We start from the raw sequence: 55,860 nt of genomic DNA, 5'->3' as shown, positions 1-55,860 counted from the left end.
GGTAGCGCTGCACCACAGCCGTCAGCGCGGCGTGGTTGCGGCCGTAGGTTTCGTAAATCCACTGGATGATCTCTTCGCGCCGCTCATGCTCGAAATCGACATCGATATCGGGCGGCTCACGGCGCTCGCCCGAGACGAACCGCTCGAACAGCAGTTCGTGCTTGATCGGGTCGATCGAGGTGATCGCGAGCACGAAACATACGCACGAGTTCGCGGCAGACCCCCGCCCCTGGCACAGGATCCCGCGACGCCGTGCTTCGCGCACGATCGCGTAGACGGTCAGGAAATACGGGGCGTATGCCAGCTCTGCGATGAGCTTCAGCTCGTGTTTGATCTGATCGGTGTACGCCTGGGGCACCGCCCCATCGAACATCCGGTCGACGGCCTCCAGCGCCAAGCGCTCGAGCGCTTCCTGTGCGCTCAGCCCCTCCAACAGCCGCTCATGTGGGTATTGGTACGCCAGTTCGCCGAGATCGAAGGTACAGGCGCGCGCAATATCGACGCTGGCGCGCAGTGCGTCCGGGTAGGCCTTGAACCGTCGAACCATCTCGGCCGGCGACTTGAGCGCGCGGTCCGCGTTCACCTCACGGCGATAGCCGAGTTCGTCGACAGTGCACTTCTCTCTGACCGCAGTGACGACGTCCTGCATCAGCCGTGCCTCGGGCGCGTGATAGAGGATGTCGCCGGTGACGACCGCGCGTACGCCTGCAGCCGCGGCTTGGCGGGCCAGCGCATCGATACGGACGGCATCGTTCGGCCGGCGCCGCTGGTACAGCGCCATATAGCCGCGCTTGCCATACACCGTTTTCAGATCGGCGAGCGCGACCGCATTATGGTCGCTGGCTTCCTCGGCGAGCAGGATGGCGACCGTCCCTTCGGACCAAGGCAGGAGATCGTGCCAGTGCAGCTCGCACTTGCCCTTGCCCGCTCGCTTCTTGCCGACTGTCAGCAGCCGGGTAAGCCGGGACCAGGCGGGCCGATCGGTCGGATAGAGCAGCAGCCGGCGCCCACAGGCGAGATCGACGCGGGCACCGGCAATCATCCGCACGCCGGTCGCCTTCTGCGCCTCCCAGCCCCGTACGATCCCGGCGACGGAACCGATATCCGAAAGCCCCAACGCCTCCAGTCCGAGCAGATTTGCCGCTGCGAACAGCTCGTCGGGGCTCGACGCGCCGCGCAGCAGCGAGAAGTGCGTCAGGACCTGCAGCTCGACATAGTCGGTCATGCGAACACACCGTGCATCCACCAGCTGAGATCGCCGGTCTCGCTTTCGAAGCCATCACCGCGTCGGAACACCCAGTAGCGACCGCCCTTTTCATCCTCGACACGGTAGTAATCGCGCACCGCCCAGACCTCGGCGTCGCGGCGCCACCATTCGCCGTGGATGCGCTCGGGGCCGTCGCCGGCGACGATCATGTAGGTCGTGCCGCGCCATTCGAACCGCCGGGGCGGCTGATCCGGCAGCAGGGCTACCACGCGCGCCAGCGGCTCTGGCCTCGCGAACAACCGAACGGGGCGAACCCATTCTGGCCAGCCGCCGGGTGCGTCGACAGGGTCCGAGCGAATCACTGCGCGCTCGGGCACATGGCTTTCGACGGGCGCGAGGCGGTACACCGCGCGCGCGCCAATCCTGCCAGCGACGACGTCGACCAAGCGGGCAGGATCGCGCACCAATGTCTCGCCTGCGAGCACGGCTCCCAGGTCGATGGCATCAAGCGGTTCTGTGTGAGATGCGACCAGCGTGAACTGCTCAATGCCGAGCCCGGGATCGATCCGGTCGATGCGAAGCTTCAGAAGGCGAAGGAGATGCGACACTTCCCGCGTCGGACGAGACGTGCCGACAGCGACCACTTGCTCGCCTTCATCGATCCGTAGCCCTACCAGCCGCAAGGCGCGAGCGCCGAGCCCCCTCGCCTGCAGCACCTCGGCGAGGTCGGCGAGCAGGTCTCCCATGACGCGCTCGATCGCCTCCGCGGTGCAGATGGGCTCCAGCAGGCGCCTTTCGACGATCGGCACCTCTGCATCCTGGCGCGGCGTGATCGGCTCGGCGACGCCGCCCAGCGCCTGATCGAGCCGCGTGATCGCGGGTAGGCCGAGACGGCGCGCTAGCGGTCCCCGGGCGACGGGCAGGAGATCCGCGACCGTCTCGAACCCGAACTTGCGGCCGGCGGTCAGCGCTACGCTGTTCAAACGCAGTGCTGCGATCGGCAATGGTCCGAGCGCTTCGACGGTACGCCCCGACGGCACAATCGTGAGAGCGGCGCGCCCAAAACGGGCGACCGCATGCGCGGCGCCTGGCGTGTCCGCAACCGCAACACGGGCCGTGAAGCCGGCGCGCTGGCAGAAAGCGCGCAGCCGCTGGCAGAAGCGCTCCTCGCCGCCATGAAGATGATCGCAGCCGGTCAGATCGAGCCACAGCCCGTCGGGTGGTGTTGCCGCGGCGATCGGTGTCCAACGACGCACGGCGCGCAGTGCCAGATGGTCGAGCAACGCCGCATCTGCTTCCGGCTCAGCCGGTCGGAAATCGAGGTCTGACACCAAGGCGCGGGCATGGGTTGCGGCCATGCCGACAACGATCCCGAGGCTTGCAGCCGAAGCGCAGGCTGCCACGACCTCGTCCCGCCGACCAACCTTATCGATCAATGCGAGCGGCGACGCATGGAAGGCGGCGACCGTTCCTTCTACCGACATGGCTTGATCTGCTGGCGCATCGCCGCGGTACGGGTGGACCGCCGCTTCCGAGCGCCGGCCGAGTTCGCGCATTGGCGGTTTCGCATGTGCCGGGAGCGCTGCGATCTGACATTCGACGTCGGTGCTCTCAGGCGCGTCCGTACGGGCCCAGCGCGCACCGGGTCGCCAACCGCCGCCACGCGGAACGGAACAGGCGCCGGGATTGTCGTCGACAGGGAGATGGAGCGCGACGGGCCTAGGCTGCGGCATAGCGTGCCGGTCCAGCCGTCTCAGCCGTTCGATGGCCAAGTGCGGCAGGAACAGCGAGACAACCCGTCTCATCGCACCCCTCCACGATCATAGAAAACGATGTGCCACTGCGCTGGCGGGCAAGCTCGACCGACCAACGCGGCCGCCCTACCCCGGCGACGCTCAGGCGTTCGGACGGCGCACTGGCAATCCGCCAGCGGGTCCACGCGGCCGATGGTTCGCCAAGCGGATCCTGCTCGCGCCCGCGTCGTCGCCGAAGGAGGAGCACAGGTATGTCTGCGTCGGCCGCAACCAGCTGAAGCCGGCGTGTCGCCACCATTGAGACCTGCCGTGCTTCCGCGATAACCGCAGACGGTGTGCCATCGCGCACCGCGTCTTCGATTACGGCCAGCAGCGCCGCGTCATCGAGCGGCTGCGCATAGATCACGTTCGCGGAAAGCAGGCCCGCCTGCTCGAGGCCGGGGGCGTAAAGATCGTTACGGCAACTCGCCCACAATACCGGCCCGCCGGTCCGGGCCGACTCGCGTGCTGCAATGCCGGCAAGGAACAGCGTGGTGGCTGCGTCGTCGACTAGCGAGCAGCTGTGCGCTGCGGCCTCGTGGAGCGCACCTGTGCGCAGGCCCCCGCCACTCAGGCGGCTATCGATGCCCTGGATTTCGAACGGCAACACCCGGTAGTCGGCGACGGGAACCGCGATCGTTCGCAACCGTGCGAGACTGTGCTGGAGGTTAGTGGGCGCGGCAAACATGATAAGCTCAAACTCGAATTGTTCTCTTTATGTTCCGCTCATGGCAGCGCTCCGTCAAGACGATTCCCGCAAGCGGTTCGACTAAATCGGGATTCGACGGATGACTGCGGGATGGAACGGCTGCGCAACATACGGCAAACAAAGCAGGAAGATTTCTCTTTCGTTCTGCCATCGACTGACTCATAGAATCGAGATGCCGATCCGCCCCGAAAACCGCTGGCTTTACCCGATCGATTGGCGGCAGCTGTCCGACGTGATCCGCTTCGACCGAGCCGGCGCGCGCTGCGAGCATTGCTCGAGACCGCACATGCGACGGGTAGCCCATCTCGGCGACGGCCGTTGGTGGGACGCAGAGGCTACGTGCTGGCGCTCAGCGCGTGGCAAGCGGATCACGTTGAAGGGCGACTTCATCCTCAAGTCGGTGCGAACGACCTATGTCGTTCTCGCCTGCGCGCATCTCGACCACGATCCGGGCAACAGCATGCCCGGCAATCTCGCGGCACTCTGTCAGCGGTGCCATATGCTCCACGATGCGGCCGAGCATCGTTGGCAGCGCTGGTGGAACGTGTTTCGCCTACGCGCGATCCGCGACTTGTACGAAGATCCGCGCGTCACCCGGGAGCGCGGTGCACGGTAGGTGGCCACGCCAAGGCTTCGCGTCTGCCGAAGCGCCCGTTGGGCGGACGCGCCTGTCCGCACGCAGTCCGATACCCTCGACGACGTGATGATAAGCCAACGTTCGAACACGCGAGCGGAAGGCCGCGATGTCGCTCGCGTTGCGCAGCGTCGTTGAAAGGTTGCTCGTCATGGCTAAGGTCGTGTGAGTTTCACAAGGGAAGTACATGAGCATGAATATGGGTGAACTGGTCAAGGCGGTCGCGGGTACGACGAGCACGAGCGAGGCAGAAGCCAAGGCCGCGATTGCCGCTGTGTTCGAGCATATCGCAGGCGCGGCCGCAAAGGGCGAAGAGGTCGCGATCGCCGGCTTCGGCAAGTTTTCGGTCAAGGATCGTCCCGAGCGCCAGGGCCGGAACCCGTCGACCGGCGAGGCAATGACGATCGCGGCATCGAAGAAGGTCGCGTTCACGCCCGCCAAGGGGCTGAAGGACAAGCTCTAAGACCAGAGTGCCGGCGGGCGAGCTCGCCGGCACCACCATAGGGTGCTCGGATGTGTAATCGATACAGGCTGACGGCAAAGCAGGCGGAGATCGCTGCGACGTTCGGCATCCGGCCACCTTACGAGCCGGACGAGACCTACCCCGCCCCCGACATCTTTCCGACGGGCAAGAAGACGCCGTTCTACGGCCAAGTGGTCATCCAGGACGGTGCCGATCGGAAGATCGAGCGGATGGAGTGGGGTGTACCAACCCAGGTGCCAAGCAAGCGCGAAGCAAGCGTAAAGCTCACCAAGTACGTGACGAACGTGCGCAATCTCAACTCGAGCTTCTGGCGGTCGATGCTGACGACGCCGGCGCGCCGTTGCCTGGTGCCGGTGACCGCATTCTCCGAGTTCGGGATCGCGCCTGGCGAGGACGGGAAAAAGCCGCTCCACTGGTTCGACGTGCCTAGTCGCCCGATATTTGCCTTGGCCGGGATCTGGCGACCGACGGAGCGCGGAAACGCCTACGGGTTTTTGACCACAGAGCCGAATGCGATCGTCGCGCCGATTCATCCAAAGGCGATGCCGGTGGTTCTCCACGACGACGACTATGATCGCTGGCTATCGGCACCATGGGACGATCTGAAGGAGCTCGTCGCTCCCTACCCTTCACAGTTGATGCGGCTCGGCTGACGCACTCATGATCCCCATGATCCAGCTGCCGCTGGTGCTGTATCATGCGCTCCGCTGGTGCGCGCGCCAGGCATCGTTCCAATCGTCATGATGCTCCGGCACACGGCTGATGAGTTCCCGCCCGTTCGCCTTAAGGTGATCGCGTGCCTTATCGAGCAGGCGGTCGGCCGCGCGGCCTCGGTCGCCGTAAACGATCACACGCCGGACCTTCTCCGGGATCGCGACGAAGGCAAGCCGTTCGACACCGCCCAGCGCCCATGTCGGCGTTCCGAACCACTGCGTTGCTGACAGAGCGTCCTCGATCCCTTCGGCAAGGCCCAGTTCGTCGGTCGCGGGCGCAAGCCGGATCGCAGCTGTGCCGAGCAGCCCGAGCGCAACCTTCGGCTTGGGGATGGGCTTTCGCAGCACATCATCGGAAGCGAGGAAGGTACGTTGAACCGCGACGAGACCGAGGTCGTTTTCGACCGCAGCGATCATCGCGGGCATGACGCGTCTATCGGCGCCGGAGCCGAATATGGTCGCCGGGTTGAAGCGTAGAGCCTTGGGGTATGGCGCGGTCAGGCCACGGGCGACGAGATAGTCTTCAGCGAGCGTGCCCGCGATCGGCGCGCTGGCGTTCCAGAGACGCACGGCGAGCGCGCCCATGTCGCGCTTCGGCTTCCCTTGCGGCATTGCCACGGCAGAACGGTCATGGAGCTTCCGGCGCTGAAGCGCCTTGAGCACCTCGAGCGTCGTACAGCCGGCAAAACAGTGAAACAGGATGGCCGAATCGCCGAGCCGGACGGACAGGCTGGGTGAGCCATCATCATGGGCCGGGCAACGGCATTCGCCGCGGGTGCCACGCCATACCCCGCCGAGCTGTTCGACAATGTTCCTGGCTCGAATTTCGGCATCGAGCGGTAGTCTCGCCATCGGCCACGTCCTGTGAAGCTGATAGGTTTCGGTCACTTTGGCCTCCGGAAAATATTACCGAAGGCACAGGCGGCATCCTCCACTCTGGAGGGTCGGCAGGAGACGATTGGCCGCGCGCTGCGCGACGATCTCCTTCGTCCAGGTGTCGACCCAAGCAAGGATCGTCACCCAACCGGGTCGGGACCGCCAAGCGGGCTCGGTCGAAGCGCAGGGTAAGGTAGAGCCGTGCCGCCAAGCCGCTCCCGCCTCTCATCAGCTATGCTCGGCTTCGGCCTTGGTCAGGATCGAGAAGGTGTCGGCAATCAGTTCGGTGCGGTAGGAAACGTCGTTGCCTTCGCCGTGGTTGCTCTCGCGGACCCGGCCGGTGACATGCACCAGATCGCCCTTCCCGACCGCCTCGACTTGGGGGCCGACATTGGAGAAGCACACGACGCTGTTCCATAGCGTGTCGGTCTTCCAGTCGTCCCCTTCTCGCCGGTTATAATTGGCGGCGACGCTCACATAGGTGACCTTCTCGCGCGCCGTGATTTTGCCGATGCGACCGATAATCCGAAACTCGGCAATATTCTGTGGCATGATATCCTCCTTCGTCGGTGTTGGGGTCGGATTCGGCTGGCCGGTGCGAGGCTAGTCGTGCTCCTCTTGGCGATGCCGAAAGTGGTAGCGCGCCACGTTCTCGCGCGTAGCGTATGTGTCGTAGGCCTTCGTCCAGTCGTGCCGGATGACCTGCTGCGCCGTCCGAAGTGGCACGCGGCGCTCGCAAACCAGTCGCCACAAGACGTAGGCCAAGGCATTCTTGTCAGCCGCGTTCGCCTGGCCGCGCCGGGGCTGGAGCCACAGATCGCGCAAGTCGAGCGGCGCGCCGCCAAGCGAGATCGGGATCAAATGGTCAAGTTCATAATCGGCAAAGGCCTCGCCCGGATGCTGCGCGTCCATCAAGCGCCGTTTGATCGGCCCGGTAACCGCGAAGGCGGGGCGGACAGATCGGGCATAGCCGGGCCGGCAGATCGTCGTGCCGATGTTCGCCTGAGTGATAGAAGGATCGACCGCCCCTGGCGTATCGCGGGGCGGGAGGATGCTGGCTCGGTCCACCCGCAAGAAGGGATTGCGGAGCGCCCTCGATAGGCCGGCAACGGCATCGCAGAAGTCATGCGTCGCAGCGACGCTGCAGGCCGAAACCTCACCTCGCCTCACTGCCCGTTGGTCGTCGAATGGACGATACCAAATGACGACAGCGGTCAAAAGCGCCAACCCGCCCGACAAAGCTTGCAGCTTCAAGAGCTCATCGCCCGTATATCCACCGTCTTTCCAGTCCCGCGAAACCATCTCGGCTAATTTAGTTAGCCAGGTCTTAGCCTTGCTTAGATTATCGAAAATCCGTTCGAGCCTCTCCCGAAGTTATGGTGCAATAGCTCGCCTCTAATCGCAATAGATTACGCCGTAACACTCCATAATCGTGAATGGTTCGCTCCAGATATGGTGTTGTTTGCTCGTATCTTCGGACCTAACCTTTTGATGAGGATGTCTTTCAGTAGCTGACATCTGCTCGGGTCTAAATCAGTAACGGTGCATTGATGTGCTTCCGGTGAGTATCGTAGCGAAGGCAATTCAACTCTGCGCCGCCGGGCTTGCCGGGGCCGGAGCGCCATCTCCCGCGTCGCTCGCGATCTCCGTTCGTTCGGGTGCGGTCCTCGCTAGGCAGCCGGGCAACGCAGCTGATGCAGAGGCGACGGTGCGTGATCTGATCGCGCTGGGTGCCGACTTTAGCGCTGGCCCACTGAAGATCGCGGGCCACGACTTTGCAAGTTACGGTATCACGCCGGCGACGGTTTTTGACGCCTGTGCGCTCGCGCATAGCGAAGACGACCAGTCTCCCATCGGCTCCGTAGGCGCGCCCTCTGTGTCGAACGTCGCGGCCCTCGTCCGACGCGCCTTCGGTGCGCGGGTTACCGACACGATCCGCCCGATGAACGCCAATTACGGCGCGCGATATAGCTGGCACAAGTTCGGCCAGGCGCTCGATTTCGTACCCGCGGGCGGCGTCGACGCGATCGACCGCAGGCAGATCCGCGCCGTCATGGCACAGAGCGGTATCCGTATCATCGAACTGCTCGGGCCGGGCGATCGCGGCCACTCGAACCACTGGCATGTAGCGTTCGCGCGGCCCGGGCAGATCATCGACCGAACCCGACCGATCGAAGGCGACGAGGACTGGCTCATCACCGTCGCACAGGGCGACGCGCCGGCATCGCCCACGCCCGTCGGAGCCGAAACGCCGACCGCGCCCGCCTCGACCCTCGCCTTTGCCGCGAAAGCACCGCCGCAATGGGACGTGTTCGCAACCGCGGAATGGCGCGCAGCTCATGGAGGTGGCTCATGATCCGACATTTGATGACCAAGCTGGGCGGCACCACTGGCGCCATCGCGCTGTGCGCGGCCGGCGTCGTGGGGGTTGCGGTTCCGCAACCTGCCTACGCGTCGGACTGGGGATGTGAGGTGGTCCTCTGCCTCGCGACGCCCGGTTCGCCGACGAAATATGCCGAGTGCGTCCCCCCGATCACGAAACTCTGGAACGCCCTCGCTATCGGCGGCTCGTTCCCGACCTGCACCGGGGTCGGTATCAAGACGAAGAGGGCCAAGCACGGCTACGACCTGACCGTGACGAAGGCCGATGGCGGAACGTCGCGGTACGCGCTCGACACCCGCTATCAGACAGTGACGCAGCAATGATCCACAACGTCGCCGCGATCACCATGCTTGCGCAGCAATGCGCGCCTGAGATCGCGACCGAGGCGGTTGTTCCCCTCGTCGTGACCGAGAGCGGCGGCAACGATCTGTCGATCAATATCAACAAGGGGCCGCGCGTCCGCGCCGCGTCTATCGTCGACGGCGCTGCGCTGGTGCGCCGGTACATGGCGGCCGGCTATACGGTCGATGTCGGACTGGCGCAGGTGAACTCCGCCAATTTCGCGCGATTGGGTGTCACCGTCGAGCAGGCCTTCGACCCTTGTACGAACCTGCGGCTCGCATCCTCGATGCTGCGGGCGGGGTATGGCCTCGCGATCCAGCACTATACGGGGCTGGACGCGATTTCCGCGACCTATTCACTCTACAACACCGGCACGCTGACGCGCGGTTTCCGCAACGGTTATGTCGGTCGCGTCTGGTCGGCCGCGAGCGGCATGGGGACGATCCAGACACCCCCGCCCATCCCGAGCTCGGCGTCGGCGCCGATTGACACGCCCGCCCCGGCCAAGCCAGCGACCGCCGAAGCTAGCTGGGTGGTGGGGCAGATCGATTCCAGCGCCGTCCAGGTCTTCAAATGAGTGCGGACAACAGCGTTGCGCGGGGCGGACCCGACACGGAGGCGCAAGCCGGACATGCTGGGTTCCAGATTCCGCCCGAGCTGGCGACACGATATCAGGTGCGGATCATCGAGCCGTCCGACGGCAGCGAGCGCCGCGTCGGTATGTTCCTGCCGACGGATCGTGAGAACCCGTCGATCGAGATCGCCGGCGATCGAATCATTGCTCGAAACGAGGATCCCGAGACCGTCTCGGCCCTGGTCACGATCGCCAAGCACAATGGCTGGGAGGGGATCGACGTCGAAGGTTCGCCCGAATTTCGCCACGCGGTGTGGACGGCGGCGTCGCGCGAAGGCCTGACGGTGCGCGGCTATGAGCCGAGCTTCGACGAACAGGCGCGAATGCAGGAGCTGCGTCGCGCCGACGCTGCACGACGCGACCGTGAGGTGGCGGAGAAGCCGGCTCCGACCGTCGAAACCGTCGCTCCGCCGGCCGCTGTCGAGACGGTCGAGGCGACTATACTTGCACCGTCTGCCGCAGCGGACAGGAACGGCACGCCTCAGGCGTTGCCGAACGGAAGCAGCACCGAATTGTCCGACGCCGACAAGCGGATCCTGTTGACGGTGAGCGTCCATACGCAGGATCGCAAGGCGCTCTACGAGGCCATGAGCGAGGACATGGAGCCCCTGCGGAGGGAGGTTCAAGCCGAGCGCATCGATCTGAACAGGGATGCGCTGAACGGGGCGCTGGAGCGGGCCCTGGAAAGCCCGACACTGGTCAGCGCCTTCTCCAGGTCCGGTTATGAACCCGACGATCTGCGCCGGATGGCGCGAGAGGGAGCGTGGGACGGCGAGGTCGCCGACGCGATCTACCTCGTGCGGTCCGGGCTCAACCGCCATGAAGTCGCCAGGCATGCCGGCGCGAACGGGTCGCTGGCAGACGAGGTCGCCGGCGAGCGCGAAGACCTCCTGGTCGCGGGGTCGACGGCCGCGCCCGAACGGCAGCCCGAACCGGAACCACTCATCGTCCGAGAGGAGCGCCTCCATCAGGCCGCGCCTGAGCGACGTCACGAGAATGACGAACTGGCCGAGCTGTTCCTGCACGGCGGGGCGGAGCGGATTGCCGCCGATCCCCGCCTCGCCAACGCGCGGCAGGCGCAGGCGGCGATGGAGCAGCATCTCGGTGCGGCTTTCGACGGGGACGCGGACCGGATGGCGTCCGCGAGAGTTGAGAGCCGCCACATGATCTCGGACGTGCTGCGGCGCGGCCTCGATGTTTCGGTCCGTGAGCCGACGCCTGTGCGGCAGGTCGAGCCGATCCGACCCACCCACGATCTCGAGAGGTAACCTCAAGCCATGGAGACCCGTATGAAGTTCACTCAGCCCATGGGCCGGATGATGTCCAACGCCCGCGCCCGGCAGGTCATCGGCTTTGCCGGTGCGCTTGTTCTCCTCACGATTGCGCAGCCCGTCCTTGCACAGAGCAGCGGCACGTCGATCGAGACCGGGCTCGGCACGATCAGGACCTGGATGACGACCGTCGCTTCCGTCGTCGGTGTCATCGCCGTCATGGCGGTCGGCTACGCCAAGCTGACCGGCCGGATGGATTGGGGGAAAGCGGTCACGGTGCTGATCGGCATCGGCATCATCTTCTCGGCAGCGACGATCGTCGGCTGGATGGGCGGATCAGCGTAAGATGGAAGACAAGCTCGCCGAGGATAAGATGTTCCTCGCCCTGACCAGACCATCGGTCTTCATGGGACTGCCGCTCGAGGCGATCCTGCCGATCATCATGGTCTGCATGCTGATCTGGGGGATCTTCCACAATCCGTTCTACCCCCTCGCCTTGTTCGGAGCGCTCTACTTCCCGGCGCGCATGATCTGTCACTACGACTTCAACGCGTTCCGGCTATGGGGCCTGTGGTTCCAGACTGGCTTTCTATCCAAGAACCGCAAGTTCTGGGGAGGCGGAAGCTACTCCCCCGTCCGCCTCGCCAAGGGCGTGAAGCGGAAGCATTTTGGCAATGACTGAGCCCAGACTGAAGCATAAGAAGATCGCGGTTCGCGAGACGGATGACATCAAGTTCATTCCCTACACGCGGCACGTCGATGACACGCTGGTTGCTCTCGAAGACGGCTCGCTCATGCGCATGTACCGCGTCGATGGGCGACCGTTCGAGACCAGCGACATCGGCGACCTCAACACCTGGCATAACAAGCTCAACATCGCGTGGCGCTCGATCGGTGACGATCGCGTCGCGCTGTGGACCCATCTCGTGCGGACAGCGACCGACCCCGTTCTCGGCGGCGACTTCCACTCCGACTTCGCGCAAACCTTACAGGAGAAATACGCCGGCACGCTGAAGGAGAAGGTCCTCTACCACAACGAGTTCTACGTCACGATCATCGTGCGGCCGTCGAGCATGGCCGGCGAGCAGGCGACGCGGCTTTTCTCGAAGCGAAAAGCCAACGCCGAGATCGACGATCGCGCGCTCACGATCATGGCGGACAAGTGCCGCGACTTCGAAACGCTGCTCGTCGATGTCGCGCCAGAACCGCTCTCGCTGTATGAGCACAACGGCGTCCTTTTTTCGCGACCGATGGAGGTGCTGCACTTCATCCTGACCGGCGACCGCATCCGCGTGCCGCTGCTCGACGGCAGGCTGGGTCAAGCCCTGTATACCTCACGGGTCGTGTTCGGTCGCGAGGCGGCCGAAATCCGGCTGCCGCACACGTCGCATTACCTCGGCATGTTCGGTGTTCGCGAGTATGTCGCCAGCACGCGGACCGGTCAGTTCAACAGCCTGCTCACGCTCGACTTCCCGTTCGTGCTGACTCAGAGTTTCGCGCCATTGGTAAAGTCGGTCGCGAGCGACCGGTTCACGAAAAAATACAAGCAGATGGTCTCCTCGGACGATGCCGGCGTCAGCCAGGCGGAGGAGCTGCTCGACGGCGTCGACGATCTCATGGCGAACCGCTTCGCCATGGGCGAGCATCACCTCTCGATCGCGGTCATCGACGAGAACCCGAAGCGGCTGCTGGAGCGCTTGTCGATCGCACGATCGGCAGCGGCCGATACGGGCATGGTGATGGCGCGCGAGGACGTCGCGCTGGAGGCCGCCTTCTGGGCGCAGCTTCCCGGCAATTTCAAGATGCGCGCGCGCCCCGCGGTCATCAACACGCGCAATTTCGCCGGCCTGAGCCCGTTCTACACCTTCCCGGCCGGCCGCAAGTCGGGAAACCACTGGGGCGAGGCGGTGACGCTGCTCAAGACGCGCGCGGGCTCCTCCTTCTGGTTCAATTTCCACCGCGCCGACATCGGCCACACCCTCATCATCGGGCCGACCGGCGGCGGCAAGACGGTGCTGCAGAACTTCCTGCAAGCGCAGCTCGAAAAGACCGGCGCGAAACAGGTGTTTTTCGACAAGGACCGCGGCGCCGAGATTTTCGTCCGCGCGTGTGGCGGCACCTATCTGGCGTTGCGCGACGGCGAGCCCACGGGCTTCGCGCCGTTGAAGGGTCTGACCCCGTCGCCGCATGACATCGCGTTTCTGCGGCAGTTCATCCGCGTCCTCGTACGCCGGGAAAACCGGCCGCTGAGCGTCGCGGAAGAGCGACTGATCGACGAAGGTATCGAGGCGGTGATGCGGCTGCCGGCGCCATCACGCTCCTTCAGCGCCCTGCGCGAGATGCTGGGCTACGCCGATGCCGAAGGCATCGGCGCCCGGCTGGAGCGATGGTGTCTGGGCGGCCCGCTCGGCTGGGCCTTTGACGGTCCGCAGGACGAGGTGACGATGTCGGCGCGGTTCATCGGCTTCGACATGACGGACTTCCTCGAGAACCCGGAAATCCGCACCCCGACGATGCTGTACCTCTTCCACCGTGTCGACGAGCTGCTGGACGGGCAGCGTGTCGTGGTCGACGTCGACGAGTTCTGGAAGGCGCTTCAGGACGATGCCTTTCGGGCGTTTGCGCAGGACGGTCTCAAGACCTTCCGTAAGCGCAACGCCTTCATGGTGTTCGGCACGCAGTCGCCGGCCGATGCGCTGCGCTCGCCGATCGCCCACTCGATCATCGAGCAGACCGCGACCAAGATCCTGCTTCCCAACTCCGACGCCAAGCGATCGGATTATTGCGACGGGCTCGGCCTGACGGACGCGGAGTACCGGCTGATCCGTGAGGATCTGACGCCGGAGAGCCGCACCTTCCTGGTCAAGCAAGGCCACACCTCGATCGTCGCGAAGCTCGATCTCGGCGGGATGCCCAATGAACTGAAAGTGCTTTCTGGCCGCGAGGAGACCCTGGTCGCCATGGAGGAGGCCATTGCCCTGGCGGGCAACGATCCAGCGGCATGGCTGCCGCATTTCTATGCCAACCAAAGGAGAAGCTGACATGTTGCTCGAGCGCATCATCATGGTTGCAGCCGCGCCGGTCGCGTTCGCTGCGTTCGCGTCGCCGGCCGTTGCACAGGGCATCCCTGTTTTCGACACCTCGACCTACGTGCAGGCGCTCGCCCAGGTCCAGAACACGGTGAAAATGATCCAGCAGGGCGAGCAGCAGATCCAGACGGCGACGACGACGCTCAGCTCGCTTCAGAAGCTGACCAACGTCAACGCTCTCGCCCCGCAATTGCTCAACGCGCAGGTGCGCAACATCCTGCCCAACACGACGATCGACGCCTCGACGCTGCTCAGTGGCGACCTGTCGAAGATTGGTTCGCTCGGTTCGCTCGCATCGAGCATCCAGTCTCGTTACGCGCTGCCGGCAACGTCGGCCTCCGACGCGGACGTGGCCTACAACCAGGCGCTCAGGGACGCGACCAGTTCATCGGCCGCCACGGCCGCGCTGGGCGAAAATACGCTCAGCATCACCCAAACCCGGATGCAGGGCCTCGACCAGCTTCGCGAGCAACTGTCGTATGCCAAGGATCCCAAGGACGTGATGGACCTGCAAGCCCGTATCTCGGTTGAGCAGGCGCAGCTTCAGAACGATATGCTCAAGATGCAGGCGATCCAGATGGCGCAGGCCGGTCAGGCGAACATGCAGATCAGCGCGGCGCAAGTGGCGGCAGGTCGGGATGAAGCAGCATTCTTCAGTGCCAACACGATCAGGAAGTAATCATGCGCAAGATCATACCCCTCTGCTCTTTGCTCCTTGTCTGCGGATGCCAGCAGAACGTCGTGGTGCCTACCACCAAGGAGCTAATCGCCAGTCCGCAACTCCTCACGCAGTGGCAGGCGAAGTGCGACGCGGGGGAGTACAGCCATCTCCCTGCGGATCAGAAGGCCAAGATGTGCGCGACGACCGGCGATGCGACCATCACGGTCGCCCAGACCAAGGCCGGTAACGAAGAGGCCGACTTCTTCAAACAGAACACGATCCGCAAAAAGTAAAATTGCTCGCTGCGCCTTGATCGCCGAAGATCGGAACCTCACCCAATGGCTGCCGGCCCACCCAACATCATGACGCTGTTCACGACGATGTATTCGTATGTGGAGACTGCCATAGCGACCTCGGTTGCGAGCTTCGGGGCGGGGCTCGTCAGTTTCGTTGCAGCGCCTTTGGCCCTGGCGGCGATCATCTACTTCCTGCTGCTCGGCTTTGCCGTGCTACGAGGGGCTATCCAGGCTCCACTTCGCGAGCTGGTATTCCAAGCCGGCAAGGTCGGGTTCGCCCTCGCGGCTGCCAGTGCGGTTGGCTATTCGGCGTTTGTGGTGAACGTGGTCACCAACTTGCCGAGCGAAATCATCGCGGCTGGATCGGGCACGCCCGTCACCAACCCGGGCACCACCTTCGATACCTATGTCGCCGATACCGGCAAGCTCTCGGAGAAGTTGGTCAACGCGAACCTGAAAGTTCAGTCGCAAGAGCAGAAGGGCATAACCGACCTTCGCACGCCCGTAATCCAGCTCAGCGCCACGCTGATCACCTATCTGTGCGTCGCCGTCCTCTACATCTTCGCGTTTATGTCGGCGTCGATCGGCTTTTGCATTGTCATTTTTGCCAAACTGTCGGTTGCGATCTGCGTCGCGCTCGCACCGCTCGCGCTGGCGTGTCTGCTTTTCAACTCCTCCCGCTGGCTGTTCGACGGGTGGCTGAAGCAGACCGTCAATTTCATCCTGCTGATGGTCGTCATGGCGATCATGACGAAGTTCATCACCGGCCTCCAGGAAGCCGCGATGGACGGCATCATGGGATCGATCCCCGAGGACGGCTCGTCCTTCGTCATGGCGCAGAACGGCTACATCGTCCTGAAAGCTGCCGTGATGCTCGTCGCGACGATCGCCTGTGCGGCGATCTACATCGTCGGCACGATCTTCTTCTTTCAATCGCCGGCCATCGCTGCGGGTATCTCGGGGGGTGCGTCATCTGGCGGCCATGGCTTCCTGCAGACCGGGGCGAACATGTTGACCAACCGGCTCATGTTCCGGCGCGCGACGCAGGCGAACCGTCCCCCGCCAGGAGGGGGCGCGACGGGCGGCTCGGCCTCTCGGTCAACATAAGTCGGCTGGCCAGTCCAAGACCATGAATCACGGAACGCCGCAGGCGCGGGACCTTACGAACGGAGACCGTATGAAAAGGCTGACCATCGTGGCGATCGGCACGCTTGTGCTTGGCGGCTGCACCGGGACTCATATCAGACCTGTCTCGGTGTGCGACGGCAAACACCGGCGTCCCGCCAACCTCTACGGGTCGATCCTGCCGAGCTTGCCGGTGCCACTGCCGGCGTCACAGCAGGGCGCAGGGCAGTCGATGTTGGTTCCTCCATCACGCGAGCCAGCACCGGCGCCTCTTCCCGCACCGACCCCTACGCCCGGTGCCGGAGTTACGCCTGCCGCCCCCATCGGATCTGGGGCCATAAATATCCCGCGATCGGCGCCACGCACGTCCGAGCAGGACGTCGCGCCGACCTACTCCTCCTGCTGAAGGAATCGACGCCATGGGCGCGGTGAAGGCCGAAGATAAAGAGAAATACTACGAGACCTCGAGGACGTGGGAATATGATCGTATGCGTGCGGCGATCCAGTCCAAGCGGCTCGCTTGGGGTGTCGCCGCAGGTGCGTGCACGCTCGCCGTGGCGTCGGTTGCTGCAGTCGCGATGCTGAGTCCGCTGAAGACCGTCGAGCCCTATGTCATCAGGGTCGACAAGAGCTCGGGCGAGACGCAGGTTGTGACCGCACTCAAAGGGCCGCAGCCGCGCACCTATGAGGATGCGGTCAACCGCTACTTCATCTCGCAATATGTGCGGTTGCGCGAAGGCTGGCTCAACGATGCCGCGCGCGAGAACGCCTATACGGTCATGCTGACCAGCGATCAGGCCGAGAGCGGTCGCTATCTGAACGGCGTTCAGGCCAGCAACAAGAACGCGCCCTCCAACATCTATGGCGACAAGGGCTTCGTCTCGATCTCGATCCGGACGATCAGTTTCCTCAGTCATACCGTAGCGCAGGTCCGCTTCACGAAGATCATCACCTTCGGGCAGAACACGCCGATCGCGCAAAATTGGAACGCCATTCTGACCTTCAGATACACGACGGCGCCGGAGCATGAGAAGGATCGGAATATCAATCCGCTCGGCTTCCAGGTCGTGAATTATCGTTCTGACCCGGAGGCGTGACATGAGCGATCAGCCAAATACGTCGGATAATGGCGACCGTGTTGCAGTCTCCTTCCTGCCCGCGCTGCGCAAAAAGCTGGGTCTGCGCCTGTCACCGCCGACGACGGCGTTGGTGCTGACGGAGGATGGCGCCAGGAACCGCTTCTGGCGCGGGGTCGGGGCGGTGTGGCACCGCCTCGTCGCGTTCTCGATCGTGGGTGCCGCGGCAGTCACGCTCGCGCCGCACCCCGCGTTTGCGTCGGAGACCCCCGTCCCCGGGGCCAAGGACGCCCGCGTTCGCAACGTCAACTACGATCCAGATCAGGTGGTGACGATCGTCGGCAGTTTCCGGCACGCGATCGAGATCCAGTTCGGGCCCGGCGAAACGGTCACGCAGGCCGCCCTGGGCGATACGGTCTCCTGGCAGATCGCGCCCGTGGGCAATATCGTTTTCCTCAAACCCCGCGAGAGGGCTGGAGGCACCAACCTGATCGTCGTCACCAACGCGGACGGCGTGCCGCGCACCTATCATTTCAGCCTCGCACTAGGGACGGGCGCCACGATGTACGGCGTGCGGTTCCGCTATCCGCGCGAGGAACGGGCGATGGCGGCGCTGCAGGTGCAGCTTGCCCAGGTCCAGGCCGCCAAGGCGATCGAGACGACCATCACCACCGCCGCGCTCGACCATGCCGTGATCGAGGGCACCCGGAATATGAATTACACCGTGCAGGGCGACAGCGCGCTGCAACCCACCGAGATCTCCGACAACGGCGAGTTCACCGTGCTGCGCTATCCAGGCCACGCCGACATTCCCTCGATCTTCGCGGTCGACGTCGACGGGACCGAGACGATCGTCCCCTACGATGTCCGCGAGGATTTCGTCGTGATCCATGCGGTCTACCGGCAGCTGCGCCTCCGGCGCGGGGCGAGCGTGCTGTGCATCTACAACGAGGCGCCGCTGCGCAACGATCGCGGCGATCGAACGGGCACCGTCTCCAATGTCGTCGAACGCAAAGTGAAGGGACAGTAACATGGTCGGGACCGTCATTGACCGCGGGGGCGATGTCGCTGCCGACACCGTTCGATCAGGCGAGGTGGATAGCCCGGTCACGCGTAGCGGCGGGTGGGGCAACCTCGCCTTCATCGGTGCGGGGATCGGCCTGCTCGGCGCCATAGGCGGCATGGTGATAGGCTATGGTGCGTTCCACCAATCGGCCAGCACCGCGGCTGCCGCGCAGCCCGCGAAGGCCAGTGACCGGGCTGTGGACGACGTCATGGGATCGCCGAACGCGCAGCGCGCGGCGCTCGCGGGTCAGCTCGGCCAGCCCGGCGCCGCGCAGACCGACATATTCGGGCGGCCGATCGCCGCAGCCCCGGGGCCGCAGGTCGCCGATGCCAACGGAAATCCAGTGCCGGTACCGGGCGGGACAACCTCCGCCACGGCGAACGGACAGCAATCTCCCGAGCAGCGACGTGCCGAGCAGGCCCGCGCCATGGCCGATGCGGCGCGGCGGTCGCCGATCATGGCCTTTGGGAACACCGGGCTGGCCTCGACCGCTCTTCCCGCCTCCGCGCCCAGTGCCGACGCGCAACAGGCAACGGACCTCGACGAACGGACGCGCGGCAACGGACAATCCACCGTCGCGCGGCGAGGTCTAGGTGCCAGTGGCTTCGGAGCGCCGGGTGACGACGGTCCGGCCGAGGCGGGCAAGGGCTCGACCGACTTCAGCGATCAGCTCGGCCATGCCGCGATCCAGACGGTACGGGCAACGATGGTCGCGGACCGTAACCTTCTGCTGAGTGCGGGCACGGTCATCCCCTGCACGCTTCAAACGGCGATCAACTCGACGCAGGCCGGGTTCGTGTCCTGCGTCATCAATCACGATGTCTATTCCGAGAACGGCCGCATCGTTCTGCTCGACAAGGGGACCAAGGTCCTCGGGCAATATTCCGGCGGCATCACGCAGGGGCAAGCGCGCCTGTTCGTGCTGTGGACGCGCGCCCTGACGCCGCGCGGCGTCGCGATCGACCTCGGGTCACCGGCAGCCGATAGCCTTGGTCGGGCCGGTTTGCCGGGCGGTGTCGATACCCAATTCTGGGCACGGTTTGGCGTTGGGCTCGTCATCTCGGTGCTGGAGGATGCGTCGCAGATCGCCGGTCGGGCGGTTGCGAATGAGGGGAGCAACACCACCCAGGTTCCAGGGCAAACCGGGCAAACCGTCCTTCAGCAGACCATGCAGATCAGGCCGATCCTAAAGAAGAACCAGGGCGACACCGCTGCGATCTTCGTCGCCAAGGACTTCGATTTCCGCTCGGTCTATGACGTGGGATTGAGGCGTTAAGGCCGTGGCATTTAGTCCGACGTCGCTGATCTACGAGCATAATGCCGAGCCGATCCGACGGCATCTCCTGCGCGACGATGTGACCGAGCTGGTCATCAACGAGCCGGGGATGATCGGCCTCGAAACGCGGCGTGGCTGGGAGTGGCATGAGGAGCCCGCGCTGGACAATGCGGCGCTCATGACGCTGGCGAAGCTGATCGCGGGGCTGACCAAGCAGGACATCAACTCCGAATATCCGATCTGCTCCTCGGTCCTGCCGGGCGGCGAGCGCGCGCAGGTCGTCGTTCCCCCGGCGGTCGAGCAAGGCTTCATTTCGATCACGATCCGCAAAGCGTCGGGCGTGACGATGAACATCGACGATTTCGAGCGTGCCGGCCTGTTCAGCGAGGTCCGCGCGCACGGCCTGTACGAGGAGGTCGACTCCGATCTGCTGCGACTGCGCGAGGCTGGCGGCTGGCGCGCCTTCTTCAAGCTGGCGGTCGAAGCCCGCAAGAACATCCTCATTTCCGGCGCGACGGGGTCCGGCAAGACGAGCTTCTCGAAGGGACTCATCAAGATGATCCCGGACTATGAGCGGATTCTGACGATCGAGGACACGCGCGAGCTCGTCGTACCCCAGCGCAACCACGTCCACATGATGTACGCCAAGGACGGGAAGAGCCTCCAGAAGGCGGGCGCCAAGGAGTTGTTGGAATCGGCGCTGCGAATGCGGCCCGATCGCATCCTTCTCCAGGAATTGCGGGACGGCACCGCCTTCTTCTACCTGCGCAACGTCAACAGCGGTCATCCCGGTTCGATCACCACGGTCCACGCCAATACGGCCGAGGGCGCGCTCGAGCAGCTGACGCTGCTGGTGAAGGAATCGGACGGCGGTAACGATCTCGACCGCCACGACATCCGGGCGCTGCTGCGCTCCCTGGTCGATATCGTCGTGCAGATGCACCGCCTGCCACCCGGCGAGGGCCAACCGGCGCGCTATCGCATGACAGAAGTATGGTTCGATCCGGCGAGCAGGCCGACCGACTAAAGAGGGTGCCGGCATGAACGGAAAATGGGTGCGAAGCGATGAAGGGTCGCAGCCGGGCGCGATCGCGTTTCTCGGCGTCATCGGCGTGGCGGTGAGCACCACGATCGGCGCCCTTGCCGTCCTGTGGCGTGCACACCTCCTCAACGTCCATACCCCCTGGCGGAAGGTGCCGGCCGCGCTCTGGGCACTGAAAGGCTACCCGATCGTCTATCAGCCGTTCCTGATCGGCTTCGGGATCGGCCTCGTCCTAACGGTCATCACGATCGTCTCCACGCTGTTCAAACGGCAGAAGCTCCACGGCGAGGCACGCTTCGCGCGGGTCGGCGAGGTCCGCAACGGCAAGATGCTGGCCTCGGCCGGCATCGTGCTGGGCAAGTTCGGTGGCAAGGTGATGCGCTTCGGCGGGCCCGAGCATGTGATGCTCGAAGCCCCGACACGCGCCGGCAAGGGCGTGGGCGTCATCATCCCGAACCTGCTCGACTGGCTCGATTCTCTCGTCGTACTCGACATCAAGCAGGAGAATTACGACAACACGGCAGGCTATCGGCTGAAGGTGCTTGGGCAGCAGGTACTGCTTTTCAACCCGCTCGATCCCACTGGCCGCACCGTGCGGTGGAACCCGCTGAGCTACATAAACCGGCGCGACCCGGTCGAGGTCATCAACGAGCTTCAGAAGATCGCGGCGATGCTCTACCCCGATCCGCTTACCGGCGAAAAGTTCTGGGCCGAGGGCGCACGAACCGCGTTCCTCGGTATCACCGCCTATATCGCGGCGACCGTCGACGATGGGGAGGACGCCCTCCCCTTCACGCTCGGCGAGGTGTACCGCCAGTTCGCAGCCGGCGATGCCCAGCGGCGTTTCCCGAAGATCATCGCGGATCGCAAGAGGGCCGGAAAGCCCCTGTCGGAAGGATGCGTCTCGGCGATCAAGGATTATACCGGCTCGTCAGCGAACACCTTCTCCGGATTGCGCCAATCGGTTACGTCCAAGATCAACGGCTGGCTAAACCCCTATGTCGATGCGGCGACCTCAGAGAGCGATTTCGACCTGAGCGACTTCCGGGACAAGCGGATCTCGCTCTATCTCGGCGTGTCGCCGGATGACCTGGAGCGGGTTGCCCCGATCTACGGTCTGCTCTTCCAGCAGCTCATCGATCGCAACGTCCGCGAGCTGCCAAAGGGGGACAAGCATCAGATAAAGGTACTGCTTGCATTGGACGAGTTCGCGAGCCTCGGCAAATGCACCGTGCTCGCAAACGCGTTCAGCTATGTCGCCGGCTATGGCTTGCGGATGCTGCCGGCGTTCCAGTCGCTCGAACAGATCCAGGGCGTCTATGGGGACAAGGTGGCGGCCGACATCGAGCGAAACTGCGCAGTGCGGCTTGTGCTTCGTCCGGCCGGTTTGGCCGAAGCGAAGAAGATTTCGGACCAGCTCGGCAGCTACACGTTCAAGGCGCGCTCGCGCTCGATGGGAACATGGGGTGGCGGGGGCGGCTCCACTTCGGACTCCGATCAGCGCCGGCCGTTGATGCTTCCTCAGGAAGTCGAGTTGCTGCCGGAGGACGATCTGATTGTTTTTCGGCGAGGCATGTACGCGACCTACGGAAAGAAGGTCCGCTACTATGCCGAGAAGAAGCTCTCGGCGCGGACCAAGATACCGGCCCCGGAGATGCCCCAGATCCGCGTCGACCCAGCCGTCGCTGCCAACAGCCTTCGCGTGATCGAGGCCACGCAGGCGCCCGATGACGCCAATGCCGCATCGCCAACGCCAGGCGCCGCGCCGACCTCGGGCTCTGTTGCAATCAACGGAACAACGACAACGGTTCGGCGTGGATTGAACCAGGCCGCGATCAACGCCGCCTTGGCCGTTCCGCCAAACGAGCGTGTCGCAACGCTTTTCGAAGGCGTCGTCATGGTGCACGCCAAAGCGGCTTAGTAGTGGGGATTGGCTGATGCAGGAAAGGGCTGCCTGATGGATGCAACAGCGCCCTTCACATCGCCCGTGCCCGCCATCAGCGAGGCGGAGCGCGCGCGCCGCGTCGGTGAAATCAACTTCACTCGAGGCAGTCTTCGCTACGAAGGTGGCATCCTCGCGGACGACGTCGAGCAACTCAACGCTCGCTACATCGCTTGCGAGCTCGACAGCGATCAGCTGACCGCCACGATCCTCGCCTCAGCATAGCAGCGCGTCCGCCTGAGGGCTGTTTTAACGGTCCTTGCTGGGCTCGACCGTAGTGGCACGTTGGATGGGAGAAGCTGGGCCGCTGTCGCCGATGGTCGGCCGATCGCCTGCCTCGATGCGGGTAGCTAGATCGCTGTGAAGCGAGACCAGCTCGGGCGGAAAATGTTCACCAGCCGCAGACTCCAGCGTGCGCTCCGCATCGTCGAAGAGATCTATGGCGCCTGCCAGTTCGGGTTCGCCGTACAGCGCTGCGCTTTCCCCTGCTCGCCATAGCTCGGCAAGTTCGTGGGACCGGATCATGCAAGCTGAGGCGGTTCGATCGACCGCAACCGTGGTGCCCGGTGGTGCCGGCGGCGCAGCACCCCTCCCCTTGATCTCAGCCCGCGTGAGTGCCGCCAGACGGTAACGCAGGACCCGGGTCTCCAGTGTATCCGTTGGTGAGGGCTGATACTGCCGGTTCAGGAAAACAAGAAGCTCTGCGGTGCTGGCGGCCGACGCGGCGTTGCGCCAGTCCGTCAAAGCCCGCTCGTCCGATGAAAGATCCGCAGGTTGAGTCAGGATAAAGCGCTCGAAGAGCGGATCGCTGGCTACTGCGACAGGCAGCGCTGCCCTGTTACCGTTAGCGGAGGCATGGGCGCAGCCGATCGCCGCCGCAATCGTACCGAGCTGCGTCTTCATGATCTCACGATCGTCGATCGATCGCCCTAGGATCATCTCGAGGATCGGCGTCAGATCCGTCACGGCGGCCTGGCCCGCATCGATCGTGTCGAGCCTGTTCACAATCTCTCTGTGTGTCGCCTCGATGCGTTGGCCGCTTTCGGTCAGCGCATCGAGCTGCACCTGCACGAGCGTCAACGCGTCCAGAAGGCCTGCCAGAGAAACGCTTACCTGGTCCGTACTCATCGTTTCGGCCCACCCCTATCCGGCGAACGCGCGCGGTCCCGAGTTGCGCGATCACGATCCAATATCTCGCGAAGGACCTCCTCCGGCTTGCTTGGCGTCGGTGCTGTGGCCTGCCGTTCGGCCTCGCCCATAAGCGAGCGAAGGCGCTCCGATACCCCCGAAGGTCGGCGTTCAGGCGGCGTGTCTTCGGTCCGGTCGGGACTCTCCCGGAGTGCCTGCTTGGCCACAAGAAGTTCACGCATGACGCGAGAACGCTCCAGTGCTGCTGCGATCGGATCAGGCCCGGGATCCGCAACAGCGGGGCGCGTCCGAGCATCGACGAACGCGTCGCGCGTGCGGGACGGTGCAGCGGCACGCATTGCCCGAGCGGAATTGGGCTCGGGCGGCGGCAATGCTGCGACGAACCGCCCGAGGCTCTGTGCGACCACCTGATCGGCAAGGGAAGGCGAAGCCGACAACTCCGCGACGGATCGCATATAGGTCGCGCGAACAATTGCCTGTCGACTTGCGAGAATGGCCTCGACCGGATCGGAAATACCCTGGTCACGAAGGCGCTGGGCGCGCTCGGCGCGGCTCCTGTCGATCCGCGGGACCTGCCCTTTGTCGCGCATCTTTTGTACCGCGATGTGCTCATGCGCGGGGTCGATACCGCGCGCCCTTGTCGGCGTGGCGTTGGCTTCGACGCCTCGATCGCGGAGCTTCTCGGCGAAGCGTTGCCGCCATCGAAACAGATCATCTCGGTCCGGATGAAAGCGGCGCCCGTCGAGATCGCGACGCGCGATCGTGATGTGAACGTGCGGATGGTCGCGATCGACGTGAAGGCCGGCAACCCACGACCGGTTCGCAAACTCTTCGCCTGCGAAGTCCAGGGCCGCCGCTTTCAAACGCTCCGGATCGGTCCCCGTCGGCATCGAGAGGATCATGGATATCGACGTCGCACCTTTGCGTCTGGCGTCCCCGTCCATCTCGAAGTTATGCCAATCCTTTGCAAGGATCTGCATGTCGCGTCCATCCTGCAGAACGATCCCCTCGCTGGTTTCAAGCCCGAGTTCCTCGCCGGGACCGTACCCCAGCCGGCTGATGTAGGCGAAGTTGGCAAGGACGTGTCCGCCGCCATGTTGACGCCCCGTGATCCGCACCATGACCTCGGGGACACGACGCGATGTGCGATCCGTAGCCATGATCGCCTGGCCGCTCATCCGGGCCTGCGGTCCGCCCCCGAAAGCATGCTTCGCCTGCGCACTGGGACGCGACGTGGCCGGCGAGGATGCAGCCTTCGGGAACATCGACGCGACGGCAAGGCCGAGCATAGTGCCACCGGTTTTCGGGACCTTTGCGCTGCCGCCTCCGGTCCCTAGGCGATACTTCTTGGGCGGCGCGAAGACGCCCGCCATGGAGTCCATCGTTCCGGAAGAGAAGCGGAAGCTCACGCTCCTGACGTTCGGTAGGTTTCGGTCCAGTACCCGACCTCTGCCCCGATCGAAGCAGAGAGGGCCAACCGGGTCGCAAACAGCAGCGCCTTCAGCTCCTCGCATTTCTCGCTGAAGGGACCGGCGATGCGGGCGATGTCGAGCGAGCTTTCGGGCTGGTTGGCGGCGTTCATCGCGTGGACCGCCTGATTGATGTTTCGGCCGATCAAAAGCACCTGCTTGCGCAATCTGACGATCTCAGCCTGGGTGGCAGGGGCCAGCCTCAGCACGCCCGCTTTGTCCCAAAGCTGCCAGCGAAGCGTGCGTTTGATCCACTCGTTTCGCGTCATCCTCATCGGCGCAGCTACGGTGTCGATACCTTCGATCTCGCTCCTCTCGAGCCGGACTGTGACGCGAACGAGGTCGTCGGAATGCCCCCTGCCCTGAATTGGCAGCACCGGGATGTCATCGTTCTCCGGAGCCAGCACGGCGTTGGCCAGCACGCTTGCCATCCAGCTACTGCGGTTCTGCCCGTTTGCTGCGGCAACCCGGTCGATCTCGGCGACCAATTCGTCCTTCAACCGCAGGCCTACATTCATCTCAAAAGCCCCGTGCAGCGGCGCCCCACAAGCCAATGTTAAACATTGGTGCCGTGAGGCATATCCTGCCATCCCTAATAATTATCTACCCTCACTAAACAACAAGCTCTTTGGAATTAATTCACTCCAAACGCGGAGTAGAAAATTCGTTGACTGCAAACATGCGGTAACTAGATTTCTGCGTTGTGTTATCGGCTCAGAAGGTTTGCACAGTTAGGCCTGCTTACCTGCGATATCTTCTTCCGCTGGCAACCTGGTAACTTGTCCCCCTCGGAACCGGATACGAAGAATGGCCCGAACTAAGAAAGTCGTCGATCTCGCAGCCATCGAAGCTCGGCGGGAAGCTCTAAGAGCGGAACTTGCTCAACTGGACGAACAGGCAAAGGCAGTGGAGCAGATCGCCCGGGACGCTGGCCGTCCCGTTCTTATCGCCGCACTCGAGCGCATTAAAATCGCAGCGATCGACAAAGCCGATGCCCGGGCGATCGCGACGGCAATCTCGAATCATGGCGGCAAAGCGGTCGCAAACCAACTTGCGTCGCTCGCCTAGGCTTCTTCCCAGCTTTGCGCGAAGTTCGCTTGCGTGCCGGTCGCATAATATCGCCGAGTTGACCCTCGTGGAGCTCAGGCGCCGTTATCGCTCGGCGATCATAACGGCTGGTCGCCTTCCCACTTCTCCGTAGATGATAGGCCGTTTCGGGAAAGTCGGGCCGGGAACTGATCTTGACGAAATGGCTTCCCTGTTGGCGTCGCACAGCTGGCTCGCCTTGGGTGCCTCGCGCCAATTCCCAATCGGGAACGCGCGTAATCAGGACTGCGAGGCGTACGGTGCGATCGCAATGCTGGACAGATCGGTCGCCGCGTCGATCGGCACCCCGGCCTCCTTGCGCTCGGAATAGCGATCGACAAGCTGGGCGGTGTGAGGGCGTAGCAAGATCGTGAAGCGCACCAGCTCTTCCATCACGTCGACGATCCGGTCGTAGTAGCTGGACGGCTTCATCCGGCCGGCGTCGTCAAACTCGTTGAATGCCTTGGCGACTGACGACTGGTTCGGGATCGTCACCATTCGCATCCAGCGGCCGAGGACGCGCAGCGTGTTCACGCTGTTGAATGACTGCGATCCGGCCGACACCTGCATGACGGCGAGAGTCCGGCCCTGCGTCGGTCGCATTCCGCCCATCGACAGCGGCAGGTGATCGACTTGCAGTTTGATGATGCCGGTAATCTGGCCGTGCCGCTCGGGGCTGCACCACACATGCCCCTCCGACCACATCGACAGTTCCCGCAATTCGTGAACAGCCGGGTGATCGTCCCCCGTCACCTGATCGGGGAGCGGCAGCGTGGCGGGATCGAAGATTCGTGTCTCGCAGCCAAAGAATTGCAGCAGGCGGGCCGCTTCCTCGACGCACAGGCGCGAATAAGACCGCTCCCGCAGGGAGCCGTAGAGCAGCAGGATACGCGGGGGCGGATCGCCAGCGCCCAGACCAATGGCGGGACGCTCAAGCGCATAGCGGCGATCGAGCGCAGGGAGATGGTCAGGATTGGAGAGCGTGCGGAGCGGCATTACAGACTAAGCCTGATGGCAAGCGCGGCGAGTGTCACCAACAGTACCGGAATCGTCAGCGTCGCGCCGACCTTGAAGTAATAGCCCCAGCCGATCCGGATGCCCTTTTGCCCAAGGACGTGCAGCCACAGGAGCGTAGCAAGCGAACCGATCGGCGTGATCTTCGGCCCGAGGTCGCAACCGATCACGTTGGCGTAGATCATGGCTTCCTTGATCGCGCCCGTGGCGTGGGTCGCGTCGATCGACAGCGCCCCCACCAGCACGGTCGGCATGTTGTTCATCACCGACGACAGCAGCGCGGCGATAATCCCGGTGCCGAATGCCGCGCTCCACACGCCGCCTTGCGCGGTGCGATCGAGCAGGCCGGCGAGGTGATCGGTCAGGCCGGCATTCCGCAGGCCGTAAACGACCAGGTACATGCCGAGCGAGAAGATCACGACTTGCCACGGCGCGCCGCGCAGCACCTTGCGGGTCTCGATGACGTGGCCGCGCGCGGCGATGACGAGCAGGAGGACCGCACCGGCAGCGGCAACGGCGCTAACCGGCACGCCGATGGGTTCGAGCAGGAAGAAGCCGGCGAGCAGCAGCGCGAGGACGACCCAGCCCGCCTTGAACGTGGCAGGATCGTGGATCGCGTCAGCAGGCGCGCGGAGCTGCGCCATATCGTAGCTGGCCGGTATGTCGCGCGGGAAGAACAGCAGCAGCGCGACCAGTGTCGCGGCGATCGACGCCAGATCGACCGGCACCATCACCGAGGCATAATCGGCAAAGCCGATCCGGAAGAAGTCGGCCGACACGATGTTGACGAGGTTGGAGACGATCAGCGGCAGGCTGGCGGTATCGGCGATGAACCCCGCCGCCATCACGAACGCCAGCGTTGCCTTGTCCTTGTATCCCAGCGCGCGCAGCATCGCGATGACGATCGGCGTCAGGATCAGGGCCGCGCCATCATTGGCGAACAGCGCCGACACCGCCGCGCCGAGCAGAACGATCAGTACGAACAGCCGGCGACCATGCTTCCGGCCCCAGCGCGCGACGTGGAGCGCCGCCCATTCGAAGAAGCCGGCTTCATCGAGCAACAGGCTGACGATGATGATCGCGACGAACGTCGCTGTCGCGTTCCAAACGATCTCCCACACCACCGGAATATCAGAGAGCGAGACGACCCCGGCGAGCAGGGCCACAGCGGCTCCGCCTAGGGCGCTCCATCCGATGCCGAGGCCCTTGGGCTGCCAGATGACGAGCGCGATCGTGGCGACGAAGATGGCGAGCGCGAGCAGCATCAGGCGACGCGCTGACCCGAGGCGTCCACGACCTTTTCACCGTCTTCCTTGGCAAACGCACCCTGTTGCGGCTCACGCAGCAGATCCAGGACCGCTTCGGACGGTCGGCACAGCTTCACGCCGAGTGACGAGACGACCAGCGGCCGGTTGATGAGGACCGGATGCGCCATCATCGCGTCCACCAACGCGTCGTCGGACAGCGACGTGTCGCCCAGGCCCAAATCCGCATAGGGCGTGCCCTTCTCGCGCAGCAGATCGCGGGGTGTGATCCCGGCGCGCTCTATCAACTCGACCAGCAGCGCGCGCGAGGGCGGCGTCTTCAGATACTCGACGACATGCGGCTCGATGTCGGTATTGCGGATCATCGCCAGCGTGTTGCGCGACGTGCCGCACTCGGGGTTGTGATAGATGATGATGTCGACGGCCGCATTCTTGCTCATCGGGGGCGTCCTTTCAGCAGCAGGGGGTGAGTTCAGCCAGGAGCGGCGCGCAAAGCTCGGGCGAGCCAGCGCAGCAATCCTTGACGAGGAACAGCGTCAGTGCGCGCAGGCCGCTCAGGTCGGCACGATAGACTATCGAGCGGCTATGACGTTCGGAGCGCACGATGCCGGCGCGCGCGAGAATGCCGAGATGCGCAGACATGGTGTTCTGCGGCACGTCTAGCTGACGCGCGATTTCGCCGGCAGCCAAGCCGTCCGGTTCCTGCCGCACCAGCAACCGGAACACATCGAGCCGTGTGCCCTGTGCAAGGGCTCCAAGTGCAACAATAGCCGAATCATTATCCATACATCTAGCATAGCGGATATATTACGCGGCGACAGCACGAAGGTTTGTCGTGCCGGCTTGCCCAATTGCCGATCGCTTATTGTGAAAGGGTCGCGAGCGCTATCGTACGCAGCGCTGCCTCGCTCGTGATGCCCACCGTCGTGGGCGGTTGATTGGTCGCCCGGGGACTGAAAGCCGGCGCAATTGCATCAATTCGACCGAGGAGGACAATAAAAAGTGGGTTGTCCGCGCCGGATCAGGCTGCCCCCTCCCCTGCCGGCCGACCACGCATTGTGTCGTGTTGCCGCCCGGCGATCGCGCGTACGTTCATGCGCGCTGCGCGAGGCTCGTAGATGCTTCGGGCCTCGCCATGGTCATGCCAAGCGAGGAATCAGCGCCTCTGGATTCGCTTGTGGAATCGCCACATACAAGGTTCTGCAGCTCGCGGGTCGGTCAACCGGAATTGCGTTGCGCCGGCTTTCCGACGGCCAAGCAAGCCCCCTGCCCTGCTTATCGACCAGCTGCGCCGAGCTCCCGTTCGTAAAGCAGGAGCGTCGCATCTTCTATGACGTCGGCGAGCACGCGCTTCCGCGACGGGTCCGCGTCGCGAAGGGCATAGAGCCTCGCAGCGGTCTCGGGATCAACCCTGACGTTGATCGCGATATTGCGATTGCCGGTTGCGCGCGGCGGGCGTTGAAAGGTCGCAGCTTGCGGATGATCGGCGGGTGCGGGCACGGGCGCGGTCTTGGCGACAGCGGGGACCGCGGGACGAGATGGAAAGCCTGCTACGTCGCTGATCTCGCGTAGCCTGGCTGGATCCTTGTTCGGTGGTGTCTCGTCGAACTCCGATAGATCAAGCTTGGTCCGGGTCATGCTGCTTCCTTCATGGCACGCGCCTTACGCAGCCTGGCAATCACGGCGGCCGCGAAAGCCTCGGCATTCTCGAGCGCCGCTTTCATATTACCGACGCCCTTTTCGTTGATGGTTCTAAGCGTGCCGCCTGAAGCGAACATCGCGCGGTAGGCCTCGCGGTTGTAGATCATGACCGGAAGGACGGGAATTTCCGCATCGTTGAACTGCTCCGCAATGTCCTTCTGATTGTTCGAGCGCAGCGCCGGTGGGATCTGGCTGAACAAAATGGCGTAGTCGATCTCTGTTCTGGTTCCCCGCGCCGTCTGTTTGACCAGTTTGATAGCGCGGGCAGCCTGAGTGGCGTCCAGATGTGACCCCTTGCATGGGATGATCACCAGATCGCTTTGAGCGATTGCAAATGTTACGGTCGCCGTCGCCGCGCCTTCGAGGTCAACGAGCGTGAAGCGCGCCTCCGACGCGCCCCTCTCGATTTCATCGATGATCGCGTTTTCGTCGCGGCACCCGACGACAGTTATCGCATCCGGTCGTCCCGGTAACTGGCCCCAGTCGACCAGCGGAAGGTTCGGGTCAGCATCGATCAGGCGTACGGTGCCGCCCGCCTCCGCCAATTCTCCGGCGAGCAACAATGTCGCGGTGGTCTTGCCCACCCCGCCTTTCGGCGACACGAAGCTGATGACTGGCATGCTGCTCTCCCGTTGCGGCCAGGTTGCTACTATGTAGCAGCCAGCGTTCATGCAGCCGCTATATCGCAACCTAGCAGCTAGCGTCTAGCCATTTTGATGCAATCCGACAGCGAGAAGCTCGCGTCATAGTTGCGGGTACGTCGCAACCAGACCGCGAAATGCTAGCACGTTTGTCGCTAGCAGGATGCAGCCTGGACGCTGCAGAATTGCTGTTAGCACGCTGCATGCTCGATAGCTAGTTGGTAGTAGGGTCCAACCTGCTACAAGTTAGCATCACACTCCATCGCGATACGGTCGAGATGCGGATTACGAAAAGGCCACAGTCGCAGCCACCAACCCTTTATGAACATGCTACTTGATAGCTGTTTGGTTGCTACCTGGCCGCGCTCGACTTCCAAGTCAGTGCGTTATAGCTAGCTGGTTGCTACCAGGTAGCAACCAGCCGAACGGACAGCTTCCTACAATTCGCGTGTCGCCAAAGCAATTTATGGGATCGTAGTGCCGAGCCACAAGTCGACGAAAGCTGGGGACGCCGAACGGGCTAAGCGTTGAAATCGATCGTGAAGTGCCCAAGGCTCGATCCATTTCGACACGACCTGAACCATACCGGATACCCCGACGCACGAGACGAAGCACCGATCCCCTGATCGGGCAGCCGAAGCCGCCCGGACGATGCTCATTCCTCCCAGAAAGGCTTGAGCTTCCGGGTCCGCTTGCCTGTGGGCCGGGGTGCCGGCGCGGGAATCCCGTGCGCTGCGATCTCCGCTTGGATGCTTGTGAATTCCGCGAGCCATGCTTGGGTGGGTTAGGTTTGAACGTGCATGTGAACCTCCGTCTGTTCGTTGAGACGGATGAGCGCCGACGATCGGGCGGGGGCGGGGTCACAGGACCGCAAAGCGGCCGCGCAAGCGGGGCGTGGGGGTGCCGATTTTGCCGTGGTCGGAGTGGAGCGTAAGCGAAGCGAAGTCCGCGGCAAAATTGGGGGCACCGCGCATCCTTGACGCTGGCTCCACCCGATCGTCACGATGGAAGTCGTCGACGTCAGAGCCTTTTCGACGTTGGTGGGGTAGGGGAGACGCCGCCCCACGCGACGAACATCCCTGCCACTTCACGGCGCTCACCGAAGCTGGACAACCTTCGATACAAGAATGGCGACCGTCAGCTCGTCGCTCCCGGGTTCTCCGGCAACGTAGCCGGCGTTGAGGCGCTCGATCTCGTCGAGGAGAATGCCGCCTTCATGACGAACGTTTCCACGAGCGAAGTCGACCTGGCGTTCACGTCGCGCGCGCTCGGCCGCGCTGAGCGACGAGCGTGGAGGGGGAGGGGGGTCTCAGCATTCATGATCCCATCCTTTCGGGCGGAGTGCGTAGCCCCGGCGCCACTGCGCCGGGGCTACGGGTCAGCGTTCGTCGACGCGCATGATCGTGAGGACGCGCGTTGTCTTGAAGGGATCCGCCGGATCCTCCGAACCTGCGGTCAGGTCGTGATTGTAGTAGTCGATCTTCCAGTAGCAGTCGGTGCCCTCGAACAGGAACCGGCCCAGGTCGTGCTCGCCGTAGGGGTCGATCGCGTCGTCGAAGGCGTCGAAGTCGCGAACGGTGCGGAGCAGCTCCGCACGCTTGCGGAAGTTTCGGAACAGGCTGACGTCGCCCATCAGGTCTGCGATCCCGCTGGTCATCACGACCCGGTTGTTGCCCGGGGCGGTGAGATGCTCGCGCAGCCAGTCATTGTGGCGGGCGATCTCCGCTGCGCCACCTTTGGCGCGGTCTGATTGAGGCGTTTGCTCGGCCATGATGGTCTCCTGCCATTGACCCCGACGATCGGGGCCTTTCGACAGGCGACAGGACGGCCGGGGCATAGGTCACTCGCGCACCCGTAGGGTCGCAACGGAGTGGAGAAGCCCGCTGGCGGGCTTGCGCGGGGGTGCGCCCCGGCCAGGACGTGGAAGCCCGAAATGCCGCGCGGATCGTCGACAGGGAAGAGACTTCAGGTCGGGGCTGATGCTGGACGACCGCGCCGATCGGGGCGTATCGTTCGATCATGGAAACGGCTGACAACATCGTTGCCCTGTGGCCTCGCTGGATGGCCAGCGCGGGCGATATGCTCCGGATGAAGGCGTTGGTCCGGACCCGCTGCTGCAAATGCGGGACGCTGATGCGGGCCGAGTTGGAAGACATCGTGGCACGCCACGGTCCTGACTATTCGCTGGTCGACAAGCTGGAGCGCTGCCGGATGGTCGAGTGCGAGGGGTCTACGTTCTATCTGGCGTCGCGAACCTATGGCCGGGAATGGGTGACGCTCCTGCGCGACCCGCGGCTGATGAAGGTGTTCGAGGAACTGCCGCCTGTCCGGACGGCGTGGAGCTGATTGCCCGCCTCCGGAAGAGATACCGTCTGAATTTGAATTCCGCACCCAAGCGGTGGGTAGAAGGGGGGCAGAAGCCCTTCGTCTAGCGGCGCTTCCGTGCTTGCGCAGCGGCGCCGGGGCGGGCTCGATGCCCGCTCCTGCGCCTTGACGGTTGACGAGCGGAGAGGGGAGGGGGGCCAAAGCCCCCCCGGGAGGCTCAGGCGTAAGGGTCGTATTCGTTGTTATGCGGATATCTGCATAACAGCGATTATGACCCATTCGAGATTATGTAGAGTCCCTCGTGATATCGAAGTTCGGCGGACCTTTCCGTCCAGCCGAACTGCGCATAATCAGAGCGCTGAGAACGCCCGAGCTATTGGGTGGATCGCGCAGACGAAGGCGTTCATTAGTGCCCGCTCGAACGTCTAGGACTGACAGGGGGCGGTGGTTGGCGCGTCATGAGCTGCCAGTCTGTGAGCTGCTGCCGGTTTCGTGGACACCGAGATAAGGTATTTTCGGAACCGGAGGGTGTAAATGCAACGACGGAAGTTCAGCCGAGAGTTCAAGCTCGAGGCGGTGAAGTTGGTCCGAGATCGGGGCGTTGCGGTAGCGCAGGCCGCGCGTGACCTGGACCTGCACGGGAACGTGCTGCGCAAATGGGTCCGCGAAGCGGAAGCTGATCCCCAGTCGGCATTCCCGGGCAACCGTCAGATGAAACCCGAGCAGCAGGAGGTTCGGTGTTCGGCTCACTTCACACGCGATGCGAGGTGGGTCAGACCGGACCTTTAAGTGGGCACGGCGAGGTCGAACGGATGAACCGGACGATCATCAAGGAGACTACCGGAACGGGCTAACGGCAACGGCAGTCAGTTACCAGGCCGGCGGGGCGGAGTAACACCAGATCGGCATCGAGCTGCCTTCATGTGTACGCCTGACCGTCGACGGCACTGTCGACGCCGAGGCGCTGTCGCGCGTAATTTGCGCGTGGACGCGATGATCCCGTAACCGAGATCGACGCGAATATTCCTAGCGTGTGGCGTTACCGAAATGCGCAGCACCGTCACGTCGGTAACCGGCTCGGCCGGTGCCGGCTTCTCCGCCGAACACGTCCGCCGCGCCCTCCAGCAGCCGCGCCCGCCATTGGTTGATGAGGTTCGGATACACATCAAATTGCCGCGCCAGCTCGGCCAGTGTCTTCTCACCCTTCACCGCAACCAACGCCACCTTGGCCTTGAACGCCGGGCTGTAGTTCCGGCATGGTCGCGTGCTCATCTTGCCTCCTGCTCGCGGCCAGCATGGCCGCTGTCAGATCGGCAATCCACTTATCCCCACTGTTCAGATCCCCGAGCAACCTCTCGGGCCACCTCAGCAGCGCTAAAAACCTCCTTTCGAAGGTTGACTCCGAAGCTGCATAGATTATCATATAACGATAATAATGACTTTTGGAGAAGGTTATGGAAGCGAATGCGCTTCGTGAGACGTTAAGTTGCGATAATATGGCTCCCCTTTGGGAGGTGCTTCGTGGCCTAACGCCGCGTGAGCCGAAACAGGTGATTGACCCGGTCATCTGGCGCGCCGCCACCATCCGCGCGAACATGGATATCGCCTGTGAATCGATCTCGGCTGAAGACGCCGAGCGTCGGGTTCTGGTGCTTGAGAATCCGCGCCTTCGCGGCCGGTCGATGGCGACGAATTCGCTGTATGCCGGCATCCAGATGATCCTGCCGGGCGAGACGGCTCCAGCCCACAGGCATACTGCTTCCGCGCTGCGGCTCATTCTTTCAGGACAGGGCGGGTTTACGACGGTCAACGGCGAGCGGGTTGAGATGGCGCGCGGCGATTTCATTATTACGCCATCGGGGGAGCTACACGATCACGGCGCGGACGGACCCGACCCTGTGATGTGGCTCGATGGCCTCGACGTGCCGATCGTCCAACTGTTGAACGCCGGCTTTTCAGCGGACGGGGCGCACGAGCGGCAAAATCTTCGCCGGCCGACGGGTGACACCGTGGCACGCTATGCATCCGGGCTTGTGCCGGTCGGGCATCAGACAGGGCCGGTAAGCCCGGTGTTCCATTATCCTTACGCACGCGCCAAGGCGGCATTGGAGCAACTCGCGAAAGCCGATGATTGGGACGGAGCCGAAGGACTCAAGCTTCGTTACACTGATCCTACGACGGGGCGCTCGCCGATCCCGAGCATGGCGGCATTCCTCCAATTGTTCCCAGCCGACTTCAAGGGACAGGCATTCCGGGAGACGGACGCAGCGGTCGGCTGTGTCGTCGAAGGAACGTTGCGGGTGACGATCAGCGGGCAGACCACCGAGATGCGGCCAGGTGATGTGTTCGTCCTGCCGGGCTGGGCGTGGCGATCGTTCGAAACGACCGACGCTTGCACGCTGTTCAGCTTTTCGGACCGTCCGCTGCAGGAAGCCCTCGGCTTCTGGAGAGCCGAAAAGGCCCAGGCGGCCTGACGTCCCTTTTGTCGGAGATTCATCATGAAGATATGTTTATTCAACGGCGGTCGCGTGGGCGTCGTCATCGGTGACGATGTCGCCGACGTCACCTCGGTACTCGATAGGCTCCCGTCATTTCGATATCCGCTTCCCCGTAACGACGTGTTGATCGCGGCGTTACCAACGTTACAGCCGGCGTTTGAGGCAGCGGTGGTGGCCGCGCCGCGCATACCACTGGCTGAGGTTTTGCTAGAAAGCCCGGTTGCCAATCCGGGCAAGCTGATCGCCGCGCCCGTCAATTATCAGGCGCATCTCGATGAGGCGATCGCTGACGAGGCGACCTTCTCGCGCGCCCATGTCCGCAAAATCCAGGAAACGGGGCTATTTCTAAAAGCTACGAGTTCGCTGGTAGGGGCGTCTGCCGATATCGTAATCGGACTGCCGGACCGTCGTACTGATCATGAAGTCGAGTTGGCCGTCGTCATCGGCAAGACCGCAAAGAACGTCTTGGCGGCGGACGCGCTGCAGTATGTGGCGGGCTACACCATCGGTCTGGACATCACTATTCGCGGACCCGAAGAGCGCAGCCTGCGCAAGTCGCTGGACAGCTATTCGGTACTAGGGCCGTGGCTGGTTACCGCCGAAGAACTGGGCGATCCATCTGGCTTGGACCTAGCGCTCGATGTCGGGGACGAGCCACGGCAACGAGCGAACACGCGCGACCTTATCATGAACGTCGGCGACCTGATCGAGTTCGCCAGCAAATTCTACACGCTCGAACCTGGCGACATCCTGTTCACCGGCACACCGGAAGGCGTCGGTCCGATCCAACCTGGCGATACGATCCGCGCATCGATCGACAGGATCGGTGCTCTTGAGATGGCGGTGACGCAATGACGAACAAACCAATATTGATCGTCGGAGGCGGGATCGGCGGTCTGGCGACCGCGCTGGCCTTGGCCAAGCATGGCGTACCGAGTTTGCTGGTGGAGCAAGCCAAGGAGTTTGCCGAGATCGGTGCCGGGATTCAGCTAGGCCCCAATGGGTTTCGAGCGCTGGAGAGGCTCGGTCTGGTTGACGAAGCGATGACGCTGGGGGTTTTCCCCGATGAACTTGTCTTCATGGATAGCATGAGTGGCGATCGCGTCACGACGATCCCGACCGGGCAGGCGTTCAAAGAACGTTTCCAATATCCATACACTCTGATCCACCGCCACGACCTGCATTCGGTTCTCTTGCGCGCCGCAGAACAGCATCCGCTTATCGAGCTTCTGACCGACATTCGGATCAATAGCATCGCCGAAGGTGCGACCGTTACCATCACGACCGAGGATGGACGGGATTTCGAAGGTAGCGCGCTGATCGGGGCGGATGGTTTGTGGTCCCGCACGCGCGAACTGGTCGTCGGCGACGATGCGCCGGTGGTGTCGGGGCACATCGCCTATCGTGCGGTTCTCCCGGCGTCTGACGTGCCAGAAGAGTTCCGCCAGAACGCGATGATCCTGTGGGGAGGGCCCAAGCATCATCTTGTCCAGTATCCGCTGCGCGGCGGTGATCTTTTCAACCTCGTCGCCGTCTTTCACAGTGATAAATATGTCGAAGGATGGAACACCAAGGGCGATGTGGATGAGCTGAACCGCCGCTTCTCAGACGCCTGTGCGACGGTGAAGACCCTGTTGTCCAGGATCGATGGCTGGCGGATGTGGGTGCTGTGCGACCGTGAGCCGGTCAAAACCTGGAGCAAGAATAACATTACCCTAGTCGGAGATGCGGCCCATCCGATGCTGCAATATCTTGCGCAGGGCGCGTGCATGGCCATGGAAGACGCTGTCATCCTAGGACAGTCGGTAGCTGAAAACGGCTCTGATCTGCCTACCGCGTTCCAGCAATATCAGACAAAACGCTATTTGCGCACTGCGCGGTGCCAGGTGATGGCGCGTGTTCATGGCGAGTTCTATCACGCCGAAGGCGTTAAGGCCGAAATGCGCAATATCATGCTGTCGGCGCGCACGCCCGAGCAGGCCTATGCCGGGTTGGACTGGCTGTACGGCGCAAGCGCGCTTTCAGGATGAACGCGTTACGAGGTGTCGTCGTCCAGACTAGACGAAATGCGCCGCGCCGCAGCCGCGATCGTGGTTTCCAGGTCCGGATCGTCAAAGCCGATCTGGTCGACCAACAGCACCAGCCCGATGCTGCCGATTACCTGTCCGTTGTTAAAGATGGGCGCGGCCACGCCACGCGTCGGGGTTCCCAGCTCCCTGTTGGTCGTGACCGCGTCCCGATCGCGGAGCACGCGGAGGCTTGCCTTGACCTTATCCCAACCGGGGCCAAGGCCGGTGTCGAGCATCTCTTCGCCATGCGCCGCCCACAGGCCGTGAATAACTTTCGTCGGCAGGTGCGCCATGACGGCCTTCGACGCAGCGCCGCGCCAAAGGGGCATTGGCAGGCCGCGCTCGTAGCTGAAGGAGAGCTGCGGTGGCAGGATAAGTTCGTCGTGGATGCAGATAACCTGCCCCTTGTAGAGGCGGCAAAGAATAGCGACGCTGTAGGGCGGCGCGGTGGCGACGATCTTGCGCATTTCTGGCCGTGCCGTTCGGATCAGCGGGTCGCTCAACCGCATCAGGCGATCGAGCTTCATAACCGCCGGACCCAGCACGTATCGGCCCGCGCCGACGCCGACGATATAACCGCCCGAGCTCAGCGTGCGGAAATAGCGATAGGCGTTCGATACCGAGATGCCCAGCCGCTCGGCCGCGCGTTCGACCGTCCAGCCGTTTTCGTCCGATCCGAACAGTTCGAGCAGTTCGATGACGCGATCGGAAGTTTTCGTGCTCACGCGCTGATGTGCCCTCGATGGTTTGGAGCGATGCCGCCCGGCAGCGACGGACCGCGCCTTGATCCCGGCCTTACGCCATGATCGACCGGTTCGTACCTCCCCAGACCCTGTACGACAAGATTTGGGATGCGCATCTCGTCGACGAACAGGCTGACGGCATGTGCTTGGTCTACATCGATCGACATCTCGTCCACGAAGTCACCAGCCCGCAGGCGTTCGAGGGATTGCGGACGGCGTCGAGGACAGTGCTCCGCCCAGACCGAACGATCGCCGTCCCCGACCATAATGTTCCGACGTCAAGCGATCGCGGCCTTTCGAAGCTGACACCCGAACGCGAGGCAACCGATTCCGAAAAGCAGATACACACCTTGTCGCGCAATTGCGCCGAGTTCGGCGTACCCCTGCTGGACGTATCGGATGAGCGTCAGGGGATCGTCCACGTCGTTGGGCCGGAGCAGGGGCTGATCCTTCCCGGCCTCACGGTCGTCTGTGGGGATTCGCATACAGCCAGTCATGGCGCCTTGGGGGCGCTGGCATTCGGCATCGGCACCTCGCAGGTGGAGCATGTGCTAGCGACGCAGGCCTTGCTGCAACGCAAGTCGCGATCGATGCGCGTCCATCTCGAGGGTATTCTTCCCGAGTATGTGACCGCCAAGGATCTGGCGCTTTCCATCGTCGGCCGTCTAGGGCCTGCTGGCGGCAATGGCTTCGTGATCGAATACACCGGTCGCGCCATCGAATCCCTCTCCGTTGAGGGGCGCCTGACCCTTTGCAATATGGCAATCGAGGCCGGTGCACGATCTGCCCTGATAGCCCCGGACGATACGACCTTTGCCTATCTTGCGGGACGACCGCTCGCCCCGCGGGGCAGCGCGTGGGATCGGGCGGTCGCACAATGGCGAAACCTGCGCTCGGACCCGAATGCCGTTTTCACGAAAACCATCGGGATCGACGTCTCGCAAATGAGGCCGATGGTGACTTGGGGTACGTCGCCGGCGGATGTGGTGCCGGTGGGCGACGCCGTTCCCGACCCTGCGTCGTTCGCGGATCCGGAACGGCGCCGCGCGGCAGCTGCCAGCTTGGCCTATATGGGCCTGACGGCGGGGATGGCGACCACCGACATTGCGATCGATGTGGCGTTCATAGGATCATGTACCAATGCGCGTATCGAAGACCTGCGCCAGGCGGCGGGCATCGTAAAGGGACGGCACGTCGCGTCCACGCTGAAGCGGGCATTTGTCGTGCCGGGGTCCGGACTCGTCAAACGGCAGGCGGAAGCCGAAGGGCTCGACCGCATATTCCAGTTGGCTGGCTTCGAATGGCGGGAACCCGGCTGTTCCGCCTGTCTTGGCATGAACGAAGACCGCATCGGCGCGGGTGATCGCTGCGCATCCACGTCGAACCGCAATTTTGAAGGGCGGCAAGGCCCCGGCGCGCGAACCCATCTGATGTCGCCGGCGATGGCTGCGGCCTCAGCCGTCGCCGGGCACATCTGCGATCCCAGGACCTATCAGCCATGACGCCGCTCTTGGATGCCCAAGGACAAGCGTATCCGCTGAATCGCGATAATTGCGATACGGATACGATCTTTCCGGCTGAGCACATGAAGACCATCTCGCGCGTCGGACTTGGCCAGTTCGCCTTCGAGACGCTGAGACAGGAGCCGAAAAGCGCCTTCAACGACGTCGCTCGGCGGGACGCGCCATTCCTTGTCGTCGGTAGCAATTTCGGATGCGGATCCAGCCGGGAGCATGCGGTCTGGGCCATCGCCGATATCGGCATCCGGGTCATCCTGGGCAAAGGCTTTGCCGACATCTTTGCGCAGAATGCCGCGCAGAACGGTATCGCGACGATCGTTCTGGCTCCAGGCCTGATCGACGCGCTCGCGATACGCGCCGAGGCTTATGAGCCGTTTGCCATGAGCTTGGCCGACATGGTCGTCACGACGGCTTCCGGCGAACGCCTGCCCTTCGAACTCGACGCCGATGTCCGCCAACGACTGATGAGCGGCGTGGATCAGATCGAACAAACCTTGTCGCACCTATCGGAAATCACTGCGCGTGGAGATGCGGTGTCTCGTTCTCCAGAATGGGAAGTCTCTATTGATACGAGGAACCTGAACATCGCGACGTGAGACGTAGAGCAAATACTTTTAAAAAAATAAGCGAGAAATAGGGAGGATGAAACAATGATTAGGAGAACTATTCCGTATAGTAACATAGGAAGTTCCGTTCGCGTTGCCGCGTCAGCACTTATTCTATCTATCTTTGGGTATACGGGAATCGCAACGGCCCAGACCGTCAATGAGAATACGCTTTCTCCAATGAAGACCCCGACATCGGCCTCCCGAACGATAACGCCCGTTCACGGGGTGACGGTCCGCGGCGCTGCGATCAGGCAGCCATCCGTCCAAATTGGCGCGCCGGCACCTGTTCCCGCTCCGGCGGGGGGCCCGATACCCGAACCGGTGCCGGGTGGCCGATTGGGGCCGCCCCGCATACCCCAATCTCTGCGATGGACCGAGGATTGGAGTACTCTGAAGTCGGTGACGAACCGACGGCCGTTAGAACGCTTGCGTTACATTCCTCTTGGCGACGGGCCTGCGTACCTCTCCATCGGCGGCGAGATCCGTTATTATTTAAATTCCTGGGAGCATCTTCGCCTCGGCGCAAGCCCTGACGATCATCTGGTAAATCTACAACAGCGGCTCCGTCTCGACGCCGATCTTCATATTAATCAATATGTGCGAGCTTTCGTCGAGATCGGCGACGATCGTGAGTTTTTTGCGCGCAGCATCACGCCTCCGAACCGCGACAAGCTCGATCTCCGCCAAGCCTTTGTCGATATAGCAATCCCGTTATCCGACACCGTGAAGTTGACTGTTCGACCGGGCCGGTTTGAAATGCCGCTCGGCAATGGCAAACTAGTCGGGCTGCGAGATGGGACGAACGTCCGGTTCGGATATCAGGGTGTCCGAGCAACGTTAATCAACACGGGGCGCTTCAGGATCGATAGCTTTCTCGTCAAGCCGGTTACCTATGGTAATGCGGAGGTCTTCGACGACAAGCCGCAGGAGGGAACGCACTTTAATGGCGTCTATGCCAGCGGACTCCTCTCGCCCTTGGCGACGTTAGATTTCTACTATTACGACGTCAAACGACCATTGGGCCGCTACATCGACGGGAGCGGCGACGAAGCCAGGCACTCGTTCGGCACCAGGCTGGCGCTACGCGCGAATGGCTTCGATTTTGACGGCGAAGGAACCTACCAGAACGGCCATACCGGCAATCAGCGGATCGGTGCCTGGGGCGCGCTTCTCGAGGGCGGTTACACATTTGCTGGCGTACCGCTCGCGCCGCGTCTGGGGGCAAAGATCAACGCGTTCAGCGGCGACTCCAAGCGCGGGGACGGCAAGGTCGGCACGTTCGTCCCGCCGTTTCCCCGTCTGCCGCTCTACACCGATGCGAGCTGGTTCAATTTCTCCAACCTAATCAACGCCTATCCGTCGATCACGGTCAAGCCGCTCAAGACGCTGACCGTCGTCGCCGGGCCAGACTTCTACTGGCGTGAAAACCGGAACGATGCGGTGTATTTCGGTCCTTCGACATTTCCCCTGCTGTCGCCAAGCGGTGCGTCGCGGTTCGTCGGTACGAACCTGAACCTACAGGCAGATTATCTCGTGACGAGAAACGTCAGCATTCGCTTTTTCGCGACCCGATTTCTCGCGAGCGATGCCTTCAAGGGCGGCGGCGGAAAGAGTGCCAATTACGTTGGATCGTGGATCGACTTTCGGTTCTAAAACAAATCAGTTGGAGGGATGCTATGAAACAAAATGCAATTCACGGCACGGGCGCGAGGCATTCCGTCGACGTCGCATCTTTGATCGACGAAGGCAGCTGGAGTCCTCTTCAGAAGTTGGTCCTTTTTTTGATCTGCCTTGTGGCGGTTGTAGACGGGGTGGATGCGCAGGTATTGAGCTTGTCGTTGCCATTGATCGTCAAGGACTGGGGCGTGCCGCGTGCGGCCTTCGCACTTGTACTGGCGATAAGCTTCATCGCCATGGCGGCCGGCACAGCCGCCGGGGGCCTCGCCGGTGATCGCTTCGGCCGGAAAGCAACGATGATCGGCGCCACGTTTGCCTTCGGTGCCTTCACGCTCGCCGCAGCTTTCACCCATGGTGTTCTGGAACTCGGCATCCTACGAGCGCTCGCGTCACTGGGCCTGGGTGCGGCGATGCCGAACGCGGTCACCCTCGTTGCCGAATACACGCCGAAACGGCGGCGTAGCATGGCACTTGGGATCTGCATGAGTTCGCTTCCGGCGGGGGGCATGCTCCTTGGTTTCCTGGGTGCCTATATTCTTCCCCGTCATGGCTGGGAGGCGCTCTTCATCGTGGCAGGCATCCTACCCATCGCAATTTCGGTAGCGCTCATGACATTTCTTCCGGAATCGATCCGGTTTCTAGCGCGTGAGCCAGCTAAGGCGGGAAAGTTACATAGCATCGCGGTACGAATGGACCCTTCCATCCCCGTCGGCGCGACGTTCATCGACAGCGGCGAAGCGGCGGCGCAGAAAAAGGCACGGGTCTCGGATGTGCTTACCGGCGAATATGCAGGAGATACCTATCTACTAAGCATCTCATTCTTCTTCGTCGTGCTGGCAACCTATCTTGTCTATACTTGGGCGCCGTCGCTTTTGTCCGATATGGCCTATTCGGCGCAATATATCGGGACCAGCCTCTCCTGCTTCAGCCTAGGCGGCCTGCTCGGCGGCGTCCTAGGCGCTCGAATCGTACAGCATCTGGGATCACGACGGACATTCGTGGGTATGAGTGTCGGAGGCAGCGTTTGCACCGGCTTGATGGCTCTGGCATCGCAACTGCCTCAGCAACAAGCCGCTGTGCCCCTGTTGATTGGCCTGTTTCTGGCCGGCCTGTTGATCCCTGGTACACAAGCGGTCATCTACGTTTTGGCGGGTCAGCTCTATCCGACAGCAATCAGGGCTACCGGTATTGGCATTCCCGCCGGCTTCGGCCGATTTGGCGCGGTGGCGAGCGCGTTTGTCGGGCCATTGTTACTGGCGGGCCAGGGATTGCATTTCTTCCTGGCGCTTTGTGCGAGCATGTTGGTCGTCGGTGCCGCGCTGGTCGCGGTGCGTCATCGCGTCGGTAAAGGCTGATCTATCCTCGTGTCGCCCGACTTGATTTGGTCGCGAGCCGACGGCGAGAGAAGGCGTACTGACTGTCAGCTATGAGCCCTCGTGCCGTAACCGGTCTGGGCGAAATTCACCAATACTCGCGGTTCCCGTCAGCGCGATCCATCATCGTCATGCAAACGTTGGGCACCTGCTCAGCGCGCCCCTTTGAGCCACCCAGAATCTCCGGTTTCATCTCGATCTCTCATTCAAGGAGATTGCAGATGGCCAAGCCTCTCTCATTACAATATCAAACTGACGATCCGGGCAACTCGTTCGCGACGGTCGTCGAAAGCTACAGCGACCATCTCCAGGCCGGCAGATATGGCCATAGGTGCCGCCGCTATGTCGCAAGCGTAGTCCATTTCGGACACTGGCTGAGCAGGGAAGGGCTCGCGGCGATTAACGTCGATGAGGCCGTGATCGGGCGGTTTCTGTCGGAACACCTGTCGCGATGTGAATGCCCGCGGCCGGTACCTCTACGCATGATCGAGGTCAGGGCGGCCTTAAATCTGCTGCTCCGCCTTTTGCGCGCACAAAGCATCGCCGCCATTCCGGAAACGAACGAAATCGAGCGTGAGCTTGCCCACTTCGATGCCAAGATGGTCGAGGTATGGGGGTTGTCGCGTGGTACGCGCGATCATCGCTGCCGGATAATCCGGCGGTTTCTCCTCGCCCAGTTCGGTGACAAGCCGATTGGTGTCGCGTCGATCGGTGCGTCCGATGTCCGTAGCTTCGTTCTTGGTGAACCCGGTTGGAGCGCAAGCACGATCCGCGTGGCGGGTGGTGCTCTCCGATGCTGGCTTCGTTACCGCGCGCTGCTTGGTGACAAGACGGCTGAGCTGCAACAGGCGGTGCCGCGCCCGGCCTACTATCGGCAAACGTCGTTGCCCGACACGCTGTCAGAATCCGAGCTGGACGAACTTTTCGCGTCGTTCGATATCCGCTGTCCTTCGAGGCGGCGTGGTTATGCCATGGTCCGCTGCTTAGCCGATCTGGGCCTCCGATGCAGTGAAGTTGTTGGGCTGCGCCTCGACGACATCGATTGGGCGGCCGGAACGGTCCACATAGCTGCCGGCAAGGCGAGACGCGCCGATGTTCTGCCGCTGCCGACAGCCACCGGCGCGGCAATTGCCGACTATCTTGTGCATGAACGACCAACGACGGACTGCCGGACGATCTTTGTAAGGCACGTTGCGCCGCTTGGTGAGCCGGTCGGCCGACGCGTCGTCCAGCAAGCAATCCACGCTGCCTACCGACGATGCGGATGGGACCGAACGCGGGTCCACATCTTGCGACACACCTTGGGCAGCCGCCTCATCAATGCCGGAACGCCGATGAAGCAGATTGCTGATGTTCTGCGCCATCGCAGCATCGTCACCTCGGCAACTTACGCTCGTGTCGATGCCACGCGCTTGTCTGCGGTTGCGTTGCCATGGCCGGGGAGCGCGGCATGAACGGGGCCGTCACCATGCTCGCACGGGCCGAGGCGTACCTCGCCGAGCGACGCCTTCTCGGCTTCACGCTGGATCGATCCGGCAATCTAACACTGGCGTTCGCCCGGTTTGCCGACGCGAACGGCCACGAGGGGGCAATGACGGCCGCCGTCGTGCTTCGGTGGGCAAAAGAGGAGGCACGGCACGCTGATCCGTTCACCTGGGCTGGTCGCGTCAACGTGCTGAGGCCATTCGCTCGCGTCCTCGCAGGACGCGAGCCGGGCACCGCTTTCCCCGAGGACGCCCCGTTCGGCCGCTCCCATCGCCGCTTGGCACCGCACGTCTACACGCCTGCCGAGATCGAAGCCTTGCTCGCTGGGGCAACTCGGTTGGCGCCGCAAGGCGGGCTGACACCGGCAATGTTCACGACGCTCTTTGGCTTGCTTGCCGCAACCGGACTGCGGATCTCCGAGGCGCTGCGCCTGTCATGCGGCGATCTGGACGATCGGCAGGAGCAACTGACGGTCCGCCACTCGAAGTTCCAGCGAACGCGTCTTGTGCCTTTGCATCCTACCGTCGGCGCGGCCCTTCGCTCTTATCTGCTCGTGCGGGCAAAATATGGAGCGATGGATAAGCGAGCGCCAGTGTTCCTGTCCGAGGGAAGCGGGCGCGCCCTCGAATATCAAAGGGTGCGGAGCGTCTTCGTGATGCTGGCGACAGACCTCGGCATCGTCGCGCGCGGCGGTCATCGATCAGTCCGCATCCACGATCTGCGGCATAGCTTCATCTGCCGTCGGCTCATGCTGTGGCAGGCTAGCGGCGCCGATATCGGCAACGCCATGATGGCGCTCGCGACTTACGTCGGCCACATCAATGTCGGCGACACCTACTGGTATATGCAAGCCGTCCCGGAGCTGATGGCAACCGCCGGCAACAAGTTCGAGGCGTTCGGTGCCGGGATCGGGGAGGCGCATCATGGCTGATCCGATCGAGAGTCCGTCGTTCCCGACCCTCTTGCAACGCTTCTTTGTCGAGTATCTCCGGCAGCATCGTTCCGTTAGCCCGAGCACGGTCGCAGCCTATCGCGATACTTTCCGGCTGCTGCTTGCGTTCGCTGAGAAGACGACTGGTAAGGCACCGACCCGCATCACTCTCGGCGACCTGGACGCGGAGCTGATCCTCTGCTTTCTCGATCATCTCGAACGGGAACGCGGCAACAGCGTGCGCAGCCGCAATGCACGGCTCGCGGCCATCCGCTCGTTCCTAAAATACGCCGCCCATCAAGATCTGACCGCGTTGGCGACCATCGAGCGGAGCCTATCGATCCCACAGAAACGCTGCGACAAAGCGGTCCTTGGCTTTCTCAGTCGGCCCGAAATGGAGGCGATCATTGCCGCGCCCGACCGACGAAGCTGGGTGGGGCAGCGTGATCGCGCAATGTTCACGATGCTCTATAACACCGGCGCCCGGGTGTCGGAGATCATCGACCTGCGCATTGGCAACGTGGTTCTCGACGTGGCACCGGTAGCGCACCTGCAGGGTAAAGGACGCAAGCGGCGAAGCACGCCGCTCTGGAAACCAACTGCCGCAGCCATCCGGGCATGGATTCGGCAACTGGCCTGCGCAGGCGAGGCCGACTACCTCTTCCCAAGCAGCTCGGGCAGGCGGCTCTCGCGTTCGGCAGTAACGCAGCGTCTGACGCTGGCGGTCGAGCATGCTACGCATTTGCACGCTGGACTTGCCGATCGTGCGATCTCGCCACACACCATCCGGCATACTACGGCGATGCACCTGCTTCAGGCGGGCGTCGACATCACTGTGATCGCGCTCTGGCTCGGACATGAGAGTCCCAGCACAACGCACATCTATCTCGAGGCTGATCTCGCGATGAAGGAGGACGCGCTCAGACGGTTACAGCCGATCGACGCAGCGCCATTGCGGTATCGGCCGCCGGATCAGCTTATGGCGTTCCTCCAAGGCCTCTGATTATGTGCAGTCCGGCCGGGCGCAAAGCCCGGCCGAACGGGTCTGATCCGACCGGATCTACATAATCTCGAAGGGGTCATAATCGTTGACGATCGTGAGCGAGCTGTCGTGATCTTCAGCCGTGATGACGGCGTACCCGGTGCCGACGGCGATGACCATGGTTGCCACCATCAAGGTTCTTGCGAGGCCCATGGCGTTTTTGCGGGCGATCCAGATATCGTTGAACATGTCCGAGGCTCCTGTGAAGCCGGCGGGGTTCATCCCCGCTCGACAGGCGCCCGACAGGACGGGGAAGGGCCGCGATCACTTTGTTGCCGAAGGCAAGAAAGCCGTAGCGAAGCGCCCGGACCCCTTGCGGGTTGATCGTACAAGGCCCTGAGCCGGCCCAAGGATTGCGCCTCAAGAGCGGGGGGAAGCCCGCCTGCCCGGAGCGTCGTGCTTAGCGCTGGCTCGCCGGTGACGCTCCCCGCGCAGGCACGGTGGACGCCTGCCCAGTCCGTGCCCCCACTCTGCGTCCCGATACCCATGAGGAGAGTGCGCCGCGCGGCAAGGCCGCCCTGGCCGGGCTAGAATGGAAAGAAGTTGCCGATTTCCGGAAGAAAGTTTCCCCGTGCGCTGCCCGCCCGTCAGTCGATCGTCGCCCGAACGGGCCGAGACCGGTTACGGGCTCGGTGGAGCGAAGCGGAATAGAGCGATGGTCCCGGCCTTGCCGGGAGACGCCAACTCGTTTCGCAGAAACACCATCGGCAACCCAATTACATAACAAGGGTTTAGAATGGATGGCGGCTTCCACCATCTCCTATGCCTTGCTAGTCGACGATGATCCGCTCATTCTGATGCATGCCTGCGACATCCTGGAGGGAGCGGGGTTTCGCTTTCACGAGGCGGGTACGGGCGAGGAGGCGAAGACCCTCTTGGGCGATCATGCCGAGGATGTGACGCTCCTGTTTTCCGACGTGGAGATGCCTGGGGACACTGACGGGGTCGCGCTAGCCCATTACGTTGCCGAGCATTGGCCTTGGATCGAGATCGTGATCGCGAGCGGCAACGTGAAGCCGGGTCCGGGGGACATGCCCGACAAAGCGACGTTCATCGGCAAGCCGTTCAACGATCGCATGGTTCACCAACATCTCAGGGAGAAGCTGCCGGACAACAAGCAACCGGAGCAGCTCAAGCAGGCGGTTTAGCTGCATTTTCCTGAATTTGTGACCTTGCGGTCCCGATTGCCGGTAAACGCGAGAAGAGGCCCGGAGCTGACGCTCCGGGCCCGTGAAGCCTCCCCTCAGAAGGGGACGTCATCCGCCTCATCGTCCTGCGCGGCGCCTTGGCGCTCCTGGCGGTTTTTGCCGTAGGAGAGGAAGGTCACTTCGTCGGCGATAATCTCGACACCGTAGCGCTCGATGTTCTGATCGTCGGTCCAGCGGGTGTAGTGGATGCGACCCCGGACCATGACCTTCTGGCCCTTCTCGACATACTGCGCGACGGTCTTGCCAACGCCGTTGAAGCAGGTGATGCGGTGCCATTCGGTGTCCTCGACCCGGCGACCTTCGCCATCCTTCATGGTCTTACCGTCTTGGTCGCGCTTTGGGCGCGAGGTGGCGAGGGAGAAGTTGGTGATCTTGGTACCGCCCTGGGTGGTGCGGACTTCAGGCGTGGCGCCGACGTTGCCGGCGAGGATGACGAGGTTCTGCATTTCGAGGTTCCTTTTTTGCTCGCCGGGGGGTCCGTCCCCTCGACTGAACACCAAAAAAGACGGCCAGGACGCCCTCTCCACCGGAGCGCGAAGACGCGGAGGGGAACCCCGATCGAAGGGGTGGTGCGGGCAGCCGTGGCACACGGCAACTCGGCCCGAATGATCGCGGGTTGGAGGGGGGGACGGCCGGATTAGGTCGTTCAGGAAAGAGAGGGGATGGACCTCCACCGGCGGGCAGTGGACATGGAAACGCGAAGCAGGACACCCTTGTCGCGTTGCTCGTCCGGCAGTGCCACTACGCCTCGACCCGCTTCCCGGGCGGCTCTGACACCCTCCCTCGCTGGTGCTCGCGCCCCGCGCTGGTGGCTGTAGTGAAGGATGATGGTTGCGACGTGGACCTTGGTGCCGCCTTCGCCGTCACGGCGCGCGCGCGCGTCGTGCGTGTCGAGACGACGATGGGAGGGTCGTGCCGCGCAGCGCCCCGCCCGGACGGCAGGAACCGAGCGCGGCTGTCGCGGTGCCATCAGTGCATCCCACCTGGCATAGCGCGGCGAAGCCGGCGCAGAGACCAACGCAGTGAGGTGGCGAGCGCCCTGAACTAGAAGCACACGGCGCGGGGCAGACCCCGGCCTCGCCCACGGAACCGCTCCGCGTCCGAAGGGCGATTTGGGCGCGGTAGCCCCCGTCAGTCGATCGTCACCCGAATGGGCCGAGACCGGCTACGGGCTCGGTGGAGCGAAGCGGAATAGAGCGACGGTCCCGGTTATGCCGGGAGACGCCCCCAAGGTCTCTGCCGCAAGCCATCACAATGCCAGATATCGGAGTATTGAGGGTTTAGAGAGCAGGGACCAAGGCGGCAAGCCGCTCCGCTGGATTACTGGCAGCGCGCCCGATCTATGCCTCACCGCACGGTCTCAAATCGCCATGCAGTCCTTGTTGCGGAGCCGGGAGTGGTAGACGAGCCGTCGAGATCGGTCGTGTCATACAGCGCTTGGTTGAACGCTCGCGCCTCATCATGCGCCTTTCCCCGGCGACGGAGCAAACATAGGATAGTCAGCCCGGTGGAGGGCAATCCAAGGAAGTATGGACGATCCGATCCCCAATCCCTTCGGCTTTATCGATCACTCCGCCTTTGCAGGTTTTGGAGTCGATCTCGTTTGGGGTCTCGATCTCGAAGGCGAGCCGGTGCACATCAGTGCTGCCAGACGCGGGCTTGCATGCGGGTTGATCTGCCCGGCCTGCAAGGCGCCGCTGATCGCCCGCAAGGGCGCAAAGAAGGCGGCGCACTTCTCGCATCAAGGTAAGGGTTCAGGCTGCGGCAACGGCCGCGAAACCAATGCGCATTACTGGGCCAAGCAGCTGCTCGTTGAGCGTAAGCAGATCTGGACGCCGGTGGTGACCGCCATCGTCGACGGTGTCTCGCGCCACGAGAGCAAGGCCAAGTGGATGACGTTCAGCGATGTCCACTCCGAGCGGCGTCTCGATCGCATCGTGCCCGACATCGTACTGATCCTTGGCGACGGGCGCGAACTGATCGTCGAGGTCTGCGTCACCCACCCGTGCGGCGACGACAAGATCGCATTGATCCAGTCCAACGGGTGGCCGGCAATCGAAATCAACCTGCGCCATCTTAGAACGTGTCAGGATATCGCCATTATCGAGCGCGGACTGCTGGAGGATGCGCCGCGAAGCTGGCTCTGCAATCCACGTCGCGACCGCGCCGAGGAGAAGCTGCGCGCGGAATTGACCGCAGCGGCGGCGAGCCGGGCGAAGGAAGTACAGCGCAGGGCCACACAGGAAGCCGATCGGCAACGACGCGAGGCGTTGGCGGTCGAGGCAGACGCGCGCGAACTACTGGGCGCGGCCGCCTCCGCGCGCGCGGAGATCCGCCCGATCAGCGATCCCACGCTCCTGCAGCTGATCGCCAAAGACGACGGGGAGCTGATCGGCATCTCCGGCGCTGGCGAGGGCTTCGCAGTCACTCGAGACGAGTGGCAAGCAACCCTGTTCGAGCAGTTCGTCTCGGTCAGCGACCTTCGAAGCTATGAGGATGAGACATTCTCGCTGGAGCGTGCGCTAGCGTATCTCGAGCCGCTGATCGCACCCGCCTTTGTGCAGCCGCCAAACGACAAGGTACGCGCATGGATTCGCGCGAGTCATCCCGGTGTGCGTTTCCCGCATGAAGCGCTCGAAGACTATCTCGAGGCACTCTGCATGGCGGGGAGCCTAAAATCTGAGGGGGTCGACCATTACGGCCTTCCCGACGATGTCGTGAAGAAGATCAAGCGCGAGCAGCGCCGCCTGATCGAAGTCGATCGCCGTGCGGAGGTGACGCACGCACTCGTGGATCAGATGATCGCCGATCTGCCGCCGGAAGAAGCCTTCTCGCTCAAACCGCGGGATTGGTTGGATTCGCCGCTGCCTGGCAAGAGCGCGTCGCCATCTAAGATCATCGTCGACGGGGAGGCTCCCTATAACGATCTGATCGCAAAGCTTCGCGCCTTGGCGAAAATGGTGGCCGGCGGGGAAGATGCCATCGATGATGTGCTCGGGCTACCTCTGGCCGCGGCCCGCTACCGGGCGGTTGAAAGGTTGTCGGCGCGACGGAGCCGCGAAGCAACAGAACGAAGTCGGAAGCTCCGCGACGCCGCGGCGCGATCACTGCGGGATGAAGCCGGACAATGGTTGACGACACCGATCGCGGACATCGACGAAACGCCGCTCGCGCTGGCCAATGCGGGGCAGACCGGTCTGGATCTCTGCCTCGATACGATTGCAGCGATTGGGCGGCTGCGTGAGGCGGAGCGCATCGAGGCGGCGGCGACCGCCAGGCGACGCGATAAGCTGCAGGGCATCATCGCGAACCTGTTCGCCCCGAATCTTCGCGAGCTTGCTCTGAAGAACCAGTCGTCACCGCTCGGCTGTTCGCCTTGGGAGGCCTGCACGACCGATCATGGCCTCGACAGCGCGATCCGCGTCCTCACCATTCAGGCGGGGGGCCGGGGCCGGCGACGGTGACGAATAGCCTCTCTTCCTCTCGCGCGACCAGCGCTGAGGTTGGCCGCAGTCCTATCTCGAACTCGGTGGGCGACACGGTCGCGTTGCGCTTATTTTAGATCATGGCGAAAGCTCATCTTTCGCGGGCTTGATGACTTCGGCGGGGTGGAAGTGAGTGAGCCGCCGCGGCGAAGCCGAAAAGGGCGAGGCCGCTGGCTTTGCCAGCGGCCTCGCCGAAGCTCAGGCGACCTCTCTGTCGCGCTGAGCGTTCTGAGCTGCGGGCGGGGTGCCAAGCGGGCCGCGGCGATCCACCACACGGACGCCTGCCTTCTTAGCGTCGATCACCAGTCGCTCGGTCACGCCGTTGCCCTGGAAGGCGATGACGTAGCGGGGCTTCAGCGAGAGCATCTGCTCGTTGCGACGGAAGCCGGCACGATCACCCAGCTTGCGATCGAGACCGAAACGGACTTGCTGGATACCGTTCTGTTCGGCCCACGACGCCGCGATGCGCTCGATGCCCTTCATGTCGCCGCCATGGACGAGATACATGTCGCCGACGCGCTCCCGAACCGCATTGAGGGTGCGCAGCAGGTTGTCGCCAAACGCCTTCATGTCCTCGTCGGTCCGGAAGGTCAGCCGTCCCCCGGCAAACACGACCGGGGTGCCCTGAGCCGTGTTGGCGTCGCGGACCCGCTCGCGGCGAGCCTGAAGGAAGGCGCGTCCGTCAACGATTGCCGACGTCACCCCGAGCGAAATGCGGTTGCCGGTCGACGGGATCCAGGAACGACCGGTTTCGCGGATGTAGTGTGCCGCTGCGGTGTCGCGCATATGTTCGTAGCAGGTGGCGGCTTCCTCGATCTTCTTGGCAAGGTCGATCTTGTCCTCGAGGTTAGCGGTGTTGATCTCCGAACCGTCCTGCTCGGCCAGGAGGAGCCTGATCTCGTCGGTGAGTCGGTCGATCGTCGCGTGCTTCTTGGCGGCGGCCCGGTGAAAGAGGTTGACCAGGCCCCAGCCCATCTCCTCGATGTCGCGCTCGAGCGACGTATTCTGGAGGGTTGCGAACAGGTCGCTCCAGATGGCGGTGGTGGTCTGCTCCAGTGCGTCGGTCGAGGGCGGGCACATGCCCGAGACGTCTTCGGCGCGGGGTTCGAGGTGTCCAAGCTCAAGAGCGGAAAGTGCGGCAGCTAGGGAAGTGGTCATGGGGTCAAGCCCTTCATCTGATCGAGGCCCGGCGGCCTATCCGCCGGATGCGCACCTCCTGGGCGGCCGAATAAGAGGCGCCCGCACCGGAGCGTAGCGGAGGGAAACCGCAAAAACCGGGGTGGTGCGGGCAGCCGCAAAGCGGCAACTCGGCCCGGATTTTTGCGGTTGCGGGGGTCTCGCGGCCGCCCATGTGCCGCATCCCTCTGGCGGAAGGCTGTCGGGCGTCAGGTGGCGTCGGGCGCAGACGTGACCACGCTTGCTGCTACGGTTGAAGTGGGGCTCAACCCGAACGTCGCGATGTCGTCGAGAAGTGCCTGCCCCGTTGCACACAAACGGACCATCGCCGCTGGGGTGATCCTCAACGCTCCATCGGCGCCGATCGCATCGACCATGATGCGGAGCTGGTCGACCAGATCCTCGCTCCGGGTCGCGGCATAGCCCGCGCACGCCGTCACCTCAGAGAACAGGCCCGGGACGGGCAGGACGGAGGCATCGCCGCCATCCGGGACAAGGCGCCAAGGATCGACGTCCGCACCTTCAGCGATCGCGCTGACGTAAGTGAGATGCTCCGTATCGAGGCTCTTCCACCCGTCGGTCGTATGCGACGCATCGATCGCGGAGCGGCAGGCGCTGACGACATCTTCCGCCTCGACGGTGATTTCCGCACGGTAATGGGCAGGGTATTCGCAGTGGACGGTGAAGGTCTTCATGGGACCGGACTCCTGAAGGTTGGCAAAATGGGAGACCCAAGCGGTTCGGGTCATTCGTAGCGGGGACGCTCGGCCGGAAAGGCGAGAGGGGGCCAGCCATCGTGGACGCGGGCCTCGAAGCGACCAGGGGAGAGGACGCTGCTGATCTCGCGCGCGTGATCTCCGACGTTCCAATCGCGATCGAGATGCGCCTGAACCTCCAGCGCCATCGTCCGGGCGCGGTCCTCGTGACCCTCGGCAAAGGTGACGCCGAAGGCGGTCAGCGCCGGGTCGGTGCAGAGTTCGCCGGCATCGTAGTACCAGCCACCTTCCTCGGGACCGCCATAGAGCCGCTGGGTGAGATAAACGGCAACGATGCGCATGGGATGATCCTTTCTCAAGCATGAGCCCAAGGCTCATCTGTCCAAAGGATGCCTCCCCTCCAGGAGACTGTTTCAGTCGATCACGCGCCAGCCACTAGCGATCCAGCCCTGGCGGTTGGGTGCATATTTCGCGGCTGTCGCGAGGATGATCTTGCGGCGCGCGTCGCCGTCGATCGTGTGGTTCGCGATCGCGGCCGCGTCTGCGGCGCGCGAGGGCCAGCATTAATCGATGTTAAGCAGGGCAAATGGAAACGCCGTGGATCCCTCCACGACGAATTGCTTGATGATCGGGTTAGGCATGGTGACGGTCTCCGGTCAGCGCGCTGGATGCGCGGTGAAAGTCGTCGAGCCAGCGCCCCATCGGGGCGCGTTGCTCGGGCGGAAGTGCTGCCTGTGCCGCCTGGAAATCGAGCAGCGCGGTCGGCGCGTCCTCGATGATGCGGTCGACTTCGGCGGGTGAGAGGAGGCCGCGTTCGCGGATGAACTCGGTGATGCTGCCGGGACGCGGCGTCGCGCCGCGACGGCCAAGCACCGGCCTGCGCCACAGGCCCTCGACATTGCGGAGGCGAGGCTTGGCGCGCGCCTCCATCAACACGATGATGCGCAGCTCATCGGCTGAAAGCTCCAGCACCTCGTCGGGCTTGATGCTGCCGCAAAAGTAGCAGCTCGACTTGGGCGGGACGGGGAGGCCGGCGCGCGCGATGCGTGTTTCGCAGTCGGCGCGCGCCCATTCCCATTCCCGTAACGGGTAGCGGTAGGCGTAGCGAGGATCCTCGCACCCGACCGCGTGATGATAACGCTGCGTGTCGCGTCCCGAGGCGTCGTAGCCGATCAGCTTGACGACGCGCCCGCCTGCGTCCCAGCAGCGGCGCGCGGGTTCCCACTGAGCGGTCCAGGCATCTTGCGGGGCCGCCTTCCATTTCTGGCTGCACGATCCGCCACCAAATACCACGGAGGGCAGGGTGGCGTTGGTCAGCATGTTCTCGGCGATGCCCGCATAGGGCGGCCAATGTTTGGAGTTGCGGGGCTGGTAACGGACGATCTCGGACGGGATGCCGCGTTCGGACATCCAGGCCCGGAACACGGGGATGAAAGCATAGGTCGCCGACTTCTCGGCACCGGGGTCGGCGAAGAGAACCATGTCGATGGGCTCGCCGCGTTCGGCGAGTTCGACGATCATGGCGGTGCAATCGACGCCGGCACCCCAGGCGGCGATGACGGGCGGGCGATCAGCCACTGGCTGCGTCCCTTACGACGATCGCCGCATGAACGATGCGGTATGCCCGTTTGCGAAATGCCGGGATGCGGCAGATCGCGCGACTTTCCGGGTCGCGGAACAGCGGCGTTTTGCCCTTGGGATTGGCGACCACCTCGAAGCGACTGCGGTCGCTACCGTCGCTGAAGCGCATGGGCTCATCGAAGATGATCGTCTGCCCGGGCTTCGGTGTCGGCTTGGCCCGGTCGAGCTTCTTCGCGAGCAGGTTGGCGCGGCAGCGCGCGCGCCAGGCCAAGGCATATTCGCTGTCCGTGGCGGTCAGCTCGTCGAGGATCGTGGCCGGACACTCGCTCTCGTTCGGCCCGACCGTTTCATCCAGTCGGGTAGGGTTGGTGCTGCTCAAAGAGTCAGCCCTGACCCCCCCGCCGAACCGTACGTGCAGCTTTCACTGCATACGGCTCTCCGCTGCGATAATACCATTCATGTTCCGGGTATCGGACAAG

57 protein-coding genes and 2 pseudogenes (1 of these 59 only partly in view) are annotated in these 55,860 nt (G+C 63.3%); 34 read left to right on the top strand and 25 right to left on the bottom strand.

Features of this window, described 5'->3' with window-relative positions:
- From GV027_RS18630 to GV027_RS18620, 3 genes are all read right to left on the bottom strand, one after another.
- Positions 1–1,225: the 5' end (the start) of an error-prone DNA polymerase gene (locus GV027_RS18630; protein WP_159513145.1), read on the bottom strand. Its footprint begins 2,039 nt before the window's first position; 1,225 of the gene's 3,264 nt are visible here — the first part of the coding sequence; the start codon lies at positions 1,223–1,225; the stop codon falls past the left edge of the window.
- The gene (locus GV027_RS18625; protein WP_236559379.1) at positions 1,222–2,691 is read right to left on the bottom strand and encodes a DNA polymerase Y family protein; all 1,470 of its coding nucleotides are present in this window, start codon (positions 2,689–2,691) and stop codon (positions 1,222–1,224) included. Before GV027_RS18625 ends, GV027_RS18630 begins: the two co-directional genes overlap by 4 nt.
- Before the next feature lie 235 nt (positions 2,692–2,926).
- Positions 2,927–3,688 carry an ImuA family protein gene (locus tag GV027_RS18620; RefSeq protein WP_201302703.1) on the bottom strand — a complete coding sequence of 254 codons (762 nt, stop codon included), beginning with the start codon at positions 3,686–3,688 and terminating at the stop codon, positions 2,927–2,929.
- Between the two features lie 307 nt (positions 3,689–3,995).
- On the opposite strand from GV027_RS18620, the gene GV027_RS18615 reads away from it, so the two are divergent.
- From GV027_RS18615 to GV027_RS18605, 3 genes are all read left to right on the top strand, one after another.
- A complete protein-coding gene (locus tag GV027_RS18615; protein WP_236559378.1) occupies positions 3,996–4,325 on the top strand; it encodes a hypothetical protein in 330 nt (109 codons plus the stop codon).
- A 211-nt stretch (positions 4,326–4,536) separates the two neighbouring features.
- A complete protein-coding gene (locus tag GV027_RS18610) occupies positions 4,537–4,806 on the top strand; it encodes an HU family DNA-binding protein (RefSeq protein ID WP_159513158.1) in 270 nt (89 codons plus the stop codon).
- A gap of 50 nt (positions 4,807–4,856) precedes the next feature.
- Positions 4,857–5,480 carry an SOS response-associated peptidase gene (locus GV027_RS18605; protein ID WP_159513143.1) on the top strand — a complete coding sequence of 208 codons (624 nt, stop codon included), beginning with the start codon at positions 4,857–4,859 and terminating at the stop codon, positions 5,478–5,480.
- Positions 5,481–5,522: 42 nt separating this feature from the next.
- Here GV027_RS18605 and GV027_RS18600 read toward each other — a convergent pair whose 3' ends face one another.
- From GV027_RS18600 to GV027_RS18590, 3 genes are all read right to left on the bottom strand, one after another.
- A complete protein-coding gene (locus GV027_RS18600) occupies positions 5,523–6,392 on the bottom strand; it encodes a DUF7146 domain-containing protein (RefSeq protein ID WP_159513157.1) in 870 nt (289 codons plus the stop codon).
- Positions 6,393–6,644: 252 nt separating this feature from the next.
- Entirely contained in the window at positions 6,645–6,968 is a 324-nt protein-coding gene (locus GV027_RS18595) for a single-stranded DNA-binding protein (RefSeq protein ID WP_159513142.1), read from the bottom strand.
- 51 nt (positions 6,969–7,019) lie between these two features.
- The gene (locus GV027_RS18590; RefSeq protein WP_236559376.1) at positions 7,020–7,670 is read right to left on the bottom strand and encodes a hypothetical protein; all 651 of its coding nucleotides are present in this window, start codon (positions 7,668–7,670) and stop codon (positions 7,020–7,022) included.
- A 454-nt stretch (positions 7,671–8,124) separates the two neighbouring features.
- On the opposite strand from GV027_RS18590, the gene GV027_RS18585 reads away from it, so the two are divergent.
- From GV027_RS18585 to GV027_RS18510, 16 genes are all read left to right on the top strand, one after another.
- Complete coding sequence (locus GV027_RS18585; RefSeq protein ID WP_236559375.1) at positions 8,125–8,772, top strand: muramidase; 648 nt, start codon at positions 8,125–8,127, stop codon at positions 8,770–8,772.
- Positions 8,769–9,122, top strand: a complete 354-nt coding sequence (locus GV027_RS18580) for a hypothetical protein (RefSeq protein WP_159513140.1) — start codon at positions 8,769–8,771, stop codon at positions 9,120–9,122. The genes GV027_RS18585 and GV027_RS18580 overlap by 4 nt, the downstream gene beginning before the upstream one ends.
- On the top strand, positions 9,119–9,718 hold the full coding sequence (locus GV027_RS18575; protein ID WP_159513139.1) for a lytic transglycosylase domain-containing protein: 600 nt from the start codon (positions 9,119–9,121) through the stop codon (positions 9,716–9,718). The genes GV027_RS18580 and GV027_RS18575 overlap by 4 nt, the downstream gene beginning before the upstream one ends.
- A gap of 98 nt (positions 9,719–9,816) precedes the next feature.
- Positions 9,817–11,043, top strand: a complete 1,227-nt coding sequence (locus tag GV027_RS18570) for an LPD7 domain-containing protein (protein WP_159513138.1) — start codon at positions 9,817–9,819, stop codon at positions 11,041–11,043.
- Positions 11,044–11,064: 21 nt separating this feature from the next.
- The gene (locus GV027_RS18565) at positions 11,065–11,391 is read left to right on the top strand and encodes a TrbC/VirB2 family protein (RefSeq protein WP_159513137.1); all 327 of its coding nucleotides are present in this window, start codon (positions 11,065–11,067) and stop codon (positions 11,389–11,391) included.
- Position 11,392: 1 nt separating this feature from the next.
- Positions 11,393–11,728, top strand: a complete 336-nt coding sequence (locus GV027_RS18560; RefSeq protein ID WP_159513136.1) for a type IV secretion system protein VirB3 — start codon at positions 11,393–11,395, stop codon at positions 11,726–11,728.
- Entirely contained in the window at positions 11,721–14,087 is a 2,367-nt protein-coding gene (locus GV027_RS18555) for a VirB4 family type IV secretion/conjugal transfer ATPase (protein ID WP_159513135.1), read from the top strand. Before GV027_RS18560 ends, GV027_RS18555 begins: the two co-directional genes overlap by 8 nt.
- A gap of 1 nt (position 14,088) precedes the next feature.
- A complete protein-coding gene (locus tag GV027_RS18550; RefSeq protein WP_159513134.1) occupies positions 14,089–14,814 on the top strand; it encodes a type IV secretion system protein in 726 nt (241 codons plus the stop codon).
- Between the two features lie 2 nt (positions 14,815–14,816).
- Positions 14,817–15,089, top strand: coding sequence for a hypothetical protein (locus tag GV027_RS18545; RefSeq protein WP_159513133.1), 273 nt, complete (start codon positions 14,817–14,819; stop codon positions 15,087–15,089).
- Between the two features lie 45 nt (positions 15,090–15,134).
- Positions 15,135–16,199, top strand: coding sequence for a type IV secretion system protein (locus GV027_RS18540; RefSeq protein WP_236559374.1), 1,065 nt, complete (start codon positions 15,135–15,137; stop codon positions 16,197–16,199).
- 437 nt (positions 16,200–16,636) lie between these two features.
- Positions 16,637–17,314: a virB8 family protein gene (locus GV027_RS18535; protein ID WP_159513132.1), complete on the top strand. Its 678-nt coding sequence runs from the start codon at positions 16,637–16,639 to the stop codon at positions 17,312–17,314.
- A gap of 1 nt (position 17,315) precedes the next feature.
- Positions 17,316–18,323 (top strand): TrbG/VirB9 family P-type conjugative transfer protein, encoded by a 1,008-nt coding sequence (locus GV027_RS18530; protein WP_159513131.1) that lies wholly within the window; start codon positions 17,316–17,318, stop codon positions 18,321–18,323.
- 1 nt (position 18,324) lies between these two features.
- Positions 18,325–19,635 (top strand): type IV secretion system protein VirB10, encoded by a 1,311-nt coding sequence (virB10, locus tag GV027_RS18525; protein WP_159513130.1) that lies wholly within the window; start codon positions 18,325–18,327, stop codon positions 19,633–19,635.
- A gap of 4 nt (positions 19,636–19,639) precedes the next feature.
- On the top strand, positions 19,640–20,662 hold the full coding sequence (gene virB11, locus GV027_RS18520) for a P-type DNA transfer ATPase VirB11 (RefSeq protein ID WP_159513129.1): 1,023 nt from the start codon (positions 19,640–19,642) through the stop codon (positions 20,660–20,662).
- A gap of 13 nt (positions 20,663–20,675) precedes the next feature.
- Positions 20,676–22,598, top strand: a complete 1,923-nt coding sequence (locus GV027_RS18515) for a type IV secretory system conjugative DNA transfer family protein (protein ID WP_159513128.1) — start codon at positions 20,676–20,678, stop codon at positions 22,596–22,598.
- A 36-nt stretch (positions 22,599–22,634) separates the two neighbouring features.
- A complete protein-coding gene (locus tag GV027_RS18510; protein ID WP_159513127.1) occupies positions 22,635–22,844 on the top strand; it encodes an antitoxin VbhA family protein in 210 nt (69 codons plus the stop codon).
- A gap of 24 nt (positions 22,845–22,868) precedes the next feature.
- On the opposite strand, the gene GV027_RS18505 is transcribed toward GV027_RS18510, so the two are convergent.
- Genes GV027_RS18505 through GV027_RS18495 form a run of 3 tightly spaced genes read right to left on the bottom strand, consistent with a single transcriptional unit; the run spans position 22,869 to position 25,755 of the window.
- Entirely contained in the window at positions 22,869–23,747 is an 879-nt protein-coding gene (locus GV027_RS18505) for a hypothetical protein (protein ID WP_159513126.1), read from the bottom strand.
- Positions 23,744–25,141: a relaxase/mobilization nuclease domain-containing protein gene (locus tag GV027_RS18500; RefSeq protein WP_236559373.1), complete on the bottom strand. Its 1,398-nt coding sequence runs from the start codon at positions 25,139–25,141 to the stop codon at positions 23,744–23,746. Before GV027_RS18500 ends, GV027_RS18505 begins: the two co-directional genes overlap by 4 nt.
- Positions 25,142–25,173: 32 nt before the next feature.
- Positions 25,174–25,755 carry a hypothetical protein gene (locus GV027_RS18495; RefSeq protein ID WP_159513125.1) on the bottom strand — a complete coding sequence of 194 codons (582 nt, stop codon included), beginning with the start codon at positions 25,753–25,755 and terminating at the stop codon, positions 25,174–25,176.
- A 289-nt stretch (positions 25,756–26,044) separates the two neighbouring features.
- On the opposite strand from GV027_RS18495, the gene GV027_RS18490 reads away from it, so the two are divergent.
- Complete coding sequence (locus GV027_RS18490; protein ID WP_159513124.1) at positions 26,045–26,305, top strand: hypothetical protein; 261 nt, start codon at positions 26,045–26,047, stop codon at positions 26,303–26,305.
- A 258-nt stretch (positions 26,306–26,563) separates the two neighbouring features.
- On the opposite strand, the gene arsH is transcribed toward GV027_RS18490, so the two are convergent.
- From arsH to GV027_RS18455, 7 genes are all read right to left on the bottom strand, one after another.
- Positions 26,564–27,319, bottom strand: coding sequence for an arsenical resistance protein ArsH (gene arsH / locus GV027_RS18485; protein ID WP_159513123.1), 756 nt, complete (start codon positions 27,317–27,319; stop codon positions 26,564–26,566).
- Positions 27,319–28,602, bottom strand: coding sequence for an arsenic transporter (locus GV027_RS18480; RefSeq protein WP_159513122.1), 1,284 nt, complete (start codon positions 28,600–28,602; stop codon positions 27,319–27,321). Before GV027_RS18480 ends, arsH begins: the two co-directional genes overlap by 1 nt.
- Positions 28,602–29,042: an arsenate reductase (glutaredoxin) gene (arsC, locus tag GV027_RS18475; RefSeq protein ID WP_159513121.1), complete on the bottom strand. Its 441-nt coding sequence runs from the start codon at positions 29,040–29,042 to the stop codon at positions 28,602–28,604. The genes GV027_RS18480 and arsC overlap by 1 nt, the downstream gene beginning before the upstream one ends.
- Before the next feature lie 13 nt (positions 29,043–29,055).
- The gene (locus GV027_RS18470) at positions 29,056–29,388 is read right to left on the bottom strand and encodes an ArsR/SmtB family transcription factor (protein WP_159513120.1); all 333 of its coding nucleotides are present in this window, start codon (positions 29,386–29,388) and stop codon (positions 29,056–29,058) included.
- A 489-nt stretch (positions 29,389–29,877) separates the two neighbouring features.
- On the bottom strand, positions 29,878–30,240 hold the full coding sequence (locus GV027_RS18465; RefSeq protein ID WP_159513119.1) for a hypothetical protein: 363 nt from the start codon (positions 30,238–30,240) through the stop codon (positions 29,878–29,880).
- Positions 30,237–30,923, bottom strand: a complete 687-nt coding sequence (locus tag GV027_RS18460; protein ID WP_159513118.1) for a ParA family protein — start codon at positions 30,921–30,923, stop codon at positions 30,237–30,239. Before GV027_RS18460 ends, GV027_RS18465 begins: the two co-directional genes overlap by 4 nt.
- 1,399 nt (positions 30,924–32,322) lie before the next feature.
- Positions 32,323–32,715 (bottom strand): DUF3768 domain-containing protein, encoded by a 393-nt coding sequence (locus GV027_RS18455; RefSeq protein WP_159513117.1) that lies wholly within the window; start codon positions 32,713–32,715, stop codon positions 32,323–32,325.
- Positions 32,716–32,963: 248 nt separating this feature from the next.
- On the opposite strand from GV027_RS18455, the gene GV027_RS18450 reads away from it, so the two are divergent.
- Positions 32,964–33,290, top strand: a complete 327-nt coding sequence (locus GV027_RS18450; protein ID WP_159513116.1) for a hypothetical protein — start codon at positions 32,964–32,966, stop codon at positions 33,288–33,290.
- Positions 33,291–33,803: 513 nt separating this feature from the next.
- Positions 33,804–34,004, top strand: a pseudogene (locus tag GV027_RS18445) (transposase); the annotation flags it as partial.
- Positions 34,005–34,358: 354 nt separating this feature from the next.
- On the opposite strand, the pseudogene GV027_RS18440 reads toward GV027_RS18445, so the two are convergent.
- Positions 34,359–34,541: pseudogene (locus GV027_RS18440) on the bottom strand (transposase); the annotation flags it as partial.
- 182 nt (positions 34,542–34,723) lie between these two features.
- Between GV027_RS18440 and GV027_RS18435 the strand changes: the two are divergent.
- Genes GV027_RS18435 through GV027_RS18425 form a run of 3 tightly spaced genes read left to right on the top strand, consistent with a single transcriptional unit; the run spans position 34,724 to position 37,797 of the window.
- Positions 34,724–35,743: a cupin domain-containing protein gene (locus GV027_RS18435; RefSeq protein WP_159513115.1), complete on the top strand. Its 1,020-nt coding sequence runs from the start codon at positions 34,724–34,726 to the stop codon at positions 35,741–35,743.
- Between the two features lie 24 nt (positions 35,744–35,767).
- A complete protein-coding gene (locus tag GV027_RS18430; protein ID WP_159513114.1) occupies positions 35,768–36,622 on the top strand; it encodes a fumarylacetoacetate hydrolase family protein in 855 nt (284 codons plus the stop codon).
- Entirely contained in the window at positions 36,619–37,797 is a 1,179-nt protein-coding gene (locus GV027_RS18425) for a 3-hydroxybenzoate 6-monooxygenase (protein WP_159513113.1), read from the top strand. The genes GV027_RS18430 and GV027_RS18425 overlap by 4 nt, the downstream gene beginning before the upstream one ends.
- Before the next feature lie 5 nt (positions 37,798–37,802).
- On the opposite strand, the gene GV027_RS18420 is transcribed toward GV027_RS18425, so the two are convergent.
- Complete coding sequence (locus GV027_RS18420) at positions 37,803–38,561, bottom strand: IclR family transcriptional regulator (RefSeq protein ID WP_159513112.1); 759 nt, start codon at positions 38,559–38,561, stop codon at positions 37,803–37,805.
- A gap of 77 nt (positions 38,562–38,638) precedes the next feature.
- Between GV027_RS18420 and leuC the strand changes: the two genes are divergently transcribed.
- The 7 genes from leuC to GV027_RS18385 all read left to right on the top strand — a co-directional run bounded on the left by leuC (position 38,639) and on the right by GV027_RS18385 (position 47,176).
- On the top strand, positions 38,639–40,081 hold the full coding sequence (gene leuC / locus GV027_RS18415; protein WP_159513111.1) for a 3-isopropylmalate dehydratase large subunit: 1,443 nt from the start codon (positions 38,639–38,641) through the stop codon (positions 40,079–40,081).
- Positions 40,078–40,695 (top strand): 3-isopropylmalate dehydratase small subunit, encoded by a 618-nt coding sequence (leuD, locus tag GV027_RS18410; RefSeq protein ID WP_159513110.1) that lies wholly within the window; start codon positions 40,078–40,080, stop codon positions 40,693–40,695. The genes leuC and leuD overlap by 4 nt, the downstream gene beginning before the upstream one ends.
- Before the next feature lie 438 nt (positions 40,696–41,133).
- Entirely contained in the window at positions 41,134–42,360 is a 1,227-nt protein-coding gene (locus GV027_RS18405) for an alginate export family protein (protein ID WP_159513109.1), read from the top strand.
- 23 nt (positions 42,361–42,383) lie between these two features.
- Positions 42,384–43,739, top strand: a complete 1,356-nt coding sequence (locus GV027_RS18400) for an MFS transporter (protein ID WP_159513108.1) — start codon at positions 42,384–42,386, stop codon at positions 43,737–43,739.
- Between the two features lie 239 nt (positions 43,740–43,978).
- Positions 43,979–45,211 (top strand): tyrosine-type recombinase/integrase, encoded by a 1,233-nt coding sequence (locus GV027_RS18395; RefSeq protein ID WP_159513107.1) that lies wholly within the window; start codon positions 43,979–43,981, stop codon positions 45,209–45,211.
- Positions 45,208–46,173 (top strand): tyrosine-type recombinase/integrase, encoded by a 966-nt coding sequence (locus GV027_RS18390; protein ID WP_159513106.1) that lies wholly within the window; start codon positions 45,208–45,210, stop codon positions 46,171–46,173. Before GV027_RS18395 ends, GV027_RS18390 begins: the two co-directional genes overlap by 4 nt.
- Positions 46,166–47,176, top strand: a complete 1,011-nt coding sequence (locus GV027_RS18385; protein ID WP_159513105.1) for a tyrosine-type recombinase/integrase — start codon at positions 46,166–46,168, stop codon at positions 47,174–47,176. Before GV027_RS18390 ends, GV027_RS18385 begins: the two co-directional genes overlap by 8 nt.
- Before the next feature lie 57 nt (positions 47,177–47,233).
- Here the strand turns inward: GV027_RS18385 and GV027_RS21305 are convergent, their stop codons facing one another.
- Complete coding sequence (locus GV027_RS21305) at positions 47,234–47,404, bottom strand: hypothetical protein (RefSeq protein ID WP_198283320.1); 171 nt, start codon at positions 47,402–47,404, stop codon at positions 47,234–47,236.
- Between the two features lie 551 nt (positions 47,405–47,955).
- Here GV027_RS21305 and GV027_RS18380 point away from each other — a divergent pair.
- Positions 47,956–48,363, top strand: a complete 408-nt coding sequence (locus GV027_RS18380; RefSeq protein WP_159513104.1) for a response regulator — start codon at positions 47,956–47,958, stop codon at positions 48,361–48,363.
- A 95-nt stretch (positions 48,364–48,458) separates the two neighbouring features.
- Here the strand turns inward: GV027_RS18380 and GV027_RS18375 are convergent, their stop codons facing one another.
- Positions 48,459–48,869 carry a single-stranded DNA-binding protein gene (locus GV027_RS18375; protein WP_131534417.1) on the bottom strand — a complete coding sequence of 137 codons (411 nt, stop codon included), beginning with the start codon at positions 48,867–48,869 and terminating at the stop codon, positions 48,459–48,461.
- A gap of 1,083 nt (positions 48,870–49,952) precedes the next feature.
- Between GV027_RS18375 and GV027_RS18370 the strand changes: the two genes are divergently transcribed.
- Complete coding sequence (locus GV027_RS18370) at positions 49,953–51,887, top strand: competence protein CoiA family protein (RefSeq protein WP_159513103.1); 1,935 nt, start codon at positions 49,953–49,955, stop codon at positions 51,885–51,887.
- 219 nt (positions 51,888–52,106) lie between these two features.
- Here the strand turns inward: GV027_RS18370 and GV027_RS18365 are convergent, their stop codons facing one another.
- The 5 genes from GV027_RS18365 to GV027_RS18345 all read right to left on the bottom strand — a co-directional run bounded on the left by GV027_RS18365 (position 52,107) and on the right by GV027_RS18345 (position 55,760).
- A complete protein-coding gene (locus tag GV027_RS18365) occupies positions 52,107–53,066 on the bottom strand; it encodes a DUF2493 domain-containing protein (RefSeq protein ID WP_159513102.1) in 960 nt (319 codons plus the stop codon).
- Between the two features lie 227 nt (positions 53,067–53,293).
- Positions 53,294–53,779, bottom strand: coding sequence for a hypothetical protein (locus tag GV027_RS18360; RefSeq protein ID WP_159513101.1), 486 nt, complete (start codon positions 53,777–53,779; stop codon positions 53,294–53,296).
- A 50-nt stretch (positions 53,780–53,829) separates the two neighbouring features.
- A complete protein-coding gene (locus GV027_RS18355; RefSeq protein WP_159513100.1) occupies positions 53,830–54,141 on the bottom strand; it encodes a hypothetical protein in 312 nt (103 codons plus the stop codon).
- Positions 54,142–54,433: 292 nt separating this feature from the next.
- A complete protein-coding gene (locus GV027_RS18350) occupies positions 54,434–55,378 on the bottom strand; it encodes a hypothetical protein (protein WP_159513099.1) in 945 nt (314 codons plus the stop codon).
- Positions 55,371–55,760 carry a DUF6927 domain-containing protein gene (locus GV027_RS18345; protein ID WP_201302702.1) on the bottom strand — a complete coding sequence of 130 codons (390 nt, stop codon included), beginning with the start codon at positions 55,758–55,760 and terminating at the stop codon, positions 55,371–55,373. Before GV027_RS18345 ends, GV027_RS18350 begins: the two co-directional genes overlap by 8 nt.
- Between the last annotated feature and the right edge of the window lie 100 nt (positions 55,761–55,860).

Source organism: Sphingomonas sp. T1 (assembly GCF_902506585.1).
GTDB classification, from domain to species: domain Bacteria; phylum Pseudomonadota; class Alphaproteobacteria; order Sphingomonadales; family Sphingomonadaceae; genus Sphingomonas; species Sphingomonas aerolata.
The sequence above is the reverse complement of the archived record's forward strand: the minus strand, read 5'-3'. Positions and strand labels throughout refer to the sequence as shown.

What these genes read in the sequence shown, in the direction of transcription:
- GV027_RS18625 (WP_236559379.1), bottom strand. Translation starts at nt 2,691, where the DNA reads ATGTCGGTAGAAGGAACGGTCGCCGCCTTCCATGCGTCGCCGCTCGCA.
- GV027_RS18620 (WP_201302703.1), bottom strand. Translation starts at nt 3,688, where the DNA reads ATGTTTGCCGCGCCCACTAACCTCCAGCACAGTCTCGCACGGTTGCGA.
- GV027_RS18615 (WP_236559378.1), top strand. Translation starts at nt 3,996, where the DNA reads ATGCGACGGGTAGCCCATCTCGGCGACGGCCGTTGGTGGGACGCAGAG.
- GV027_RS18610 (WP_159513158.1), top strand. Translation starts at nt 4,537, where the DNA reads ATGAATATGGGTGAACTGGTCAAGGCGGTCGCGGGTACGACGAGCACG.
- GV027_RS18605 (WP_159513143.1), top strand. Translation starts at nt 4,857, where the DNA reads ATGTGTAATCGATACAGGCTGACGGCAAAGCAGGCGGAGATCGCTGCG.
- GV027_RS18600 (WP_159513157.1), bottom strand. Translation starts at nt 6,392, where the DNA reads ATGGCGAGACTACCGCTCGATGCCGAAATTCGAGCCAGGAACATTGTC.
- GV027_RS18595 (WP_159513142.1), bottom strand. Translation starts at nt 6,968, where the DNA reads ATGCCACAGAATATTGCCGAGTTTCGGATTATCGGTCGCATCGGCAAA.
- GV027_RS18580 (WP_159513140.1), top strand. Translation starts at nt 8,769, where the DNA reads ATGATCCGACATTTGATGACCAAGCTGGGCGGCACCACTGGCGCCATC.
- GV027_RS18575 (WP_159513139.1), top strand. Translation starts at nt 9,119, where the DNA reads ATGATCCACAACGTCGCCGCGATCACCATGCTTGCGCAGCAATGCGCG.
- GV027_RS18565 (WP_159513137.1), top strand. Translation starts at nt 11,065, where the DNA reads ATGAAGTTCACTCAGCCCATGGGCCGGATGATGTCCAACGCCCGCGCC.
- GV027_RS18560 (WP_159513136.1), top strand. Translation starts at nt 11,393, where the DNA reads ATGGAAGACAAGCTCGCCGAGGATAAGATGTTCCTCGCCCTGACCAGA.
- GV027_RS18555 (WP_159513135.1), top strand. Translation starts at nt 11,721, where the DNA reads ATGACTGAGCCCAGACTGAAGCATAAGAAGATCGCGGTTCGCGAGACG.
- GV027_RS18550 (WP_159513134.1), top strand. Translation starts at nt 14,089, where the DNA reads ATGTTGCTCGAGCGCATCATCATGGTTGCAGCCGCGCCGGTCGCGTTC.
- GV027_RS18545 (WP_159513133.1), top strand. Translation starts at nt 14,817, where the DNA reads ATGCGCAAGATCATACCCCTCTGCTCTTTGCTCCTTGTCTGCGGATGC.
- GV027_RS18540 (WP_236559374.1), top strand. Translation starts at nt 15,135, where the DNA reads ATGGCTGCCGGCCCACCCAACATCATGACGCTGTTCACGACGATGTAT.
- GV027_RS18535 (WP_159513132.1), top strand. Translation starts at nt 16,637, where the DNA reads ATGGGCGCGGTGAAGGCCGAAGATAAAGAGAAATACTACGAGACCTCG.
- GV027_RS18530 (WP_159513131.1), top strand. Translation starts at nt 17,316, where the DNA reads ATGAGCGATCAGCCAAATACGTCGGATAATGGCGACCGTGTTGCAGTC.
- virB10 (WP_159513130.1), top strand. Translation starts at nt 18,325, where the DNA reads ATGGTCGGGACCGTCATTGACCGCGGGGGCGATGTCGCTGCCGACACC.
- GV027_RS18515 (WP_159513128.1), top strand. Translation starts at nt 20,676, where the DNA reads ATGAACGGAAAATGGGTGCGAAGCGATGAAGGGTCGCAGCCGGGCGCG.
- GV027_RS18510 (WP_159513127.1), top strand. Translation starts at nt 22,635, where the DNA reads ATGGATGCAACAGCGCCCTTCACATCGCCCGTGCCCGCCATCAGCGAG.
- GV027_RS18505 (WP_159513126.1), bottom strand. Translation starts at nt 23,747, where the DNA reads ATGAGTACGGACCAGGTAAGCGTTTCTCTGGCAGGCCTTCTGGACGCG.
- GV027_RS18500 (WP_236559373.1), bottom strand. Translation starts at nt 25,141, where the DNA reads ATGGCGGGCGTCTTCGCGCCGCCCAAGAAGTATCGCCTAGGGACCGGA.
- GV027_RS18495 (WP_159513125.1), bottom strand. Translation starts at nt 25,755, where the DNA reads ATGAATGTAGGCCTGCGGTTGAAGGACGAATTGGTCGCCGAGATCGAC.
- GV027_RS18490 (WP_159513124.1), top strand. Translation starts at nt 26,045, where the DNA reads ATGGCCCGAACTAAGAAAGTCGTCGATCTCGCAGCCATCGAAGCTCGG.
- arsH (WP_159513123.1), bottom strand. Translation starts at nt 27,319, where the DNA reads ATGCCGCTCCGCACGCTCTCCAATCCTGACCATCTCCCTGCGCTCGAT.
- GV027_RS18480 (WP_159513122.1), bottom strand. Translation starts at nt 28,602, where the DNA reads ATGCTGCTCGCGCTCGCCATCTTCGTCGCCACGATCGCGCTCGTCATC.
- arsC (WP_159513121.1), bottom strand. Translation starts at nt 29,042, where the DNA reads ATGAGCAAGAATGCGGCCGTCGACATCATCATCTATCACAACCCCGAG.
- GV027_RS18470 (WP_159513120.1), bottom strand. Translation starts at nt 29,388, where the DNA reads ATGGATAATGATTCGGCTATTGTTGCACTTGGAGCCCTTGCACAGGGC.
- GV027_RS18465 (WP_159513119.1), bottom strand. Translation starts at nt 30,240, where the DNA reads ATGACCCGGACCAAGCTTGATCTATCGGAGTTCGACGAGACACCACCG.
- GV027_RS18460 (WP_159513118.1), bottom strand. Translation starts at nt 30,923, where the DNA reads ATGCCAGTCATCAGCTTCGTGTCGCCGAAAGGCGGGGTGGGCAAGACC.
- GV027_RS18455 (WP_159513117.1), bottom strand. Translation starts at nt 32,715, where the DNA reads ATGGCCGAGCAAACGCCTCAATCAGACCGCGCCAAAGGTGGCGCAGCG.
- GV027_RS18450 (WP_159513116.1), top strand. Translation starts at nt 32,964, where the DNA reads ATGGAAACGGCTGACAACATCGTTGCCCTGTGGCCTCGCTGGATGGCC.
- GV027_RS18435 (WP_159513115.1), top strand. Translation starts at nt 34,724, where the DNA reads ATGGAAGCGAATGCGCTTCGTGAGACGTTAAGTTGCGATAATATGGCT.
- GV027_RS18430 (WP_159513114.1), top strand. Translation starts at nt 35,768, where the DNA reads ATGAAGATATGTTTATTCAACGGCGGTCGCGTGGGCGTCGTCATCGGT.
- GV027_RS18425 (WP_159513113.1), top strand. Translation starts at nt 36,619, where the DNA reads ATGACGAACAAACCAATATTGATCGTCGGAGGCGGGATCGGCGGTCTG.
- leuC (WP_159513111.1), top strand. Translation starts at nt 38,639, where the DNA reads ATGATCGACCGGTTCGTACCTCCCCAGACCCTGTACGACAAGATTTGG.
- leuD (WP_159513110.1), top strand. Translation starts at nt 40,078, where the DNA reads ATGACGCCGCTCTTGGATGCCCAAGGACAAGCGTATCCGCTGAATCGC.
- GV027_RS18400 (WP_159513108.1), top strand. Translation starts at nt 42,384, where the DNA reads ATGAAACAAAATGCAATTCACGGCACGGGCGCGAGGCATTCCGTCGAC.
- GV027_RS18395 (WP_159513107.1), top strand. Translation starts at nt 43,979, where the DNA reads ATGGCCAAGCCTCTCTCATTACAATATCAAACTGACGATCCGGGCAAC.
- GV027_RS18390 (WP_159513106.1), top strand. Translation starts at nt 45,208, where the DNA reads ATGAACGGGGCCGTCACCATGCTCGCACGGGCCGAGGCGTACCTCGCC.
- GV027_RS18385 (WP_159513105.1), top strand. Translation starts at nt 46,166, where the DNA reads ATGGCTGATCCGATCGAGAGTCCGTCGTTCCCGACCCTCTTGCAACGC.
- GV027_RS21305 (WP_198283320.1), bottom strand. Translation starts at nt 47,404, where the DNA reads ATGTTCAACGATATCTGGATCGCCCGCAAAAACGCCATGGGCCTCGCA.
- GV027_RS18380 (WP_159513104.1), top strand. Translation starts at nt 47,956, where the DNA reads ATGGCGGCTTCCACCATCTCCTATGCCTTGCTAGTCGACGATGATCCG.
- GV027_RS18375 (WP_131534417.1), bottom strand. Translation starts at nt 48,869, where the DNA reads ATGCAGAACCTCGTCATCCTCGCCGGCAACGTCGGCGCCACGCCTGAA.
- GV027_RS18370 (WP_159513103.1), top strand. Translation starts at nt 49,953, where the DNA reads ATGGACGATCCGATCCCCAATCCCTTCGGCTTTATCGATCACTCCGCC.
- GV027_RS18365 (WP_159513102.1), bottom strand. Translation starts at nt 53,066, where the DNA reads ATGACCACTTCCCTAGCTGCCGCACTTTCCGCTCTTGAGCTTGGACAC.
- GV027_RS18360 (WP_159513101.1), bottom strand. Translation starts at nt 53,779, where the DNA reads ATGAAGACCTTCACCGTCCACTGCGAATACCCTGCCCATTACCGTGCG.
- GV027_RS18355 (WP_159513100.1), bottom strand. Translation starts at nt 54,141, where the DNA reads ATGCGCATCGTTGCCGTTTATCTCACCCAGCGGCTCTATGGCGGTCCC.